The following is a 57,671-nucleotide window of genomic DNA, read 5'->3' as shown; positions in this document are numbered from 1 at the left end:
TATTCCACTATCTGCAAACTTATTCCCTTGCATTTGCTTATCCAGCTCTTTGCTGGGAACAAATTGGTAAAGCACAGAGAGAACAACTAAGTGATAATTTTGCTAAAGAATATGTAATGAGAATGTCTTCCGCTATTAACAGTCTATTTAATCAGTTAGAGCGAGCAAAGGGTAAAGTCGGTTTAGCAAAAGAAATAGAGTTAATTCACTCAATGTATTATACATTAATGTATACGCATAACAGCCTAAATGGATTAAACCGTGTCGCAATGTTTGATTTAATTTCAGATAAAATCAAACCTGTATTTACACGACTTATTTCAGTCTACTCCAGACACCCACAAAAGCAGAGTAACGAAGTAGTAGATAATATAAGACAATATCAACAGCAGTATGCCTATTTTCAAAATCGATTTAACCTGCCTTCCTTAGTTATGCAAAGTCATTTTTCAGATTCTTCGCCCAATTTCTTTTCTACTTTGGACTCCTTTGATTATAGAAACGATTTGAAAGCACTTACAGGATATGAATGGAAATATAATAAAGAAGCCAAAATGCACTGGGTAAATTTTGATACCGAGATACAAAGAAATCAGTATGCTAAGTTTTTAGAATCAAAAGGTGTAAAAATTCAATCAACGTTAACCAAAACTGGTCAACCAATTATTGTGCTGCGCTCTCTAAACCCACAGGAGTTAAAAAAATTAGAGTCTCCCAGCCAAGTAGGGGAAGAATTCGGTGAAAGAGCTCCTGTAATACGCCAATAAGGCAGGGTCAACTTAACAATAAGTTAAATCGGAAGATTAAGTACTGAAATGCAAGCCGCTGCCAGCTTTTGAGTTACAATCCGTGAAAACAAACTTATTCAACCAATAAATGAAGTTATGAGAGGTTTGCTCCAATAGAGGAATTATGATGTCATTTACATGTAATATAGATAAAACGGATCGGATAAATCGTACAATAATTGGTGCAGCATTGTGTATTGCGGCACTATTTGAAATGGAAAAATTTTCCTATATTGCATTAGGGCTCGCGTTAATCATGCTTCTGTTCGCGACTCATGCCGGTCTGACCGTTATTTTATGACACGCGATAACTTTAGTTGGACTGATGGAGAAGACTACATTATTGAATTGGATTTAGACAGTAACCTTTGCGGGTCGAATAGATCGGGACCCTCGTTAGAGCGCTTTATTCATGGCGAAATTTATCGAGCACGGCCTGATGTTAATGCCATTGTTCATACACACTCTCCGGCTTTAATTCCTTTTGATGTTAGCAAAACACCTTTGCAACCGCTATATCATATGTGTGGACTTTTAGCCGCAGGTGCTCCGATATTTGATATACAGCATAAACATGGGACGATGAATGTGCTGTTAGGAGTTGTGAATGAGTAGAGCTACTAGCTTAGACCGACCCTAGTTATAGAACCTATTGATTTTTAATTGTTAATTATTTAATCTTACCGTCCTATAGAAATACATAATTCCCAATGACTCCAGGCAAAGAGCTACCCAAGATGATTGAAAAGTCTCAAGAAGAGATAGAGGAAGTCATTGCTCTGGTTGAATCATCGAATCTACGTGAAGAAATAAAGCCCTTTGTGATTGGCTGCATTAACCTTGCCTCGTGGATACCCAAAGCGTTGGTCGAACACAAAATAACGATATCAAATTTAAAACGCCTTATTTTTGGCAAGGGTGCTAAAACCACTCGAAAGCAATCGCCTACGATAGAAAAGTCAGAGGCTTCTAATCAAGCCTCTCAAGAGGATAAAAAGTTCAAAGGACTGGGCGCTTACCCAACACCGCGTATACCCATGCTAAAGAGAAATTGCCTCTTTATTTACTGATTTAGCCGCACGGATACTTCCAAGGGGCAGGTCGGAGGTTCAAATCCTCTCCGGGACGCCAGTTTATAGAGACCCAAATCAAAAATACAACACCTTGATTTAACTAGTCTTTGATCGGTAGCGGGTTCAATTTCCGCCGAGCAGGCTGTTATAAAAACGGAGGCTCACTGAACAAGTCTTCTATTTCTTCCAAATTTACAGGTTTTTTAAGCTCCTGTTGGAAGAATTCTTCTTCATAAGGTTTAAAAAAACTATTCATGTCGAGCACTTCATAGGGTCGATCCGGAGAACTTGTTGGATTTTGGAGATTTGCTACTGCTTCTTTTGGCAAGTACGGTATCAGAGAAGCGGGATCGCTGAATGTATTATTTATCTGCGCTGTGTGAATTTCGCTAGTACCAGAATCAGTGTTTGGAGTCTGTTCGATCGTTTTTATTTGCTCTGGCTGTTTTGTAGCATTGGCTCGGATTTCTTTCCATTTCTCATTTTGAGCCTTCCTGTAGCGAGTTAAATATTGATGCCTGTCACTATCCGTTTTGCAGTCTGCAGGGGATAGGGGATTATTATGTTCTGTCACAGTGCGCTCGAGCGCCTCCTTATATATACCTGGCTGTTGGACATCAAAATTATTTGAGTGTGTTTTGCTGCCTGCTTGGGATAGAAATTCATAGTGTTTTGTCTTAATACTCTCTAATGACTCTGTATGTCGCGAGATGAGGGAATCGTTGTGTATTACTTTAATGAGTCCAAACGGCGGTTCAGTTTTACCCAATAGTTGATAGTCCCTAAGAGCAGAATGCGCGTACAAATTATTTATTGCTGGTTGTCCAGCCTCATTATGTTTTTTTGTTGGCCAATTGGTTGGTAAAGATTCGTCTAATTTTCTTTTCATGGTGAGCTATATTTATTTAATTTACGCAAATATATCGCGATATAATTAAGTGAATATTAAGTTTTATACGTTTTAAGTCGCATTGCTTTGTAGAGGCTCTGTGAAAAACAATAGCATTCGGTTAAGCATATGGGTAAAGAAAATTACAGATCTAATAAGAAGGGCTCTATTAAGAGCCCTTCATCACATAGCAACGTGGAATTATACTACGAAGCTCATGCTTTCTGTTTCCTCTACCAAAGTAGTTGTGGTAGTGGTGGTCTCAGTAGTTGCTGTACGAGCTACGGGATTTTCAGCTGCAAATTGTGTAGCTGCCTGAATGAACTGCTTTTCATCCCTATGTCTTGTTGTCACTAAGAAATCAGGATTAACTGGTCCTGTACCTTGAATTGGTGCATTAAAAGGTACTACATCTCCCCCAGTGTATTTATTTAGTTGCACAGTAACATTTGCAGGAAGCATTTCAGGGTTAGCAGCAAGCGTTTGGTAAGTAAGCTCCAGAATATCATCTCTATCATCATAAAAATGTGTATCTATTTTGCTATCTGGATTCTCATTGGCATTATTGTGCACAGCAGCGTAGATGATATTTGATTTATTTACCGGATAGATTTTAGCAAGAAAATGCCAGTCAAAATCCTCACCATCTACCTTCACAAAATCAAGATTAGATATAGCAGGATCAGCTAAAAATTTTCTAAAAGTAAAACCTATACCTGGAACAATATAAGAGCTTTTCTCGGATTCTGCGGCATCATCCAATAAAATTGGATCCAGTTCATAACCCAAGCCTGTTGCTAGGCCAGACAACATATGTGCAGATCTGGCTGGGAAGTTACCCTCTTCTTTAGATGCGTCTTGTCTATTTGATCCAGAAGCAATAATTCTTCTTTCATAATTACCTTCTGCCATATGTGCAATTAAAGAAAGATTATGTTTTATTATCAAAGCATTATATGCTACGAGTATTGATTTAAAGCGCTCATTCCATGCTGCTTGTTTGGTTTGTGGATCGGGAAATTCACTCATTAAAGCTTGCGCAGCAGCATAAAACGCTGGGTTACTTAAACAACCGTCAATATCAAGTAAATTTAAACGAATTGTATTGCTTGGCATAAAATCTTACCTCTAATAATAAATTAAAAATAAACCTAGTTCTGCCATCCTGTTAATTTTGAATTAGGATAGTGCAGCAACTCGGAATAGTAGGTAGTAGCCAGGTTGACTAAGACAAGTGCTAAACAAAGTCTAAATGTAAATCCCTTTATGTAAGGTAATCACCGTCAATGAAAAGGACTTTCCTGATTTCTTAATTTAAACAACAAGCCTGTTTTTAATTAAATCAGACTCGTATGCTACCTTCCATGTTTCAATGGAAGAAATTAATCATACTACTTCTAATTCTTCATGATTGTTCAATTATGTAGCGGGCAAATTTTAAACAGTTAGTTGCATATAAATCTAATTATTTATATCGATATGTCATATTGGTTATTTAAATATCAATTTATTATTCAATAGGTTATTGTCATTTTGGCTAAGATTTAAAAGATCTTATTACTAACTCCATTTATGCTACATAGAGCGTAAGCCCGCAGCATTTCTGAATAATAAGCCTGATAAAATATAAAACATGGGGGCAGTCCAGATAATTCCTAGACCGAAGGGAATCATTGAAATAGCTAAAATTATTTCCATAAGGATGATAGCGAGAACAATAATTAGGCCCTGCTTGCGCATGATTTGATAGGTCTTAACTAGAGCCACGCTGGCAGAAACACGTTGTGTGATAATAAAAGGTAGAGTGAGACAGAGTAAGGGAAGTGTCAGTAAATACAAAACTAAGGCACTAATAATTCTAAAAAGAATGCTATTAGCACCCGTTATTTCAAAAAAGAATAAGCCACCATTTAGAGCAAACCATAATAAGAAGACAATAAAGATTGGGCCTAAGTTTTGAAAAAACTGGGATGATGCCGTTTTGATAGAAAGGGGCAAGCCAATGGCTCGTCTTAAACCTAAAATGATATTTAGGGCGATTAGAAAAAACATACCGAAGAAAATTAATAACAGGACTAAGCAGATTACAACCATCCCAATGAGCATAGTATTTAGATGAAATGTTATTTTAAATGAATAGGTTATTAAGTATCCAGCTGTAAAAATCAAACCAATAAAATAGAAGAAAGGAAGTAATATTCCGCTAAGGAAAAATATTGATTTAACCCCCGAGACTTTTTGCCAAGCTTCTTTGATTAAATTGCCGATCATTATAGAGTTGTTAAACCCTTTTTCTTTGGACATAAATTTTGTCCCTGTTCAAAAAAGCAGATGGAATATCTAAAGTATAAATAAAAAAACTAGTACAGAATATTTTATTACTCAAAAGATAGGAAATTTCTTTAATGAAATAGCTTGTAAACAAAAGACTAATACCCTTATGCAATATGGTTTAAATTATGCTAACAGCTTAACAATTAACTCTACCCCTTTGTTCTTAATGAGCTTTTTTCTAACTTAATCCTCTACAAAGATATTTAATTATTCTTTTGATAATGATAATTTAAGAAAGTAAGGATACAACCTCAAGTTTTTACTTCTTGAGCTTGCTTCTTTAAATATCGTCTTAATTACTTACGTTAAGGAAAATGAATGAAGACAAAACAAATCTATATCGCCTCATTAGTAACCCTTGCATCAAGTAGTCTTTTTGCTGGGACGATGGGGCCGGTTGCAACTCCCTCATCTTGGTCTCCAGTAGCTACTTTAAGCTTAGGCCCAGCCTGGTATAACAATAATAAGTCGCAAACAGTTGCATTTGATGAAGGAATATCTAAGCGATTCACAGGCGGAAATTCTGATAAAGCTGTGTTTAGCGGCGAAATTTTCTTAGGTATGCAAGGTACGCTGATTGACCAGCTAATAGGTGAATTCGGGGTAGCCTTCGCAGCAAATAGCAAAATGGATTTCTCTGGTAGAGTTTGGGATTTTGATGACTCCCAATTTAGCAACTACAAGTATCGTTATAACGTTCAACATGCCCGTATTGGCTTAAAGGGAAAATTGATTGGCGATTTAGGCTATATGGTTCAACCTTATGTTAGCGCGAGCATTGATGCTGGTTTTAACCGTGCCAAACACTTTACTCTAACAACCCTAATTCCAGAAGCAGTTGCTTTCCCTGGCTTTCAATCTAACAGTACAACAACAGTAGCCTATACACTCGGCGCAGGGATACAAAGAGCACTTACAACCCACTGGCGCGCGGGAGTTGGTTATGAGTTTGCCAGTCTAGGGACTAGTAAATTAGGAATTGCTCCCGGACAGGCTGTTGGATCGGGATTAAAAAGCAAAAACCTGTATACCAACGAACTTCAATTTAGTATCAGTTACGTAGCTTAAGGATTGAGAAGATGATTAAAAATATATCTGTAATGCATCCTATGATGAGTGTTGCTTTACTCAGCATGGGGATAAGTACTGCCTATGCTGTTGCCCCATTCGATATTGCACCTATAACACCTACGCGAGTTGTTGTACCAACCACCGGTACTGTAAGCGTGCAATATACTGTTACCAATCGTGGGCCTGCCAACTGGCTAGCAATGGAAAACATTCCTGGTGTTTCAGTAAACCCTACAGGCATAAATGCTTGTGGCAATCCCTTTTATTTACTTACAGGGCAAAGTTGTACGCTGAATTTACGAGTTAGTAGCTCAGTAGTGCCAACAACCCTGGGCATAGCTCCTAAAGTCTGTCAGACTAAAGCAGATCATAGAACTCCAAGCCAGTTCATGTGTAATACGCCCTTCCCTGCAAATGCCTTGCAAGTTTCAACGGCGCCACTACCGAGCAGACAACTAGTTGCAGTAGGTAGCCTTTATAATGGGCATCAATACCCAACGAGTAACAGTTCAACCACTGCAGGTTTCTCCTGGAGCATGTCTTATCTTTTAGACTTACCAATTAGTCTGGTGAACACCCAAGGTTATCTCAACGCCGTATCCTGCGATAGTACTGGCTTGAAGTGTGTTGCCGTAGGCTCTAATGAATCAGTTCCCTTAAGTTTTTCCCCTCCTGGACTTGGAATAGGTATAACTTATACAACAACTAATGGCGGTGTTGAATGGTCATTATCTGGAACACAACCTACTCCTCCAGCTGGCGCAACAGCGGTAGGCTTATACGCGGTGAATTGCAATTCTAATGGAACGCTTTGTACCGCGGTTGGATTTTACGTAGATGCTGCGCAAAATTACCTTAACCTTGCTTATTATTCGCTCGACGGTGGTAGTACTTGGACCCAATCAACCTTACCGCCTCTTGACCCAGCTATTTATACCTTTAACTCACTTAATAGTGTGTCTTGTGACGCTACGGGAATGAATTGTACAGCTGTAGGTGCTGGCAATAATCTAACTCAAGGCGTTTCATATAGTGTTCACAGTACGGATGGGGGAAAAACCTGGGGATCTGCTTACACAGTGTTGTCTGGGCCAGTTGCACCAGCGGGAACCCTGGCTTCTTCGATTTTCTGTGATGCGGCAACTGGTCTGAAGTGCGCTATGATCTCATCTGTATCAGGTCCTACCACTCAGCAGCTTGTATTTTCAACCCTCTATCCTACTTCCTATACAACAACTGATGGCGGTGCTACTTGGAACGGCCCTGTTAACCTTCTAACGATACCTACTGCCACTAACAATAGTGGTTCTAGCGTTGCTTGCGACAGCACCGTGACACACTGTATTGCGACAGGAGGAGGTAGTTTGCCATCTAAGATTAACCTTCCCCTGGTTTATAGTTCTAATGACGGTGGAAATAGTTGGTCTGCACCAATTATATTAACCGCTCTCGAAGGCTCTACAGGATCTGCTTCAATCGGTAATCTTTCCTGTACCGCCACAGGTCTTCTGTGCACAGGTGTTGGTCGTGCCACTATTAACGGTGTAAGTGTGAACATCGCCTACACTACCTTTGATGGTGGTAAGTCTTGGAGCAGCCCTACTATAGTACCTAACTCGGCTGGAGGAAATGTCATAGATCCAAATGCAGCCTTTGTAGGAGTAAATAGTTTAGCTGGTAGTCAATAGTTTTAGTTTGTTGACTAGAGGTAAGTTTTTCTCTAGTCAACTTTTTTCCCGTTTAAAATAGATCCTAGTATTTTTCTAAATGCAAACGCCAACCATCTCCCTGGCGTTTGCTCTATCTCATGTTACCTCATTTCAAAAAAACAAATTGACTAAATTTAAATCAAAAAGAACTCAATTTTAACTATACTTAAAGAACAATTCCTTTTTTGAACTACTATCATGCTCAGTAGAATTGGCTCTAGATTACCTTTTAAGCGAAAGAAAAAAGCATCTTCTCTTGAAGATGAAAATCAAGAACTAGCGGATAGCCTAATTCCCTTTAGGGAACATTTGGCAGTACATTTAGCTGAAAAAAAATCAACTCTAAGTCTATCAAAAAGCTATAAATCACAGATAGATAAAAAACCCAAGGAGAGGGATGAAAGCTGTAATACAGTGCTTAAAAGCATTCCCAAAGGCCTTGATTCAGGAAACTTACTCTTTGTTGGAAACAATAATTTCAATATGAAAGTAAACACGAAAAATGCAGCAGTTACAGTACAAGGAATGCCTATAGACCAAACCCAGATCGATGCTATTGGGCGATTAAGCAGAGCAGGTACCGCAAGTTTTCTACCAGTCACTTATGGTCAGGCTCTATTCGTCAAAGCAAATAATCCCAAATTCACAGCGGCATGCACGAAGAATCAAGCTCTTAACCCAGGCACAACCAGGGATTCTTATCAAAACAGCATAGTGGTTAGTTGTATTGAACAATTCCCTATGAGTTTTAATGAGAAAGTAAAGCTCCCACAACATTCGGACAGTATCTATACTGAAACAGCTGACATAGCAGAACAACTTTCTACTATGCTAACAACCTTAAGCCAAGAGAATATCGTTTGGACTGATATAAAACCAGGAAATCTGCTCGCAAGGGACGATGGAAGCTTAGCGGTAGCTGATTTTAAGGGGTTGGTAGATATTAATACGGTATTTTTACAACAATCAGGTGACAAAGTAGCCTGTAATTGGAATGCAAACACCACTACTGGATTTCTCTCTTCAGAAGGTTTCAACAACCGACTATTTAGCTTTAAACCTGATGAAAAAAGTACCAAGGATATCGGTAGTCAAGTTCGTGAATATTTTTTTAATGAATGGCAAAAGGAATACAGTTATCAAGTGGGCATATTACTTTATGTTTCTCTCACAGGTAAAGCTGATGAGGACTTGCTAGCTACAGGTAGGATGGATTTAAATTATGATTTGCCGGTGTTCAAAACACCGCAGGGACAAGAGTATCAAAGGGTCTTGGAAGCCCTAACCCATAAAGATCCAGATCAGCGTATAAGCCATAATAAAGCAGCCGCTCTCTTACAACAAATTGCAAGTGAACCCGCTTTATCAAGCGAGGCTGAATCAGAGTGCTCCGTATCATTGATGATGACAAAGATGGATGCCAATCCTAAGAAAGTAGTTAAAAAGATTGAAGCAAAAGAAGAAAAAGTGTTAAAAACTGATGCAGTTAAGAAAACTGAAATTCCGTCAGCCCCTGAGGTTATTGAAACAGAAGAAAAGTCACAAGAACAAAGTGTAAAAATGAAATAGAAGGAAAATCTAATGCAAAAGAAAATTGAGCAGTTAAAAAATTCGATAGAAAGCTGGCCAGCTAGCTGGACGAATTTGTTAGAATTTTTTAAGACAGAATTTAGCGGCGTTACAGGAGATGGAAATTTCTGGAAAGCCTTAGTTAATTCAACTCTAAGTGCAAAAGAGCTGGAAAGCGAAGAGGCGTATAAAGCCTTTTTCCACAAATACTGGACTCATATGCGGCCTGAGATTCTGAGAAGTAACTATAGCTTTATTACTGCAGCTGAATACGGCTTAGACGTCCTAATTGCCAATCAATTGAATGGATTAAACCCAGAACAGTGTGCAGCTCTGCTTGCTAGTACCACTGCTAATAAGGATACCGCTCTGCACTACGCTGTCAGAAATGGAGAACTACTCACCACAACGGTGCTTATTGAGCATGGCTCCAATATTAACGCCCGCGGTTTTATGGGAGCAACGCCTTTACATATTGCAGCCGATGGTGGTTTTACCTCCATTGTGGATCTTTTACTTAGCAAAGATGCCAATTACGACCTTAAACGCAGTGATGGCTTGAAAGCTATTCATATTGCAGCAGCCTATGGATATCCAATGATAGTAGAGCAAATAGTCAAAAAGGATAGAAGTCAACTCAATACACAAAGTGGTAAGACTACTACCCCCTTTTATGAAGCTGCATCTAGTAATCAACTCGAGGTAATGAAAAAGTTAATTGACTTAGGTACACCCAATGTCAACTTTATTAATCCTCAAAATAAAACCTCCGCGATGCATTATGCCGCACACCATGGTAATTTCGAAATGGTTCTTTTGCTATCAACTCATGGGGCAAAGGTAGAGCTAGCCGATCAAAATGAGTTGACTCCCCTTCATCATGCCGTATCGAACACAAAACCTTCAAGTGAAGTAATCGCCCACCTTCTTGAAAATGGTGCTGATGTCAATGCAGGTGATCCTCCCCCACTCTATGTATTGTCGTCTACAATAGATGAAGATACAGTTACTCCCGAGGCTCAAGCAGCAGCCAAATTACTACTTCAAAATGGTGCACAAATTAATAGCGCAACTTATGGCGAGGCTTTCTTTGATAGTTATGAAGAGAGGAGTGCAAATGTTCCTTCAGGGGGGTTGTAAGTAATTAGTAAGAGGTCTCCCCCTTCCGTCATCCTGAGTGTAGCTAAGGATCTCATGAATGAGGCATTGTGCTAGTCCCGGAGATCCTTCGCTACGCTCAGGATGACGGGCTATGTTAGGGTCACTGCCATTAAGTAAGGACGATACATTAGAACCGTTCGGGCTGAGGAGGCCTTTAGGCCGTCTCGAAGCCTTGCACTCTGTGACGCTTCGAGACCTGTGCTTACACACACGCCCCTCAAAGAACGGTGTCTGAAGGATAGATGAGGGATCGTGCTAGAGCCGCCTCTCATCCAGTCATTGCGAGGAACGTAGTGACAAAGCAATCTAAGGTTCAGAGCCCAGAACTATGGATTGCTTCACCTTTATCCAGGCAACAATGCCTGGGAATGGAGAAGGCAGTTTCTGCCCTCAGATATTACATTCTGAGCGTAGACTGAGTTTGATTTTCAAGCGCAGTATTAATCAGATTTTCCATTTCTGCATTTTTATGCTTTATTGCCCATGAAAGAGGGGTATTTTTTCTCATATCATGAACATCAGGAGCTGCGTCATGTTTTAACAGAAGCGCCACCATTTGAGTACCATTACAGTTTGCTGCTTCAAGAAGCGGGCAATTTCCCGACTCAGAAAATTCATTCACATCGTCGCCTTCTGCAATAAAAACTCTGGCAGTGGCAATCTGACCTATTTCAACAGCTTTAAGTAATCTCATTATGTTAATTTCCATTTTTATCACCGAATGCGTATTATAAGGGATTAAAATCTTTTCATTAAGATCATTTATTAAACAAAAAAAACAACTCCGATTAAGATTAAAAACTCAGAATATTTTGTTCCCCTGGCTTCGCATCACCATCAATCAGTGACTGCAACTGTCCTTTCATAGACTGACTAGGTTTGACTATAAATGAGTCTCTACCTAGGAGCCCCCTCTTTTCTCAGGTTCAACAACATCACTGTAATTTGGTGTTGTATTATATTTATCCTGTAATATCTCATAGTTCTCTTGGAGATGATTACTCATATCAGCAACATTAGGGTTTTGAGCAAAGCTTTTTACAGCGGTTACTATCGCCTCTGACATTCTTTCTACCTGGGCTTCTCGTTCTGCAGTTATTGGTCTTACAGCTGCAAGGGCATTTAGTGTATTGATAAACTCTTTAACATGTGGATCTTCATAAAATTTGTCTTTAACTGGCGCTGCGACTAGTATTTTTACGTCGAGAGCAACACGCTTTACCATCGCATCAACTTCAACCCTATTAAATTTATCGTTGGCTGGTGGTTGATATATTTTCAATGCTATTTTTTCTTGTATAGATGGGTCTATGCCTGTCAATGCCTCTTGTACAGCTGGTTGCATTTTTAATCTATCGCTGAACACTTTGTTCGTAGCCACATTGAGCACAACTTATTCAAACTGTGCTATATTATTATCTTTTAGGATATCTGTACCCATAGCATCAATAGCTGCTGAAATTGTAGCTTTGTCTCTAACATCAACTGTATAGGGATCTCCTAAAGCATCTAACTTTCCCTTAACCTTGGTATATATGGATTCTTTCATAGCAGCAAGTTTGCTTTCCAGCTCTATTTTTCTCTCTGCTAAAAGATCCTTGCTAGCTGCTACTAAACTTAATTTATTATCGCCAAAGCCAACACCATTAGGGATAAAATTAGCCAAGACTATCAGATCTTCAGGGCTAACTTTTGCGTCAATGTTTGGAGACCTAATGATTTCTAGAAAAGCGGGATCGTTTTTAAGCACTTTAAATAAATTTGTGCAAATTTCTCTACCGCCTTCCGTGTCAGGAATTGTTCTTAACAGTGATCCACTCTTCGTTTTTACAACATCGCCAACATAGCTCTTAATGGCTTTATCATCGAAATCGGTATCAGAAATAGCTAACAGTTTTTCTCTGTCTTCTGGGGGTAATTTAGGGGTAGCGTATTTTTTAATCAAGTATGAAAAGGCCTGGAAATCCATGCGGGTTGTTTCACCGCTTTCAGCGGTAACATCAACTTTTACATCTTTTAGATCTGCACAGTAGTCAACCTTACCATCACCTTGGCTCCATGACATATTAATTGCAGTGATAATATGCTTGGTCATTTGGAAGGTTGGATTGTTAATATCAACAGGATAGTAGCCCCATAGGAATTATCTAAAGAACAGGTTTTAAGAATAAGGGAAATAACCTAAATATAATTAAACACCGTTAATCCCTGAATTTTGGCAAAACTTTGCTGGGCTGCTTGTAGATAGACTTGTTGCAGGTTTAGTCTTACTGCTGCCTCAGCCAAATCAACATCCTCAAGAGTTGATAAAGTTTCCTGGCTAATTTCGATAACATCACCATTGATCTGATCTGCTACATCCAATTGATTTAAGCGAGCACCAAGTTGCGCGCGAAAATTAAGGATATTATTCAAAGCACTATCAAGCTGTTCCATGAGTTGGTTATTTTCAGTTTGCACGAGGGCCTTATCTCTGGCTGTTGAGAAGGACTGAGTCAAATTGGCAACAATACGCATTGCTGTTGAAAAAATCGATTCGTTTTGCGTGGGGTTAATTGCAAAGCTGTCACCTGGTTGTGGTGTTCCAGTGATAGTTAATTGAATGCCATTAAAATTGATTGCGGCACCAGCCTGGTACAGTGGGGCATCATTAGGGAGTCCAGTAGGTGGAATGACAGGGCCAGTAGCCAGTCCATTCACCATAACCACTAATTGATTAGAGCTATTTAATGCAAAACTAAGGGTATAGTCATCTTTAACATAGGCAGCAGCATTGACAACAGACCCTGTATCCGCCACAGCCGAACCACTGTTGATTGTTGCTGTTGGGCCGACGGTGAAGGTGCCATTGCCATTAGGAATACGCATAAAAATATCGCTGCCATTATCATTGACTGGTAGTTGTAAACCGCTGCTAATCAACTGAAAGCGCTGGGTCTGATCGCCATTATAGATATATTGCCCGGCATTCATGGTAAAGGGTTGGGTCGTGGTTTTACTACCGCTAAATAAATAATAACCATTACTATCCGTAGTATTTCCCAAATCAACTAGCTGCCCGAGTATATTTTGGGCTTCTTCTGACATGGCCGTACGATCAGTTTCCGATAAGGCGGTATTTCCAGCCTGTACCTGTAGTTCTCGTAAACGTTGCAAAACATTGATCACATTCGCTAAAACACTTTCTTCAAAACTTAATTCACCAACTGCAGCATCGCGATTTTTCTGCAAATTCTCAGTGTCACTAATTCGCCGCTTCATCATGTCAATTTGCGCGGCAGCAATAGGATCGTCTGAAGGCGACTGAATTTTCTTTTGTGAAGAAAGCTGCTGTTGCAATTTCAAGGTTTTAATTTGTTGCGTTAGCATCCCATTTAAACCTTGGAGAAAAATTTGATTTGTTGAAATTCGCATCTATCACCCCATTGCAGCAAATAAAGCATCCATGATCTGATTTGAAACAGACATTACCCTGCTTGCAGCCTGATAAGCCTGTTGAAAGCGCAACAAATTGCTCGCTTCCTCATCCAAATTCACCCCACTTTTAGATTCCCGATAATCGACAGCCTGTTGATAAAGAATATCAGCAGCATCACTACGTGTTTTAGCTTGATAGGTCACCCCACCAACTCCAGTAATCAAATCTGAGTATTTATCAAAGATACTCTCTGTGCTCCCATCAAAAATCTGAGACTGCTGTAGAGCGGCCAGCTTTAATCCATTGCGGTTATCCCCATATCCACCCGTGTTATAGGAAGCGGTAAAACTATCACCAGTATTTGGGATGCCCGATAAGATAACTGAATAGGAAGGATTCACTGAATCAGGAATCATTATCGTATTATCCGTATTAGGTACAAAGGGAAAAGGTCCTGTTGTTGTCGAATCGGTGACATTCACTAAGTTGTACTGGGTCGGAGAAATAAATTGAATGCTGTATTCTTTGTTTATCGGAGTACCAGTATTGAAGATATCGCCCAAGCTTATACGCCCCTCCCCTGTATTGGATAAAGGAGTTGTTAACCTCACCGGCGATGCAAAGGCAAGCTCGCGGGGATCTTGAATACTGAGCTTCAAGTCCCTAGCAGCACCACGAGTAGGGCTTATCATATAGCGATCATCATTGGCAAGATTGGCGATATTATCTACGGTAATCGTCATACCATCGAGAACTAGCTGCCCTGCCGGTGGTGTTGGTGGAGATGAACTCCAATTCAAGGTGGTTGACTGCCCATCGGATTGGCGTATCAGCCTAACCTGATTGGTTGAGGTATCAGTGACAATTAACTCATAATCACTGATCTGGGTTTGACTGATATTGGAAATAGCTACCGATAAAACACCGGTCCCCGTATTGCCGCTTTCGGGAATTGACCGTGATAATTGCAAATTGCCTTGGTTATAATCATTGAAAAAATTCTTACCAATCTGACTATTCATATCCATACCCAGGGTATGCTGGCGATTGAATTCATCAGCCAACCCTATAGCCATTTGTCCTAAGATCTGTGAAGCCGTCCCAAGCACAGAGTCTTCAAATTCAAGCAAGCCACCCAGCATGCCCGAATGTAAATTATTAGTCAGATCAATTTTTCCTAGTCCATTAACAAGGTAAATTTCGGTGCCAACTTGTGGCGAGGTATTAGGGTTAACCCCTAACAGCCTATACTCAGACCCCATAACCAGCATTTGCCCATTACCTATGGCAACGCTGATGCCGGTATCACCTTGATCGACAACCGTAACATTCGTATATTTTGACAATTCGCGTAACAAGTCATCACGCATATCTAATAGCTCAGGGGCACCTGGTGCGCCTGTTAACTGCTTATTCACTTCAGCAAGACTTGCACTAATATCATTGATTTGAGCAACAGCTTCACTAATTTGCGCACTATTATTCCGTTGATACTCATCCAAACGCAGCTGCAAGGAATTAAATTGATCAACAAGTAATTGGCTCTGTTGCAGCATTAAGCTGCGTGAAGCCAAGCTATCAGGTGCCTCATTTAATTGTCCCAGCGCATTAAAAAATGTTTGTAGATTGGTGGAAACGCTTGTTCCCTTTTCTGAGAGTAGCTTATCAATTTGCAGGGCTTGCTGATAAAAGGTGTCGTATTGTGATTTTGTTGTGAGGGCTTCTCTAACCTGGCTATCAGCAAAGCGATCATCGTGTCGTCTAACCGCAGAAATGTTGACCCCGCCTCCAATAAATGAACCGGCATATCGTTGTGAGGGTAAGGGGGAAAATTGCGCAGTTTGGCGTGTGTAGGCCTTATTACTGGAATTCGCAATGTTATTACCTGTTACCGCCAAAGCGCGTTGAAAAGCATTAAGACTTGATGATGCAATATTTAAAAGCCCCGCCATGCCCTTACTCCTTTAATATAAGTCAATTTCCATATTTCGTTTTATGCAATGGTTTCCCGCCTTCGCGGGAATGACAATACCGTAGCCTGGATGCAGCGAAGCGGAATCCGGGAGCAGTGGTACGACTTCCCGGATTCCGCTTCGCTGCATCCAGGCTACATGTCTTAAATCTTCTTCAAGTCGGAAAAACCGAAAAACCATTACGCTCTAATGCCTGTTGCAATTCATCACCATGATAAATTGACAAAATTTTTGAAGCGTATTGCGGATCCGTTGCATAGCCAGCGCGATGCAATTCATCAATATAACGTTCGGGATTCGCTGTGTTTGCCAAGGCATCGCCATAGCGTTCGTTGTTCTTGATTAGGGATACATAGTCATTGAAGCTACTTTCAATTGAGGGATATTTCTTAAAAGAGGCATTGACCTTAATCGCATTATTAGCAATATATTCTGTTGTTTTAACCTGCACTGAGTCACCTTCTGCAGCTGCAGTTGATTTGATATTGAATAAATTATTTGAGCTGGAGCCATCTGCATCTTTGCTAACATAGTGTCCCCAGCCTGTTTCAAGTGCAGCTTGCGCAAGCAGGACTTTGGGATCCAAACCTAAGAGACTAGCTGCCTGTTGTGCGTAAGGCCAGGCTGATTTAACAAAATCATCAACATTTGCACTATCAGCCTTAGACGGCGCTGGCTCTTGCCTAGGCGCTATTCGTGAAGCAAGTAATGACTGCTCCACTGCCTTTTTGTTCGTCACGGTTGAATCAGTTGCTCCAGCCTCTTCTGCTTTTGCCAATTGTTTAGTTAGCATAGCAGCCAAACCAATACCCTTCCCTTTAGCAATTTTTTCAGCATATTGGGCGTCTAACATTTCCCGAAAGGTGTCTTCAGTTTGCGATTTGAAGGGGCTCGAATCATCGAGAAAATGTTGGCCCATACGCATGCTTTTGAGCATGGACTGCAGAAAAATTGCTTCAAATTGCTTGGAAACCTCAGGCAAGGCCTTATTCGGATCGCGCTGCGCCTTTACCCTCAAATCCTGCAAACTCTGGAAATCACTGACGGCTACTCCTTCAATTGCCATAAACTCACCCTGCTAAATAACTCCCTATTCACAGAAAGTCTGTATTTGGCGCATCTTGCGAGAAAAACCGCAAAAAAACTACTCACATAGACAGCTATGCTGCGCATTTTTTTGCGGTTTTTCTCACAACCTGCGCTCAAATCCATACTTTCACCAAGATTCAAATACTCCCCCTGAACGGGTATTAAATAATAATTATCGTTGCATTCAACGCACCTGCTTGCTTTAAGGCCTCAAGGATGGCAACCAAATCGCCTGGCGTAGCACCAACTGCGTTAATTGCTCTCACAATATCTTTTAAAGAAGGCCCAGGAGCAAATAAGAAGGTACGATTACCTCGTTGCTCTACACTAATTTGTGAATCAGGAACTACAACTGTTCGGCCTCGAGCAAAGGGATTAGGCTGGCTAACTTGGGGATTTTCGCTAATCGATACCACCAAATTCCCATGTGACACTGCTGCGGGTTTAACATGCACTAGCTGTCCCATAACAATTGTTCCAGTCCTTGGGTTGATAATGATTTTAGCCTCAGCTTCGCCCGGTGTAAATTGGATATTCTCTAGAACTGATACGTATTCAACCCGGCTCGACATCAATTTCGGCGCTGTTACTTCAATGGAAGCAGCATCAACTGCCCGCGCTGTACCTGGTCCCATCATTTCATTAATGGCATCAACCATTTGTTTTGCTGTTGTAAAATCCGGGCTATGCAAATTGTAAGTAAGGGATCTTGAAACATAAAAGGGATTGGGAATATCAGCTTCCACTGTCGCACCATTGGGAATACGCCCACCGCTAGGAACGTTCACTGTCACGCTTGAGCCATCTTGACCAGACACCGCAAGCGCATCAACTATCAGATTACCCTGAGACATTGCATAGACACGTCCATCAGCTCCTTTTAAAGGAGTGAGCAGCAAGGTTCCACCTCTAAGACTCTTAGAATCACCAATGGACGAGACATTAACATCCATAGTCTGGCCTTTTTTCATAAAGGAACTTAAATAGGCAGTCACCATTACAGCCGCTACGTTTTTTGAATTCAACTTAGCACCAGGAGGCACATTCACCCCCATTTGAACCAACATATTGGCAAAACTCTCTTCGGTAAAGCGTGTACCCGTTCGATCTCCTGTACCGTCAAGTCCCACAACTAAGCCATAACCAACCAACTGGTTGACACGCACCCCAGCGAGAGTCGCCAAATCTTTAATGCGTTCCGCGCACAGTGATGAGGTCAAAGTGCTACAGAGAAAGAATAGAAATGCCAGATAAATTTTATGCATTAACTCATCCTGTTATAGAGGCTAGGTTGGGAACAATGGACCCCAAACAAATCGCGAGAACCAGCCTTGAGCATTCATATTATTCAGCTGTCCTACCCCGCCGTAAGCGATTCTTGCGTTAGCAATGCGATCAGAGCTAACTGAATTATCTGGTCGGATATCTTGCGGCCTGATAATCCCTGAAAGCCTTATATACTCATCACCCTGATTGATTTTCACCCATTTCTCACCCTGAATTAGCATGTTGCCATTAGCAAGCACCTTAGAAACGGTCACTGAGATGCTACCTGCCAATTTATTATTTTGAATTTCCTGTCCGCCGCTATCAAGCTGACGCTGCGCATTTAAATTGAAATCCATACTGTAACCACCAGCAACACTTATTGGTTTACCAAATACTGTCGAGTTAACAATTGTTGCTGTATCGTTTTTCTGTCCACGCATGGTTGCTTTCTTTTGTGCATCTGTTTTCTCGATTAAAAAAACCGTCACCAAATCACCAGGATGCCTCGCTCGTGGCGTTTCAAACAGCGGCAAAGCCGTTTCTGGATTATAAATTGCGCCATTCACATGACGAATTTGTTTGGGATCAGGGGTTGCCGGATAGGTCGGCGCATACTCCGAACGAGTTCCCGGGTATGGGGGATTTAACGTGTCACAGCCAGCAATAACTGACAAAACAAAAATCCCCAATAAAGAACGAAAAATAATCATTGACTTACCCGATTACATGGTTTGATTCAAATACTGCAGCATATTATCTACAGTTTGGATACCCTTAGCATTGATTTCATAACTGCGTTGAGCTTGGATCATATTTACTAATTCCTCGACAACATTCACATTAGATGCTTCCAATGAGCCCTGCATAAGGGTACCAAGCCCTGAGTTTCCAGGATTGTCCAGTTGTGCCGCACCACTGGCCACAGTAGGTAAAAAGAGATTTTGTCCCATTGGCTGCAAACCTGCTGGATTGATGAAATCACTCAGCTGAATACTACCCAGTTGCGTGGGCGTAGTACTACCGGCAACCAATACAGAAACAGTACCATCCTGGCCAATTGTGACATTCAAAGCCTGTTGAGGAATATTAATTGGCGGTTGAATAACAAAGCCATTCGCAGTGACAAGTTGTCCTTGTTGGCTGATCTGAAAGGTACCATCCCGTGTATAAGCCTGGGTACCATCTGGTAATAGAACTTGAAAAAAACCCTTTCCCATAATTGCCACATCAAAGGGATTTTGGGTATTTAAAGTGTTACCTTCTGTGAATATTTTTTGCGTCGCAACAAGATGAACACCGCTACCCATATTAATACCAGTAGGGATTTCAGTAGTTTGTGTTGACTGCGCTCCTGCCTGACTAAAATTTTGATAAATCAAATCCTCAAATACTGCCCGGCCTTTCTTAAAACCAGTAGTATTGACGTTCGCCAAATTGTTGGCGATGGTCGCGATATGTTGATCTTGTGCGTCAAGTCCTGTCTTTGAGACCCATAAGGCTGGTTCCATAACCTTTCCCTGTTCTTATTGAAAATTAGAAATCATAACTGCAAAAGCTGTGCCAATTTCTGCGCATTGCTGTCAGCAGTTCCCATTATCTTCATTTTTGTATTAAATTCCTGGCCTGTATTGATGATACCTACCATCTGTTCGACAGGATTGACATTTGATCCTTCGATAGCCCCCTTCACTAGCACCAGATTAGCATCAGCAGGCGCAATGCCTCCCTTTGCCAATTTCATTAGGCCATCAGGGCCCTTAACCACCTCTTGTGGCTTTAAACGAACCATTTTTATGCGATCGATTACAGCAACCTCACCAGGGGGGCCCTCAAGAGGCACTATCGATATTGTTCCATCTGTACCAATCTCAACCCTTTGGGCAGGGGGAATAGATATAGGCCCGCCGTCGCCTAAGACGGGTTGTTTCGATGCATTCACCAGCATGCCATTCTCGGTAATATGTAATTCTCCAGCCCTGGTATATGCCTCTTTGCCCTTTGAATCATTTACAGCAAACCAACCATTTCCTTGAATAGCCACATCAAGATCTCTACCGGTTGTCATCAATGGGCCATCAGAGAAGTCATTGCCATTTTGCTGCTGTACAGCCAGGGCCTCGCCTGACAATACAGAGCCATTAATATATAAAGACTGCGCTGCAAACATATCTGCTTTAAATCCGGTTGTATTGATATTCGCCATATTATTCGCGGTAATTTGCTGGCGATAAAAATCAACTCGCGAACCATTCATTGAGTTATATAAAACTGGATCCATTCCTGCCTCCTATTGCTTACACTTCCATTAAGTTAAGGGTTTTTATAACCGTTCGCGCTGAGGTCTGTGCGCAAGCACACGTCTCGAAGCGTCACAGTCAGCAAGGCTTCGAGACGGCCTAAAAGCCTCCTCAGCCCGAACGGTTTTGATGTTGCGCCCTTAACTTAATGGTAGTGCCTATTGCTTAATCCCCTTCTCCTCACTATCCGAATTCCCGCGGCTTGACCGCGGGAATTCGGATAGTGAGGAGAAGGATTAATCTTAAGTAATATTAATAATCGTCTGAGTTATTGTGTCACCCGCCCTGATTGTTTGTGCATTGGCCTGAAAATAGCGCTGCGCAGTAATCAGGTTCACTAACTCCCCGGTGAGATCGACATTGGAATCTTCAAGAGCTCCCGATTGAACTAAACCAAGACTTGCAGTTCCAGGATTGCCAATCAAAGCTTGGCCTGAAGCAGAAGTTTCTGCCCAGCTTGTATTACCAATAGGCTGCAAACCATTTAAATTAGTGAAATTGGCTAATTGGATTTGCCCTAATTTCTGCGATTGGCCATTGGTATATCGGCCAAACAAAATACCGTCCTGGTCAATATCCACACTGTTCAACTGTCCTGTGGTATAGCCATCTTGTGTATTCGATTGCACAGCAAAGGGACTGCCAAATTGCGTACTCTCCGATAGGTCAACAGTAAAGTTGAGCGGATTAGCACCATTAGTCAGGTTCATTGTTAAGGGAATCAGTTTATTGGCTAAAGGAGTATTGGTGACATCGGAAACCCCAACAAAGCTGCCATCACTACTAAAATTTGCACGGAATAAATTTGCTGAGTTTGTGGCGCCAACATTCGCTGGGACGTTTTGATTATCCAGTTGAAAGGCAACATACCATTGGTTTTCAGTATTAGCTGGTGATGAGGCATTGGGAGAGCCTGCAGCTGCAGTACCATCAGCATGTATAAAATACATTGAAAGCACATGTGAGTTACCCAAGCTATCGTAAATTGTAGAAGAGGTCACGTTGTTATAGGTGTCAGAGGCAGGTGTTGCACCACCTGTCCAAGCAACAGTTGGTGGTGTTGAGTTAGCATATAAATTCAATCCTGCAGTTATTGAGGTAGTAGTTTTAGGACTGATATTTCCTGTTTGCAGTTGCAAATCGCCAGCAATGCTACCGATATTACCATTTTGGTCTGCTAGCAGCCCCTGCAATCTTTGCTGCACATTGTTAACAATAAACCCCTTGTTATCAATGCCAAAGGCTCCTGCCCGGGTGTATACCGGCGAACCATTATCATGCAATATAAAAAAGCCAGAGCCGTTTATAGCCATATCAAGGCTGTTATTCGTAAAACTAAGATTGCCTTGGCCAAAGGTTTGCTGGATTCCTGCTACGCTAACCCCATCTCCAATTGAGTTACTGCCGTTATAAAAGCTGTTTGCATAGACATCAGCAAACAGGGCTCTTGAGCCTTTAAAGCCCGTTGTTGATGAGTTAGCAATATTGTTACCAACCACAGCTAAATCACTCGATGCCGCTTTAAGCCCGCTTAGTCCTGTACCAAAGATCATAGTGCCTCCTGCATGGATAATATTTTAACGTCAGTTTTTAATTCGTTATTTCTTTTACATCATTCAGCGCAACAGTACCTACACCTGCAACATTTAGTTTAATTCCGTCACTACCTTGTCCCAGGCTTACACTGTCAACATTCGCTGCTGTCATAGTTTTTAATGCAACTTCTTGACCAGAATAGACACCACTAACCTTAAGGGTGTATTTTCCAGCTGGCTGACGCTCTCCTTTTTGATTTAGGCCGTCCCAACCAAAGGTAAAAAGCCCTGGGGAATGCTGGCCAAGAGGAATTTTCCTGATGAGTTCACCCTTCTCTGAATAAATGGAAGCAGTTAAGTTATCAACCGTTGTTGGCACATCTACTGCTGCTTTTGCCTCACCATCTGTATCCAAATTCATACTATCGCTATTGACTAACACCTTGCGGCCAACTAGTGAAGACGCTTGCAAGGCCTGATTAGACTGTAGCGAAGAAGCCAGTTGCTCGATGGATTCTTGCATCTTAGTAATGCCATCGTTTGTACTAAATTGAGCTAACTGACCTAAGAAATCACCATTAGTTTGTGGCTCTAAGGGATCCTGATTTTGTGCCTGGGCAATCATCAGCTTTAAAAAATCCTTTTGACCAAGACCTTTATTCTGGTTTGCGCTGGCTTGCCCCAACATAGAATTTAAGCCTGCATTTGCACTGCTAACTGAGTCCACTGCCATAATTCACTCCTTACTGTCCTAATTGAAGGGTTTTTTGTATTAGTTGCTTTGCAGTATTAATCACATTAATACCCATCTCATAAGCCCTGGAGGCTGAAATGACGTTGGCCATTTCTTCAACAGAGCTAATTTTCGGCGCATAGACAAAGCCATCAGCATCAGCAATAGGGTTATTGGGTTCGTAACGCTTAACCGGTTCAGTTTGCGACTCATAGATCCCAGTAACAGCAACACCAGCCTTAACCTGGTCGCCCATCCAATGTTCTGCTTGCTGTTGCACTGTAGTAAAAATGGGGTATTGAGCTCTATAAACATCATCGGGATTACCAACCACAACGTTCGCATTGGTCAAATTACTTGCACTAGTTGTTAAACGCCTGGTTTCTGCAACAAGCGCAGAACCTGAAATATCGAAGATATTGTTCAATGACATCTTAATCCCCCTTCCATGCGGCCATCATTGTTTTTATTTTATTATCAAGGAAGGTCAAACTTGCCTGATAAGCTGTTGAGTTTCTTGAAAACAGAGTTGTTTCCATATTCTTATCCACTGTATTTCCATCAAGCGACACATGATTAGGAACACGGTATTTTAGCTGTGCATCAAAATTGGATTGACCATTGATATGATTTGGTGAATCCACCGTCATTTGTTGGGCAGAGGAGGACATGGCTTGACCTAAGACCTCATTAAATTCGATATCCTTGGCCTTGTAATTTGGGGTATTCAAGTTTGCCAGGTTCTGCGCAAGCTGTGCTGTGCGCTGTTCACGAATCGTTAATGCCTTTGCATGTATGCCGAAATAATTGTCTAAATTGATAGCCATTTTTACTCCTGTTCCAATGACTGTTGCTCTTGACTGATGCTCTAATGCAATTGTTATGCCAACTAATTCATAAATATCACTAGACTTAGCATATAATCTCTTTAGAATGCTAATTCATTGCTCTTTATAACGTTATAACTCCTTGTACAGGACAAAAATGTGTAACTCCAGAAAAACTCGAATTCCCGCAGCTTGACCGCGGGACCTGGTGGCGGTGAAGGTTACATGGACCCCGCGGTCAAGCCGCAGGGATTCGGAATAAATTAAAGGGATCCTATTTACCCCTGTACAAAGGTCATAATTGACGTTCTTTCAAGGTGTTTTTTTATCATGATAAATAGCCCCTCAACTTTGCCAGATAATGCCGTAGCGGAAGTAAAATCTTACCTCCTACAATTACAATCGAATCTATGCGCAGCGCTTAGCGAACTGGATAAGCAAGGGAAATTTATTGAAGATGCCTGGACAAGAGAATTGGGTGGCGGCGGATTGACACGTGTATTTGACGGAGGTCAAATTTTTGCTAAGGCAGGAATTAATTTTTCACATGTCGAGGGAGAACAACTACCTCCATCAGCCAGCGCGCATCGGCCAGAACTGGCCGGTTGCAAATTCAGCGCTCTCGGTGTTTCTCTGGTTATTCACCCAGATAATCCTTATGTTCCTACTGCACATGCCAATGTCCGATTTTTCATTGCCGAAAAAGAAAACATGCCCCCTATCTGGTGGTTTGGGGGTGGATTCGACCTAACCCCCTACTATGGTTTTCCTGAAGATTGCAAATTTTGGCACCAAACAGCACTTGCAGCCTGCCAGCCCTTTGGTGACGAACTTTATCCTCGATTTAAGGCTTGGGCAGATAAATACTTTTATCTGAAACATCGTCAGGAAGCCCGTGGTATTGGCGGTATTTTCTTTGATGACTTCAATGAGGGCGGATTTGCTAATAGTTTCGCTTTCATGAAAAGTGTTGGCGATCACTTTATTAAAGCTTATGAACCGATAGTTAAAAAGCGCAAAGATCATCCCTTTGGCCCACGAGAAAAGGCCTTTCAACTTTATAGACGTGGCCGTTATGTGGAGTTTAATTTAGTCTATGACCGAGGCACACTCTTTGGCTTGCAATCAGGGGGGCGTACAGAGTCAATTTTAATGTCGCTGCCACCAGAGGTTCATTGGCAGTATAACTGGCATCCTGAACAGAACAGTGCGGAAGAAGCCCTTTACCAACACTTTCTTCCACCACAAGATTGGCTTAAAGATTAACGTCAGTTACAGATTAAGGAACACAAGGAACACCATGGCGCGAATTCTAGGTATTTCATTTGACTTTGATGGTAGTCTTTCACCAGCTCAGCCAGAAAACATTATTGCTGATAATATCGATCTCCTGATTAATATTAAAAGAAAGATGGCGGACTTTGATCTAACCCGTATCTTTGTTGGTTCTAATCGCCAGTCAGATATTGATGACAATATGAATGGTGTTAGTAATCGCACTGGCTCTTGCTATCCGAAAATAAGCCAAATCAGTGATTTTATTGGCGCTGCATTTGATGATTCTTTAATGGCAGATTTCTACAACGATCTTCTGCCCGGGGAATCAATGCGCAGGGCGCTAACCATGCTAAATCCTTATTCAGAAGATAAGGAACGATTCGATTATGATTTTGAACAACTAGGACAGGCTCCGACCATAGACTGGTTACATGACCGGTCAAAACTTTCGATCCTTATTACGCAAATTCAAAAATTGGCCTCAGAACATCCAAATGATGAGATTGAGTTCGAATTTTATGATGACAATCCCGAGATTATAGCAGCCTTGCGTAACTATTTTTCAATCTCGGAAAATTGTCAATTACTACCCAAAAATCTTAAGGCCTTTCGTCTGGGTGTTTATCCCCCTCTGTATCGCAAAGATGGAGCAGACTTGGTTCCTGACTTTTCCGCTCCTATAGTGGGTATCGGTGAATCTCCTATTATGGGTACTGATGAAAATCCTATTGTAGGGACTGGTGAAATTGATTTTAACTATCGGCAAACTCTTAAAAGAATGGCTGCGGCTTGTATTGAGTCTCCAGGCTATCAAGCCTATGAACCCGTTGCAAAACGTACCAGGGTAACCAATTATTCCCATGTAGAATATGCAGGCTTTACACTGACAGCACCAATGGATTTCATACGTGATTACAAACCAGGGATGGTTCCGAAAGTAGAGCCTCATCCTGTGCCACCTGAGTTGAAAAGGTATAGCGATATCGTTAACTTAGCTGCTGAGCCATCGAGTTCACAAAACACTTCAAGTTCCTCAAGTTCATCAAGTTCATCAATTCCTCAAGCATCAACTTCCAGCCGTTTTCTTAATGCCTTAAGTGCTTTTATTCCAAGCTCCCAAAGTTTTAAATTTAGAAGACGAGCTGCGGAGGAAAAGAAAAAGTTGCACTCTAGAGACACAAGTGAATCAACCACAAGCACAACTAACTTACCAATTCGCTCACTAACCTCTCCTAAGCTAGGACGAACTGATTCTTTTATAATAGAAAGCAACTCACCTAGAGACACAAACAATGCTCCGCCTATGCAGACAAGCCGATTAATTGACCGAGAAGGAATTGATTCTAAAACAGAGGATCATCATTCAGCCTCAAGCTCAAGTTATGACACAGAGAAGAAATTGAATGTTACAGAACAAAGCAGTGATGACTCTGAAACAGATGAAACTTATTCATCTGATAGTTCAACCTCCGATACAGCAAGCGGGCAAAGCAATTTCTTTCAACCTGCGACTAAACAGCAGAGGGACAGGCCTATAACTTTAAGCCCGTATAGGGGGAAAAGTTTCACACAATAGAACATCGAATCAGCAACCTCTTCTCCCTTCTAGGGAGAGGGGAAAAAGTTTGGGTAATAGGTCAGCCAATGGCGTCAACTGAAGTAAATTTATGCTGGATCCCCCCTCTCTCTAACTCTCTCCCCAAGGGGCGAGAGGACATATCGTCTTCGAACCGGGAGTATTGCTCCTTAAATTGACGCCATTGATTCGAAATAGGGATGACCTATTACAAGTTTGGATTTGAGCGCAGGTTGCGAGAAATACAGACTTTCGGTGAATAGGGAATCAATGCTTACAAAGGAGCAGATGCGCGTTTACTCAGCGAGGCAATAATCTTTTCAAGGCTATGCTTGTGTGGTTCACTTTGCTCAACAATAGCCTTGGTGCGTTGCTCGCAATAATCCTTCACTTCTTTATCTGGCAGAATATAAAAAGTCTTATTTTTAACCTCCTGCACAATATGTTCTGCGACATCCATCGCCGGTCTTGATCGCGCAATTAAATCAACCACCATATGATGTAATTTATCATTGTGTAAGGGAGCAGAATTGCTAAGTAACCCTGTATTTGCGAAGGAGGGACATACAACAGAAACGTCGACAGGTTTATCCAAACGTTGTAGGTCAAAGTAGAGTGACTCTGATAGCGCGACTATTGCATGTTTTGACATTGCATAGCTGGCCATTTGCGAACCGCTACAGAGGCCATAAAAACTGGCCATATTGATAACATGAGAACGATGTTTTTGTTTGAACATCAATGGCAAAAATACCTGTAAACCATGGATAGTGCCATATAAATTGACATCCATAACCTTGCGGATATGCTCAGTCGTTAATTCCCATATTGGTGCTAGTTGCCCACTGATTCCAGCATTATTAAACAGCCAATCCACACGATCAAAACGCTCATAGGTCTGTTTTGCCAGATGCCTCAGGCTTTCAGGTTTAGTAACATCACAAACCACACCCAAAACATCAACCGCGGCCCCTTCACTTAGCTGCTCTACTTTATCACAAAGGGCTGTAACAGCATTATCTGCCATTACGACATGGATGCCAGAATTAATACATACCTGGGCTAAAGCCAAACCGATACCACTTGCAGCACCAGTTATTACAGCTACTTGTTGACTAGACTCCATTCCAACCTCCCTTAAGATGACGTCAAAAGACGCAGCTAAAATTGCGGGGGATGATATCGATCTCGGGTTAGCTGGTCAAGGAAAATACGAAGATAAAGCCAGACAATGAGGGAAATTGAGTGCATTCATAACAATGAGTCTTATAAACGAGGTATACAACTGTTTACAAAGACCTCTAAAGTCTTATTTTCATGTAATCAGCTCTCAATACAGCAAATAGGTCAGCTTCGTCACTGTCCCAAGCTCCATCGCCCTGAACACAGCGAAGAATGGCGAACTACACTAGGGTGACATAGCTGACCTATTACAATAGAGCTCTTCTATGATTTGCGTACACTATTACAGCAGTCCGCTCAACTTGCAAAGGTTTTGAGGCTGTTATTCAGTAACTACGACAACATCCTGTGCCTTGAATCCTTTGGGTCCTTTATCAAGGACAAAGGTGACCGCATCATTTTCATGCAGTGTCTTAAAACCGACACCCTGAATATCTTTGTAATGTACGAATATATCTTCACCATGTTGGTTAACGATAAATCCAAATCCTTTCTTTTCATTGAACCACTTAACGTGGCCAGTTTCTCTGTCCGACATTCACACTCCCCTTTTAACTCATCTCTACCCTAGGTAGCAGATTAAAACCTAACATCCATTCAACTTCAAATTAGAGCTAAGCGCCAAAGAATCCCTTTGAGACCTATTAATTTGTGCTACTAATGGATACTTCAAAATGCCGGAATGACCGGACATCTACTTAGCATAACAGTTTTTTATTGATTGTTAACGGTTTTTTTAAAAATCGCTTAAGAGAAAGGGCAGTTGGTATTCACTATGAACACATTGCTGATAAAACATCAACAGTCTGGCTTTTTGACCCATACAACGTTAAATAATCCGCGACTCAATGACTATGTCAACCAACATCTAAAGTAACGTCAGTTATGGATAAGAATTATTTAAAACCTTTTGTGTAAATAAAATAGCTACTTGATGTAATTATTGAACAAAAACTCCTATTTTAGTAAGCTTTGCTTGAATTGCCCTCTTGGAGTATCAGATGAAATTAACAAGAATCAAAGGATTTTTACCTTATATGATGCTTGTATTCTTTAACACTTTTATTGACCTCGGCCATAAAATTTTAATCCAGGATACACTTTATCAAACACTAACAGGCTCAGCCTATACCGTGTTTTCTTCAATAATCAATGCACTAATTCTTTTACCCTATATTTTATTGTTCACCCCTTCTGGGTTCATCGCCGACAAATATCCTAAGGCTACTGTTTTAAAAATTACAGCAGCGGCAGCTATCCCCTTAACTGTCCTTGTGACCTGGTGTTATTTTAAAGGATTCTTTTGGGGAGCCTTTTTACTGACTTTTTTACTTGCTATTCAGAGCGCGCTGAATTCACCTGCAAAATATGGCTATATCAAAGAAATGTTTGGGAAAGAAAATCTCTCTCAAGTTAATGCTATTGTTCAAACCCTTGCAATTCTTGCCATTCTTGCTGGAACCTTTGTTTTTACTTATATATTTAGTTACTTTATCTCTGCTTCAGCACTAAAAAACTCTAGCGATAAGGTATTACTACTCAAGGCCTTTGCTCCAGCAGGATTTCTCCTAATTGTTTTTTCTATTTTTGAAACCCTAATGACCTTTCGTTTAGTGAAGAATCCAGCTGCCGACCCACAGTCTCAATATGAATTAGCACAATATTTCAAAGGGAAATATGTAAAATCTTATTTTAATAAAACACGGGAATCGCCTGTTATCTTTGCCTGTATTATTGGTTTATCAGTCTTCTGGGCGGTCAATCAGGTACTTCTAGCCAGTTATGGGGCTTATTTAAAAGATCATATTGGCCATGTCAGCGTGTTGTTTGCGCAGGGTTCGCTTGCTCTGGGGGGTATAGGTATTCTTTTAGGCGCCATGTATGCAGGTAAGGTATCCAAGGGTTTTGTTGAAACAGGTTTGATTCCTGTTGCTACCTTAGGTATCGCGCTCGGTTTATTACTACTCCCCTGCCTTTCTAATCCCACCGCTATTATTTCCCTTTTCTTAGTCTATGGTTTTTTCGGTGGAATGCTTATTGTTCCCCTTAATGCTTTGATCCAGTTTAATGCTCCTCGCCAAGAAACAGGAAAGGTTCAATCTGCAAACAGTTTTCTGCAAAACTGTTTCATGCTTGGCTTTCTTGGGCTGACAGTCTTAGCGAGCTTAGCTGGGATGGATAGCCGACTCTTACTTCTTAGTTTATTTGTCATCGCCCTATTCGGCGCGATTTATACGCTCATCGCTTTACCACAATCACTGACTCGCTATTTACTCTATTTTATAGCCTCTCGGTTTTACCGACTGAATGTCTATCAATTAGATAATCTACCCTCATCAGGCGGTGTCTTACTCTTAGGAAACCATGTGAGTTTTATTGATTGGGCGGTATTACAAATAGCCTGTCCTCGGCCAATTCGATTTGTCATGGAGCGCTCAATCTATCAGGTTTGGTATATAAATTGGCTGCTCAAGAAATTTAATGTAATCCCAATCTCTCGCGGAGCAAGCCAGGATGCCCTGTTAGAAATTAATAAATCATTAAATGAGGGAGAGGTTGTAGCTCTATTCCCTGAAGGAAGGCTCACTCGAAATGGGCAAATGGGGATTTTCCGCACAGGTTTTGAACGAGCGGCGATCAATGCCAAGGCAGTAATTATCCCTTTCTATATTCACGGGCTATGGGGGTCAAAAACCTCACGAAGAACAGCGCATCAAAAAAATCTAAGGCCTACAAACCATCGCCAAGTCAGCGTCATCTATGGTCCTGCAATGGATATTTCATCTAATGCCCAGCAAGTTAAACAACAGGTGACCCAACTATCGATCAAAGCCTGGAAATATTCGATTGGCGATCTTGCTAATATCCAATCTGAATGGCTTCATCAAGTAAAAAAAATGAGCGACTCGACGGCCATAATTGCTGAAAACGGTAAAGAAATAACCATGCAACAATTACTGGATCGCACTCTTGGATTCAGCAGACGGATAAAACGCTTTGTAAAACAACAACAAAATATAGCTATCGTTTTACCAACCTGTACGGAGGGGATAATCGCTAATCTCGCTACTCTTATCTTAGGCAAAACTATCGTTAATTTAGACTGTACACAGGATACGTCTTTCTTTGCTTCAGCGCTTAAACAAGCCTCGATCCAAACGATAATTAGTTCACATCAATTTAAAGGTTTCTTGGAGAAACAAGCTGTTCCAGCCAAGATTATTTATATCGAAGAGCTAACCTCCAGGAAATACCTAAGCAAATGGGTGCCAGCATGGCTGATCAAACTTTTATTCTTCAAAAAAACGGATGTTCATTCAACAGCAGCAATCGTATTTAGCAGCGGTTCGACAGGCGAACGCAAAGGGGTCAAACTAAGCCATGCGAATCTTCTAAGCAACATCAATCAAGTCGCAGCTGTTTTTAGTCTTGAAAGCAGAGATGTCATGCTAAATACTCTGCCCTTATCCCACGCATTTGGCCTGACAGTAACCACCTTAGTCCCCTTATTGAAGGGAATACCAATGCTTTGTTACCCACAACCTGAAAATACTTTAATTATTGCTAAGTTAACTTATAAATACAGAGTCACCCTTTTATGCTCAACCTCCAACTTACTTAATTTATACATTCAAAACACTGAAATACATCCACAAATGCTAAGTTCCTTACGTATGGTTGTAGCGGGAGCAGAAAAGTTATCAACCGAAGTCTATAAGGGCTTTAAAGATAAATTTAATCTGGAAATTTATGAGGGCTACGGTGCAACAGAAGTGGCACCCGTTGCGAGTTGTAACCTACCTGATGTGATTTCTACAGATGATTGGCATATTCATAAAGCAGGTAAAGCAGGTACAGTTGGGCTTCCTTTGCCGGGCTGTGCCTTTAGAGTAGTTGATCCTCAGACCTTAAAGGATTTAACTGTTGGCGAAGAGGGGCTCGTGCTTATAGGTGGTACGCAGGTGATGACTGGTTATTTGAATCAACCAGAAAAAAACCAGGACGTTCTCATCCAAGATAACCACTATATCTGGTATAAAACAGGCGATAGAGGTCTTTTAGATCGGGAAGGATTTCTTACTGTTGTGGATAGGTACTAATCTCTTCTTATCAAGTTAGCAAAAATATGGGGAACCCATGGCCACAGTGCTATAACCAAGACTGTGTCATGGTATACCCATTGCCAAATATTTTGAAATGAGTCTCGTAATCCACAAATTGTTATGCTATTTATTCAACCACGATTAGTAACGTGCATAACCCACCTAAGGATTTTTAATGGACACCTCTAAAGAAGCATTTATCCGCTTAGCTCTTGATTGTCAGGTTTTAAAATTTGGTGAATTCACTTTAAAGTCTGGCCGTCTAAGCCCCTACTTTTTTAATGCAGGCCTATTTTATCACGGCGAAGCCCTACGCCAGCTTGGCCATTTTTATGCCAACACCTTAATAGAGTCTAAGGTCGATTTTCGCCATTTGTTCGGCCCGGCATATAAAGGATTGCCTTTGGCAACCGCAACAGCTATTGCCTTGGCTGAACGTGATATTGATGTAACTGTAACCTTTAATCGCAAAGAAGCTAAAGATCATGGTGAGGGAGGGACCTTAATCGGTGCACCTCTGCAAGGGAATACCGTCATTATTGACGATGTTATCACTGCAGGCACAGCCTTCCGTGAAGCGCAGTCCTTGATTAAAGAATATGGCGGCCATCTAAATTGTGTAGTGATAGCCCTTGATCGATGTGAGCGTGGCTTAACCAATCAATCAACCCTAGCTGAAATTCAGGCGCAGGGAATTTCTGTCTTATCGATTATTACCCTGCACGATCTAATCGCCTATTTACAAAAAGATGGACAAAGCAAAGAGGTTGAGCGATTACGCAGTTACCAGGCGGAATATGGTTGTTGAGTTTTACAAAAGACGTACGTCATGTCGAACGTAGAGAGACATCTCCTGAATCTAGCATAGTGCTAATCCCAGAGATCCCTCACTTCGTTCGGGATGACGGAGCTCTTTCTCGATCTAAGAATAAGCAGCAATATCAATGGTCTTCATCCTAAAATTCAGCTTTTTACCTTCTCGCAGCACTGTTACAGTGATCCCGTCACCAACATGAATATTAGCCAGGAAATTGTAAAGCACATCATAGTTTTTAATTGGATGACCATTTAAAGCGACAATAATATCGCCCATATGGGTGCGTCCCCAATTATCTCGATAAGTGCCTTTTAAACCAGCAGTTGCAGCAGGCGTATTCGGCAGAATATCACCGACCACAATCCCTTTTTTAACGCCTAAACGCTTAGAAATTGCGGGACCCACCCATTGAATACCTATACCTGACAATACAACTCTGCCATTTTTAATAATTTGCGGCACTATATGAGCAATATCGTCAGCAGGCACTGCAAAGCCAACACCAGCGGAAGAACCCGAGTTCGAGTAAATAACTGTGTTCAAACCAATCAAACGTCCTTTGCTATCAAGCAAGGGACCACCTGAATTACCGGGGTTAATGGTGGTATCCGTTTGAATCATTTCTCTGATAGTTACCCCACCAGCTCCAGGTACCTTACGTCCTAAAGCAGAAATGACCCCTACAGACAAACTATGATCCAAACCAAAAGGATTCCCAATTGCAATAGTTTTTTGTCCTACCATAAGCTCATTTGTGCGAGCTAATTCAAAGGGAACATAAGATTTGAGCATCTCCAAAGCCTTGGGTGATTTTATTGCTAATACGGCAATATCTTTACGAGGCTCAGCGCCAATAACCTTTGCTGGAACGGTCAGCTTGTCAATAGTAATAGCTAAATTATCAGCTCCATTGATCACATGAAAATTGGTAACAATATGCCCCTGTGCATCCCAAATGATGCCGGAGCCAGCTCCTGCATGCACCTGCATTCGCTTAGCACTATGTTTTACAACAGTCGTTAAACGATGAACATAGACAACCTTTGGCGAAAATTTTTGAAAAATTTCTACCGTATTTCGTTCATTAGGTAGTAACTCATCAAGGCTAATACTATAGGCGGGCAATACTACTAAGGCCGTACATCCGACCATAAACGACATAAACTTCTTAAAACTCATCCTCGAACTCCAAACCAAAGGTGCTTTAAAACATCATTTTCAGCACACAAAGAGCATATATTGACGCAGTTGCGCTAATTATGCCTCAACTGGATAGGAATAGACAAATAAAAATACTCTCATTATGAAGATAATGAGTATATTTAAATTGATTTGGAATAAGAAAACAGCTGCACCGCGGATCGCCTAGCTGATAATTAAGCGATCCTGCTTAGTGCAAATGAACTAATTGGGTATGAATATCTATTGCAAAATAACGACTAAAGGTCTGATAAGAATCAATATTTGGCCACTCATCTGCCCTTTCATGCATACGTAACATTTCTGTTTCAAAAATGCATTGGTAGTAATTTTTAACAAAGGATTTTACATCAGCCAAACTTGAAAAACTTTTTACCAGAACTGTCGCATTTTCTGCCAAATGAGACAAATTAATGCGCTCAAGAACCGTGCTCATTTCAGGCTGCTCACTAAAGGCAGATTTCAGCCATTTGAGCAAGACCGAGCGTGGCTTGACTCTTAGTAGATGTTGCCCTGGCGTAAGTGAGGGTTCCATAAGTACAATTTGCGAATGCATTTCAAATTTAAAGCAGCATAAGAAATCGAGAAAGGTCCCTTCGATTTTATTCATAGCATGCTCTCCTAGCCAGCGGCTAATTTCATGCCTGAACATTGTTGCAAAATGTCTCTCAAGCTCATTTAATGTCGCCTCATCACTGTCCTGCTTTGCCATTACATAAGCTGTATTATCCATTTGCAGCAAAGGTAAAGGCGGCAAATCAACCTCGGGCAGTTGCGCGGCGAGAAAAGACAAAAATCCTCGCGTGGGCTTGAGAATAATAATTTCCCATTGGTTTGGGTTCATGACGTGCTCCTTGATTTTAATGACTCATCCTGAGTACAACTAAAAAGCAAAATCAACGCCTGTATTTCCTCTCCTTAGTTTTGAAAAGGTCTACCAGATTACCTCCACAAAATTTCAAGATCAAGAGAAAAAATAACTTTTTATTTGCTCATGAAATAGGCATTTTTACGGCCTTAGAACAGGCTGATTATCAAGATAAAAATTGACCAAATTAAGAACATTTTCCAAAAATTTTAATTAAGCACAAAAATTCTAAGCTCAAATAAAATACTATTTCAGGATAGTTAAAATGCTTCTTAACTGTTGTGAAAAACGGTAAAAACTCCATTCTAAACTTGACATGAATTTTGTTATCTATATCCTAGCTATTTTATTTCTCGTTTTGTTCAAATTATGAAACTTCTAAAGAGACTACTTGCTACCCTGCTCTTAACTATAATTATGACAACCGTCATTCTTTGGGCCTTGGCAAAGTCTGTTAATCCAGAAGTAGTAAAAGCCTATGTAAGTACGCAACTTGCTAACCTAACCCATCAAAATTCCAAGGTAGAAGGCGATATTTCTTGGCATGTATTCCCGCGTCCAGGGATTAAAATTACTAATATACAAATTGGTGATGAGAGCAATTCTTCCAATTATTCTGTGAGGTTAGAAAACCTGTTTTTCAACCTAAAAATTACTCCTTTGTTAGGTGGAAAATTTGTTTTTAACGAATTCAATGTTGATGGATTTAAAATCAATATAAACCCTGATAGCTCTACAGTTTCAGACAAAGTTAACAATGCCTCAACATCCTCCGAAAATGCGAAATCTTCTTTTGCACAGCAGTTCGCTATTGAGCGGTTTTTATTAAGCCGCGGACAAATAAATATCATTAAAGATCAGAGAAAAATTACTCTGTCTGGACTACAGATCGGGGCGGAACAATTTAACCTACAGAAGAGGCTATTCCCTCTACAATTTAAAAACAACATTGAGCTGGTTGATGGTAAAGAGAAAATACTCAAGGCGCATATTAATTTTAAAGGGAGCACCAGCCTCTCTCCTGAGCTCTTTAAGGCACCTCTGACGGCCTTACAAAATACTCCTTTAGATGGTCAATTATCTATTCAGAATGTCAAAATCAAAAAGTTTAAAGTCACTAAAATCAGCGCACATACAAAAACAAAACCAGGCATACTTTTCTTAAATCCGCTGACTATAACGCTTTATGATGGTGAGTCTGTTGGCGACCTAAATTATGAGTTTGCAACCAGCAAACTTATTGTAAATCAAACAGCTACCAATGTTGACAGCTCTAAATTTTTCCAAGATTTGGTTGATAAAACACTTTTCAGTGGAAGCCTGGATTTTTCTATTCATGCCCAGACAAATTTGCAGAGTGCAAATTGGCATGAACGTACCTCAGGAAATGGTAGTGTGACCATAAAAGATGGTGTTCTACAAACTATTAATTTAGATAAGGTTGTCGAGCAAACAAGTGCTCAGATCAATCATTTACTTTTTGGGCAAAAAACAGAGAAAGAACATATTTTAGAATTAGGACAATTCAATAATCCTGAGTTTTTCAAAGGCGGTACGAATTTCAAATTATTAACCTGCCAATACCAACTCAAAGACGAAAAATTAGAAAGTAATTCCTTGGTGCTGCAAACCGATAAATTACAGCTAAAAGGTGATGGAACATTAAACCTGTCTGATGAGAAAATAGATAGCCGCTTGTATGCAAAAGCTACTATTACCGATAGTGGGATTGACAAAATCCAACAATTACTTGGAGGAAGTTTCCCTGTGCAAATTACAGGAACTTTGACTGAGCCATCTGTTTCACCTGACATACAGAAAATTAATCCTATGTTAGCCAAACTCTGGATTAAAAGTACCCTGAGCAAACCAGTCAAAGAAATCGGAAAAGCGATAAAAACCATTTTGCAGGCATCATAATTCCATGTCTGGGGAGAAGGGAAAAACGAGGGAAGTTCTTTAAGAGGATATTATGATCGGAGAAGAATTCAGCCGTCCCTTACTTCAGTGGTTCGATAGCAATGGCCGAAAAGACTTGCCCTGGCAACATCCGCGTAGCGCTTATCGAGTATGGATATCAGAAATCATGCTCCAACAGACCCAGGTTAAAACTGTTATCCCTTACTTTAATCAATTCCTTCTAAGCTTTCCTAATATCCAACAGCTTGCCCATGCTCATGAAGATAAGGTCTTAGCGCACTGGTCAGGACTTGGCTATTACAGCCGAGCCCGTAATTTGCATCAAACTGCGAAAATTATTTGTGAGATCTATCAGGGCGAATTTCCATCGCAACTGACAGCGCTTATAGACCTGCCAGGAATTGGACCATCTACAGCCGCTGCAATCGCTTCTCAAGCTTTTGGACAGGCAACCCCAATACTTGATGGCAATGTTAAACGTGTACTTTGTCGATATTTTCTTGTCGATGGCTGGCCTGAACAATCCGCTGTTAAAAACAAACTGTGGCGTCTAGCGCAACAATGCATGCCAGGTGAACGCTGCGCCGATTACACCCAAGCTATTATGGATTTGGGCGCAACCTGCTGTACCTCAAGAAATCCAGATTGCTCGCATTGCCCCTTGCAGCATAACTGCCTAGCTAAGCAACAGGACAAAGTAAGACTCTATCCTCATAAAAAAGCCAAGAAAACTCTTCCAATCAAACAGCAGCAATTTTTATTACTGCACAATATGGAAAATAAAATCTATTTGGAGAAAAGACCGCCAAGCGGTATATGGGGAGGCCTCTGGTGTATGCCAGCGATAGAAATGGATTGCTGTCCAAAGGAATATATTGCAGCAACTTACACCTGGAAAAGCTTAGAGCAACAAGAGCTGCTTACCATGCGCCACAGCTTTAGTCATTTTCATCTGGATATCAACGCTTATGCCTTGAAAATTAACAGCAACAGCAATCATCTTGCCGAATCCTCAGGAAATTGGTTTACGGCAGCAGAAATTCGCGAGCTAGGCCTTGCTAAGCCTGTGAGCGATATTATTAATCACTATCTAACTCAGCCTCAAGCTCATCCTCATTTTGACGATTGTTAATTGTCATGAGAATCAATAGCACTGCAGCTAGCAACAATAAACAGATTTCACCAATATACAACTTGGTAACCGGCGTATCTTTCCATTGGGCCAAGATGTAATAAAACAAAATGATAATGGCTCCTGACATTGAATTAAACAAGGATTGTACCCTGCCCTGATAATCAAGATCTGTCATTTCCTGAGCCAAGGTGGTTAACAGCGCCCAGGATGAGAATGAAAAACCAATAAAGAAATGGTAAAAAATAGCCCACATGACATTTTCTGTATGACTAAATAAATAAAAGGCGATTATTCCCGTCAGCACTTGCCCGAAAATGACGCGAGTTAAAGAGAAGCGATCTGCCAACCAGGGGCTTAAGAAACCACCAGCAACAATACCTAAAGAAAGCATTGCCTCAAGCCAGCCAAATTGTGCAACTGAACTATGTAAAACGACCTTTGCAAAGGGAGCCAGTAAGACTGGAGCGGTCATATAACAGATGAAAAATAATCCCTGAACCAAATAAATCAGCAAAATCGGTATCCGTTTAATAATATAACGACCACCCTGCACAAATTGCTGCATAAAGGATTCTTTATTTTGCTGGTCAGCCTTAGCAGATTGATAAGGTATCAGCCATATTAGGGCTGTTGCTGCAACATAGCAAAGTGCATTAATGACAAAACAGGTTGCAAAAGAGGTGCTGGCAAGTATCAATCCTGCCCCCCCCATTCCTGCAACAGCGCCTATTTCATAAGCCGTATCAACCATCGCGTTTGCGTAGAGTAGATCATCATTATCAGTGACAATCTCGCGAACAAAGGTCATTGCAGTTGGAATATAGGCGGCCAAAACCGTACCGAGAATTGTTGCTAACACGTAAATTGCCAAGGGGCTAATTTGATTATGATAGGCAATCAGGGCAAAACCCAATAAACAGATAGCCCGCAAGCTATTAGTAAAGAGCATCAAAAATTTGCGATTACAGCGATCTGAGACAACCCCTAAAAATGGGCCGAATAATACATTAGGCAGCCAAAAACATGCCATTAAGATAGCAGTAGAAACTACAGATGTATCAAAACGCATCAATACCCAAATCATTATGATGTAGGTCAGGCCGTTACCAAACATGGCTAAGGCACAGCTTAGAGTGAAATGTCTAAACGCTGCGTTATTGAAAAGATAATATTGTTTAGAGAACATAGTAACCGAGCATTATACTTATTTATAGTCATTTTGTAAATAATTTGAGCACAAAAAAACTCTATTAATTATTGAGTTAAATACCAAATCAAGTATTATCATTTGCTTATAATTATTGAGTACACGCCATTATGGTCATATTTATTCTTATTTTAAGTCTAATTGCCTTACTATGGTCCGCGAATCATTTAGTCAGCGGCGCCTCTGGTGTCGGCCAGCATTATAGACTCCCACCCTTGGTTACAGGCTTAACTTTGGTAGCCTTAGGCACCTCAGCCCCAGAAATCATGATCGCAATCAGTGCTTCACTAGAAGGCTTGACTGATATAGCTATTGGTAATGCCATAGGTACCAATATCGCTAATATTGGTTTAGTACTTGGGTTAACTGCCCTATTGAAACCCTTAAAAATGCATTCAACCCTGATGCGTCGTGAATTTCCTTTGCTTTTTCTGGTTATGCTTTTTACCTACTCAATAATGCTCAATGGTTATCTCGGTATTTTAGATGGCTGTCTTTTTTTATTAGCCTGTGTTGCTCTGATACTTTATTTTATTTTCACCACTCGACAACATCGTCCTCAAAGGCAGCTAGCACTAAAATTTCAGCAAGCAAGTCTTGGTAAACGCTCCTTTGCCCTTCATGTAGTTAGTCTTCTTATTGGTCTTATCGTGCTTCCAATTAGCGCTAGATATTTAGTTAATTCCTGTGTTGCCGTTGGTCATTGGCTTGGTATCAGCGATTTAATGATGGGACTTACCGTCGTTGCTATAGGAACCTGTTTACCCGAGCTAGTCACTTCAATAGTTGCTGCGGTCAAAGGAGCAGATGACATAGCTGTAGGAAATATTCTTGGCTCAAACATGTTTAATCTGCTGGCTGTTATGATTTTTCCAAGCCTTATCCACCCAGCGCCTATTAGCCATGCTGTTTTATGGCGTGATATCCCAGTAATGTTTGCAACTACTCTTATTCTTTTATGGATTAACTACCATAACAAAAGGCGAATTGCCCGCTGGCATGGCGGAATACTCGTGCTAGTCTATTTTTGCTATATGATATCGCTGATTATTAGCGCTCGTGTTTAGTAATAGGTCAGCCCCCACCCCAGTATTGAATTCCCGCGGTTAAGTCGCAGGAATTCGGGATAAGGGTAACCTATTACCGTGTTTAAAGAATGCATCCAGGCTACGATCGTAATTGGTCACCCCTGTCATCCTGATCGTAGCGAAGGATCTCCGGGATTAGCACTGTGCCTCATTTAGGAGATCCTTCGCTGCGCTCAGGATGACGTGCTATGTTAGGGTGACAGACTGACCTATTACAGTACGGTGTAAGTGCCGTTAAACCCTCATCCGCCCTGCGGGCAGCTTCTCCAAGGGATTTTATTGAGAGATATTTACTCACGAGATGATTGGTAGATTAAGGGATCGAAAGGATCTCTCGTAACTGTTCTCGGTCTACGTTTTAAAATTTTCAAGGCCTGAATCGCATCAGGTTGCCCCGCTACTGCTGCTCGCTTAATCCAGTACCTAGCTTGTTTTCTGTCTTCAATAACACCGTGCCCATAATAATACATATAACCTACAGCGTACTCTGCATCAGGTTGTCCTTTATCCGCTTCGGGCTTTAAACGAATGAAAGCCTGACGATAATGCTGTGCACGGAAACAGATAATTCCCTCAGTTAAATTTGCCCGATTTATACAAGCAGTTTCACTCAAAGTTAAAGCAATTAACAAAATCAGCTGCAAAACAAAACGCATAAAGGTTATTCCTTAATTAAAGGCTGATCGGGAGGATCGAAGATTAATTCATTTTTCGGCAAACTTAAACTCTCCAGAGACCCATTGTGCAAAACTACCACTCCCTCTGGTGAAATGCGTTTGATAACTGCACCACCAGGTAAGGTATCACCAATAACAAAATATTCTTCCTTACCATCACTTATCTGAAGTACAACCTGAGAATCTTTTTCTTCACCTGAAAACATTATCCCGACTATTTTCACATCAAGCATAGATTGCTTTATCTCTGCCTCGGACAGATTGACTGGAACATAATCGCCAAAAAGAGCGGTAGTAAACAGCGGAGAATTGGGGCGAATTGGCTCTTGTTTACTGACAGCAAGCGGTTGAGTATTGGTTATAATTTGGTCTTTTGCTTTAAAACTAGAGATTATTTCCCCAATAAATCCCAAAAAAGCCACAACTAAAACAATAGAGGCGGCCAATTTTTTCGGATCTTGAAAATCAATTATGGATAACTTACTTTGGTTCATTGCTAATTTTGCCTAAATAACTAGGCCTATTTTCACCGTAAAATTAAGAGCTATGCAAGAATGAACGAAAAATATTTTGCTTATCATAGTTTTCCTTCAATCCCAACCAATCCTGATAAAGAGAGCCGAAATGTTTCTGCCAATAATTTGCTTTTAAATTTTTCCCTATATAGCCAGAAAGATAACGCTTTCCTCCCTGTTTTAAAAATTTTTCATCTAAGGCCTCTATCACTTGTAGGCAAGAAGGTACAAAAACTGGATTGATTCCCGGATTCAAAATCATCAATTCATAAACATCATTGACTTCTGGAAGCATAAAAAAACCAGTTTGCTGCAGATTTGCCAAGGGTACAACCTGCAAGAGAGAAACATAATGGATTGGCAGTTCAGCCAATAATTCATCAAGATTTTCACTTAACATTGACTTCGTCATAAAGCATTCGTACCAAGGATGTACAAGGTCCCATTGCCCTGTCAGTTTCATCACTTCAAAACGGGGGTCATGGCGGTGAAGATAGGAATGAATTGATTCATCTTGACTATGTATGATCTGCCATGGGTGCACTCCAGGGAAAACATCAGCAAATTCTGGGGGATTATTTTCATATTCAACCGAAGCATGGATTGCAAAAAGCCATTGTGCAAAGGGTAATCGCTTTCCGGTAACTAATTTGGTTCCTTGGATCGAAGGTGAGCAAAAAGCTTCGATATAATCTGCTTTTCTCTTTATTTCCTCCAAATCATTCAACCAACTTGCTTTATCAAGATATACCAGAAAAAAGGTTCTTACCTGCTTTAAACAGGGTCGTAATTTGATGCAGGCTTTAGAAATAACAGCAAAACGCCCCTGCCCTGAAAGACAGGCTTTGAACAAAGGAGATTGTTCATCAACTATCTCAGTCTTACCATTCGCTAAAATAACCTCTAAGGCCTTCACATGTGCGCTGATAGGGCCAAATTTAAAGGAAGATGCGCCAATACCTGCCGCAGACAAAACGCCTCCTACAGATAAATTGCAGTTATAGGGAAGAACCTTAGGAGTCTGCCCTGTTTTTAAAGAGACCGCGAGTAAATCAGCCCAAGAGCTATTCGTTTCAACCCAGATTGCTTCTGGCTCTTTATCGAGCACCTGATTTAATTGCTCTAAATGCAAACTAAGACCGCCAGCAACAGGAAGTGCTTGACCGCTTTGACTTAAGCCTTTTCCTCTTATAGTAACGGGTAATTTATTTTGGCTAGCATAAGCAAGAATTGTTTGAATTTTTTCATTCGACTGAGGGATACATGCAGCAGCGGGATTGGATTGCACTAGTTTGCCAAAATCACGGGAATAAGAAACAAGCGTATGCTCATCGCTGAGCATCGCTTGTCCCGATTCTTTCTCACACTGCTTTATCTGCTGCGTAGACCAGAGAGTTTGCTGCATTTTGTTCATTCCTTTGTTTTGCAAGTTCTAATCTGCTATTACATGCAATAATCAGTCCATCAAACATCTTGTTAAACGCATCATAACATCTGTCTATCATCTTTAATGCATCACGGCGAACGTTGACAGGCACTTGCATTTCGAACAGTTTACGCTCCATTTCGCCCTCGAATAAAGCATGGGCTAGTTCAACATCAAGATGGTTAGATGAGAAATATTTGAGATTTTGATCTTCACCAGCCTTTTTGACTTGTTTTACCACTTTTTCGAAGAACACATGTCCAGAGGATTCAAGTGTTAGTAATAAAGCGATATTTAAGATCTCATCATCAGTTTTATAAATCTCAGACATAATTGAATAAGCTGCATCTCTGGTAACTTGTGATTCCTTACTATAAAGCCAAGCCACATCATCTTTACAGCAGGATTTGTCAGCACTTAGGCCACCCATGTATTTTTTGTCTTGTAAAAACCATTTTTCATGACCGGCATCTTCAAGACGATGGTGGCGAGCAACTTTTTTCAAGTAGGGGTCGCTAACTCTTTCTTCATTCAATCGTAAGATATCTTGGAAAGTCATTGCCCAAAAGGTTAGCTCTGGGACAAAGTAGCCAATTTCTTCTAAACTATCTAGATGAGAAAGTACTTCAAAGAATGGATGATTCATAAATTCTTGTTGTTTTGAGTCGATATAAGATTGTATAGTTTTCATGATAGTAGCCTCCGAGGCTTTATTTCAAATGGACACTTTAGGTATTGCACCCTTTGTGCCAAAATTTTAACCACCTTGGCTTGTTTTAGCCCTTATTTGTCAGCTAATTTTCATTTTCCACAGGGGAAAACCTCGGAAAGCGCCAAAAAAATGTCTCCGATCCCAGCTTAAATGACAAAATATTGACCAAGAAGAGCCCTATAAATCAATGCCTTTGTTCTATAGGACTCAAATCCGCCAATTTTTTGTCGTACTCGACCATTAAATCATCAACTTCATTCCAATCTATCTCATCGACTGACCTCACATTTGAACAAATTTCACTCAAAAGTGCTGCTTGCACTACCCCGTGAGCCTTTGCCTCAGAGTAAGGGGTATTAGTAAACATCACCAAAACATGCTTGGAAACGTAGCGATCTGGATATCGATGCATTAATTCCTGCTCGATATCTTTCTTTAAATTAAACTTCGGATCTCTTATATCACTTTGAATTTCATGATAATTATCCATAGACATCTCAGAAACCGCATCAGTGTTGACCTTGCGCGACTTGAAAAAAGCAGGCATCACCTCTTGCCAATTATCATCATATTGATCCAAAAGCGCATTGAGCACCCGACAATCTTCAAAGGCGCTATTCATTCCCTGACCAAAAAAAGGCACAACCCCATGAGCGGCATCACCAATGAGTAAACATTGATCCTGGTAATACCAGGGAGAACATTTAATAGTGCTTAGGTTACCTATGGGATGATGCATGAATTCATTAATCAGATCGGGCATTGCCTCATAAGCATCAGTGAATCGATTTTTGAAAAACGCATGAATAGATGCTTCATTATTAAGCTCTGCGAAACTATTCTTCCCTTCGTTAGCTAGAAACAAGGTTCCCGTTATTGAATTGTCTCGATTAGGATTGCCTAGGAGCATAAAAGAATCTCGCGGCCAGAGGTGTAAATGCTCCGCCTTGAAATCTTGCGTATGATTTCTGGAAATAGAAAGTTCTTTATAGCCATGAGGTAAAAACTGGCGAGTAGCGCTTATCAATTGTTCTTTTACCAGCGTTTCACGAACATTAGAACCCGCCCCATCAGCGCCTATTAGCAAGTCATAGGCCTTAGTAAGGTGGCTACCATCCTTAGCTGCAAAATGTAACAACTTGTTGTGCACATCAACTGCAATTAATTTAGTCTCAAAATTTAACTGGATTTCCGACGTCGCTTCTGCCTTATTCAGCAATAACCTATTGAGTTCACTGCGCAAAATAGCGTTTATATACTCATCTTTATGGCGCCCAAAAGCCTGATACTGGATTTGACCATCGAGTAAATGAATAGCTCTAGCTCTCATAGGAACCATAATTTTCTCAACATCGGGCATAAGCCCCATACCAGCTAGTCCTGTTATCCCTCGACAGGACAGAGCAAGATTAATTGAACGCCCGTTATCATTCTTTTCTGCTCTGATATCTGGTCTGGATTCAAATAGTTCCACCTCATAGCCACGTCTGGCCATGTAAAGTGATAATAAGGTACCCGCTAAACCGGAACCAATAATGGTCATGCTCTTCATCGTTTCTTCTCCGTTGCCCTCTTCTAAACCATAGGACTAGCCCTGGCCGAAGCTTGATTCATTCATCTAAGACGTGCCTTCCCTAACAACCATAAACATCTTTCACAATGCCCCATAATAATGAGATTATGCAAGAGGTCTATTACATTCTTTTACGGCAACTGTATAAAACTATATTAACTAGTCATCAAATCATAATGAACTCCCTTTAACTCCTTCTTATTTACAGTTTTCCTGTGCTGTTATAGTGACCCGAGCAAAAATCGTACCGAGTCGCTCAGGGTATAGGTTTCTGACGTTAAGGGATTAGCTAGAATTATTAAGGGAAAGGTAAACTGGGTTTAGAAACCCTCATCCGCCCTTCGGGCACCCTCTCTCTGAAAGGGAGAAGGGATTCTTGTGCGGCCGAAGGGCAGATAAGCGGTTGTAGGTTCTAAGTTTTTCTTCAATGTTTGCCCCCAAAGACTGGGGCCCTTAGGATTTAACAAGCAGCAGCGGCTGTTTGATGAAGCTGTAATGCCTCTTCCGAAACGATATTTGGCCTGTATGAGTTAAATAACAGGGAATATCTGCATTGAGAAGCTCGTGGCAATTTTACCTCTAGCGTATCTAAAGCGTTTTCTTTGTCTTCAGAAACCTGTTGTGTAAGCTGTTTGAACGCTTCAAACTGCTCTTTAAAATCAGCAAAACCAGCTAAAAATCTATCAGAAAATTGGCAGCTTTCTTGTAACTTTGAAATTTTAGTTAATTCAGCTTCGACCTCAACAAACTTCGGATCAGTAGGATCGGCTTTGAGCTTTGTCAAGGTAGTAAACTCTATTCTGAGCTTATATAAACCAGCACTAAGCGTTCTTTCTAAGCTATTCATCTTGGCTTGCATGAAATCAATTGATTGCAGATGATTAATCAGCTCATTCCCTTGTTTTACCAGGTTGCTATTTTTCTCATTGGTTAAAAAGCCTTGTATCTCTTCAACATAGGCTTCTACCTCACGCTTTAACGGCTCTACAAGCTGCTTTTCCTGTTCCCAATCGATGACACAACTCTCATCCATTTGAAAGAGTTCTTGATTTTTTGCTCTTAGATAGGCAGAGATATCATTAACTAGCGGAGAGTGATTCAATTCATGAATCAACTCCTGAAGCATCACCTGACGCATAACTGGCTGGGAATTAGTAGAGCTCTTAACCGTTTTGCCGAGTTTAATAATTTTTGCTACTTGCAAACTATTACCTGCAGGTTCTAATTGTTGGCTCCGTTGGTATGCTTTTTCAGAGTCATACTCAGGACCAGGATTGTCAAGCAGGTCTCGCAACAGACTATTTAAATTTACATCCCTACTTCCAGATATAACGGTATTAGCGCGTTCTTTTTGTAACTTAGTAAAGACACGCATAATTTTTCTACCACCCCCTGTTCGCTCGGCCATCTCGCTCCGCTTAGCCTCATCATCCTCTAGGGACGAAACAGAAACATTACCATCGTGGAGGAAAGTCATATCGCGTTGAAACATCGGCAAGGCAGGAATAACAGCCTGTTGGGCATTAAAAATCGGTTTTAGGGCTTGCGGAACAAGAACAACTTCAGAAAGTTTTGCTAAGGTTTCTTGTGATTCTTTGGATAAACCACCCATTGTTTTATTTAAACGCGAAATTTCAACGCGTGAAAAGGCTAATAAGATTGCCATGCAGCCATTATAATCTTTGTGTACTTCAAAAAGGGAACTCGCTACCCCAATCCAGCGCTCAGCAGTAATCGTTCTTTCTTCAACAGATGAGCCTCGTAATATATCCCTGCTGGCAAGATCAGCTAGATTATTATGATGAGTCGAGTTAGCTAGAAGTGTCTCTGAGTTTTTGTAAGCCCAAGGGGATAGTAAGTCAGATTCTTTGATATTTAAAAATAACTCCTGATCAATTTCTGCAATAGTGTTGGCAGAAGCATCAATAATTTGTTTATTAAACTCTTTCACTCTCGCAGCAAAGGAAGAACTCGACTTTACCTTGCTTTTTATTAGGGGATTGCAGAGAAACTCATTGTATTCTTTTATAGTCAATGAGGCTGCCTTATATTTTTCTACTAGTTTATTAAGAATCTGAACAGGATCTTTAGATGCCTTTATTTCTTCTTTTTGAGCATTGATTTGCTGAAACATCGATTTGCAATCAGGATTAGCTTCTGTAAAGCGGGCGTTAAACTCCTCACTAAACTCTTCAAATCTTCTTAGGCTTCTTCGAGGGAGATTCTTGGCATTGTCTTTTAAAGTCGCATGAATTTTTTGTATCTCTTCATAGAGTTTTTTTAATGCCAAATGTTCCTTTCGCACACGTGCCCGAACTAGCTCTAAATCCCCAAACTCAAAAGTTTCAGGAAGTTGTGCATTAAGATATTGCTGGAGGCTTTCATATTTTTTCAGATATTCATTCTGATGTTCTGTAAGGACATCTATGTATTTTTGTCTCAGCGCTTTATTCATGCGGGTACCTCCTAGTTTATTGTTTTTTTATTCTATAGTAAGACAAAAAAATGAACTCTAAAAGCGATTTTATAACTCCTTGATATTGCGGAAGAATAAATCTGGATAAAGCCCTTATTTGAGCATCTAAGATTGGTTGCTAAAATTTACTTGGTTAAAAATAAAGCATCTGGGTGAAAGGCTTGGAGACGGCCTAAAGGCCTCTTCAACTTAAGAGTCCATAGTCTGGATGCAGCGAAGTGGGCAGGTAATGGTCACTAACATAGCCCGTCATCCCGAACATAGTGAGGGCTCTCCGGGATTAGCACAGTGCTACACTCAGGAGATGTCTCTCTGCGTTCGACATGACGTACGTCTTCGGGAGCGCCCAGCCCCTTTGGGGCAAACATCGATAAAGACCTCGTCATCCCGAACATAGTGAGGGATCTCCGGGATTAGCACAGTGCTACACTCAGGAGATGTCTCTCTGCGTTCGACATGACGTACGTCTTTGGGGGCACCCAGCCCCTTTGGGGCAAACATCGATAAAGACCTCGTCATCCCGAACATAGTGAGGGATCTCCGGGATTAGCACAGTGCCTCATTCAGGAGATCCTTCGCTGCGCTCTGGATGACGGAATGGAGAGAGGTATTATTTCTTGTCTTTCTCTGAATATTCTTCCAGGAACTTATTTAATTCAGAGGGTATATTAGGTGGTTTAAAATAATAGCCTTGAGCATAATCACAGCCATGTTTGAGAATAAACTCCCTTTGCAACTCTGTTTCAACGCCTTCTGCCAAAACCTCCAAATTCAGACTATGGCCTAGATTAATAATCGCTCTGGCAATTGCTGCATCATTTTCCTTGTTAACCAGCTCGCAAATAAAAGAGCGATCTATTTTTAATTTATCAACGGGAAATTGTTTTAAGTAAGAGAGGCTGGAATAACCCGTTCCAAAGTCATCTATGACCAGCCTTGTTCCCATATCTTTTAATTTATACATCGTATCTACTGCATGCTCGAGATCGTCAACTAAGAGACTTTCAGTAAGCTCTAATTCAAGATATTTGGGCGGTAATCCCGTTTTCTTCAATACCTCAGCAACCACATCAGTCAGGTTCTTTTGCCTAAATTGTCGACCAGACAAATTGACCGCCATGCTTAGCCCTTTATAACCTTGTTCATGCCAGATTATCGCTTGTTTACAGGCTTCTTCCATGACCCATTGTCCAATCTCGATAATCAAACCATTCTCTTCGGCCACACCAATAAATTCGACGGGAGATACCTGACCCAATAATTGACTATTCCATCTAATTAATGCTTCAAAGCCCACTACAATATTTTTTCTCAAATCAACAAGTGGTTGATAAACAAGATAAAACTCGTGTTTTTTCAGGGCATCACGCAGAGCACTATCCAATTGCATACGGTTGATAATGCGGCGATTCATTTCCTGTTCAAAAACACGATAATTATTACGACCACTATCTTTGGCATGATACATAGATAAGTCAGCACTTTTCATGAGTGACTCATAATCAGTACCGTCTTTAGGATAATAGCTAATACCAATACTGCCAGTAATCTTCAAACTATGCTGGTCGACTTGAAAGGGTTTCTCGATAAGATGCAAAATCTCTTGTGCCATTTGCTGGGCCTGCATCTCTGAGCTTAATTCAGGTAAGAGAATAACAAACTCATCGCCCCCTAGCCTTGCCACCGTATCGAAGTCATTAGTTGCAATCAGTAAACGGTTAGACACAGCCTGCAATAGCTTGTCACCAATACTGTGTCCAAGAGTATCATTGGTCATTTTAAAACGGTCAAGGTCTAAAAACAGAAAGGCAAGCAAGGTATTTTTTTTCTTAGCTTGTAAAATGGCCTGTTCAACCCGGTCCATCAGAAGAACGCGATTTGGAAGTTCCGTTAATGAGTCATGGGTTGCCTGTCTGACTAACTGTTTCTCCATTTCACGGCGCTCAGTAATGTCATTGATAATACAGACATAGTGTCTTACACGACCAAAGGAATCATTAACCGGCGCAACACTCAATTCACACCAAAACATTTCGCCACTACGACGGTAGCACTCCAACTCCACCACCTCTTCGCGCTGCTCTCTGATTGCCAGGTTGACACGTTTTTGATTGACTTGATCGGTTTTCGCGCCTTGCAAATGCGCTATATTTTGCCCAAGAGCATGTTTCTCTGAATAGCCAGTAATGCGTTCAAAGGCTTTATTAACATAAATTATGGGCTGATTGGGTTTGGTGATATCGACTATTGCGACACCATGAGTGCTTGCCTCAACAGCTCGTTCACGAATACGTAACTCATCTTCTGACATCATCCGTTGAGTCACATCGCGAAAACTATAGACACGCCCCACAATTTCCTTACCGACTCGTTGCGGTTGAGTATAACGTTCAAAAATACGACCATCTTTAAAATGCAGAACAGGTAAATTACCCTGCCATTCAGGATTTTCATAGAGGTATTGCACATCAGCGATAACGGCTGCAGGATTACTTAACTGATCGAGAATATAATCAAAGCTGATACTTTCAGTGCCTATTTCAAGCATATGAGAGGGAATTCGCCACATTTCAACAAATTTCTGATTCCAGTCAACGACCTGTCCTTTACCATTAACCATCATGATGCCATCAGCAGTCGATTCCAAGGTTGCCCTTAATAAGGATAATGACTTTTCTAATTCAATATTTTTTTCAAAGGCCCCACTACTCTCTATTTTAAAATTTTCAGAGAGCGGCGCATTGATTTTACGTTGAAACTCTGGCTGGGTTTGATACCATTTTTCAAGTAATGATGAAAGTTGTGGGGGAGAAGACAAAATGCCCAGTTCCTCACAAATATTCGTTAAGGAAGGATCTTTGCCGCGTTTTTTCACTGATTCTGCTGCTAAGGCAACCTTATTGTAGTTAAGCTCCTGTCTACTCATTAATTCCTCACTGCAATTGACCTTTATTGAAGGCAATTTATTATTCTAACTTCCTGAATACAACAAAGTTCATTAAGATTATTATATACTGCTTCCACAAATTTTGCCTGTTGACTCAAATTCAGATTACTCATAAGGAATTTTTCAATGCATAAAACTCACTTTGATACCCGCGCAATCCACGCTGGCCAGGAGCCTGATCCAAGCACCGGTGCTGTTATGACGCCAATTTATGCAACCTCCACCTACCGCCAAACAGCTCCGGGTGTTCATCAAGGTTATGAATACTCACGTACACATAATCCAACCCGCGACGCTTATGAAGCCTGTGTGGCCAGCCTCGAATCAGGATTGCGAGGATTTGCTTTTGCCTCTGGTATGGCCGCCATCAATACTGTGACAGATTTACTTAACTCAGGTGATCACGTTATCGCAATGGATGATCTCTATGGTGGTACCTTTAGACTATTCGATAAGGTAAAAACCCGAACTTCCAAGCTATCATTTTCCTTTGTTGACATGACTAATCTAGCTAATATCGAAGCAGCAATTCGCCCAGAGACACGCATGATCTGGCTGGAAACTCCTTCAAACCCCATGTTAAAGCTGGCAAATTTGCGTGAAATTGCAGCCCTTGCCAAACGTCATAAACTGATTACTGTTGCAGACAACACCTTTGCAACCCCATGGATACAGCGTCCAATAGAATTGGGTTTTGATATTGTTTTACATTCTGCAACCAAATATTTAAATGGCCACTCCGATGTCATTTCTGGTGTTGTAGTCGTTGGTGATAATCCTGACCTGGCTGAAAGGCTGGCCTTCTTACACAACTCCTGTGGTGGTGTGGCAAGTCCCTTTGACAGTTTTCTTGTGCTGCGTAGTTTAAAAACCTTATCTTTGCGCATGCAACGCCATTGTGAAAATGCAACAGAGCTGGCGCATTGGCTGGAACAGCATCCTAAAGTCGAAAAAGTCATTTACCCAGGCCTTGCAAGCCATCCGCAGCATCAACTGGCTAGAGAGCAGATGCATGAATTTGGTGGTATGATTTCTATGGTGATCAAAGGGGATTTGCAGGATGCCAAACGCTTTTTATCCGGCTGCGAACTCTTTACTCTCGCAGAAAGTTTAGGTGGGGTGGAGAGCTTGATTGAGCACCCAGCTATTATGACTCATGCTTCAATTCCCCCAGAAAAACGGAAAGAACTTGGAATTTTGGATGGTTTTATTCGACTCTCAGTTGGAATTGAGCATATTGACGATCTAAAAGCTGACCTGAATAATGCCTTAACGAATAAATAACGTCAGTTATGGAGTTGAAATTAATGTCTCATGGCAGAAAAAATCGAGGCCAGATACATGGCCTCTTAGCAATCATAGCCTTAACCCTTACTACTACCCTTTGTTTTATACCTATTCTTTTCATTGGGATCTTAAAACTACTACCTAATATCCGTTGGCAAGCACGTTGCACCCAATGGGTCGATGTAATTGCCTCTGCCTGGACGAGTGCCAATAATGTTTATATTGATCGTACTCAACAAATTAAATGGGAAATTAGTGGTCTTGAGAGTTTAAGTCGGAAAAACTGGTATCTCATCATAGCAAACCACCAAAGCTGGCTAGATATTGTTATCTTACAACGACTATTTAATCGTAAAATTCCTACCTTAAAATTTTTCATTAAAGATCAATTAAAGTGGGTCCCCCTCCTAGGCTTTTCCTGGTGGGCAATGGGTTGTCCTTTTATGAAACGATATTCGAAGGATTATCTGGCTAAAAATCCTCATAAAAAAGGCAAGGATTTACAAGCCACACGTAAGGCAATTCGACTCTTTCAACATACACCAGCGGCAGTAATAAATTTTGTTGAAGGTACGCGTTATAGCCCGCAAAAAAACCGGCATCAAAAATCGCCCTATCAACATCTGCTAAAACCCAAGGCAGGGGGAATAAGCTTCGTAATCTCAGCGATGGGCGAGCAATTCACTAGCTTGCTCGATGTAACGATTATTTACTCCAATAAACATCATTCTCTTTGGGATTTTTTGTGTAAGCGAGTTGAAAAAATTCAGGTTCATATCCGCCAATTGCCAATTCCGAATCAATTTACCAATTCAGCCTTAATTGATGATGAGCAAACTCAATCTGAATTCAGGGATTGGTTAAATAGTAATTGGCTAGAAAAGGATAAGCTTATTGCTAGTACTATTTCACAGGGAAAAAGAGAGCTAACCTCTTAATCAAAACCGTTCGGGCTGAGCAACTCAGCCCCTTTAGGGCGAGAACTTCGAACCAGCGCCCCCCTTCGCCTAAATTCGCATTCCATTACCGAATACCCCATGCCAATTTTTCCTGCCAACTTAAGAATAATTTCATATTACATATATACATTTAACCGCTGTAGTTAAATCCCAGTCCCTATACAAAAACTACTTATATGTCATTGTCTTATGCAAATTGGTATTTGTCGGATAATTATGTTCTTTTATTTTACATAAGCATTATATTTGATCCTTGAGATCGTAAGGAACCAATGTGTCTAAAAATAGTCTGTTTAATGTAGTAAAACGAATAATGAGTGATGATCCACATAGTGTCCCAAAGAGCATCACCTTAAAAAATCTGTCTCATCAACAGGGCAAACCGTACTATTTATTTGAAATACCAGTAGAAGGAACTATCTTCAAAAGTGTTTTTAAAAAAAATGCATGCCGCTCTTAGTAAAAAAGACGAAGCCCCAACAGAAGAACTCCATAAAGCAGCTACTCCCCCAAAACAAGCTTTAGAACCCGAAGCTGTTCAGGCACAACGATCAAGCAAAAAAGATGTAGCAACAATTGTTCAATCACAACCTGAACTAAAAAAGGAAGATCGAGGGCTTAGCTCTCCTTTACAGAAAATTGAGCAGGGATTAGAAGATTGTAAAACTCTCAGACATGAGGAGAGGACAAAGTCTATAAGTCAACTTTATTCGGACTTAACCCAGCTTGAAAGTGAATTGGACTTCGGTTACCGCAACGCCTCTGTCGAGAATTTAATGCTACTGAAAAAATTGAAAACAGAGTTGGAGAGTGAAGGAAAGAGATTACTCCAATCAGCATTTTTGACGGAGAATTTCAAAGAAGCAACACAATTAAAAAGCTTTAATAACGTTTTATCGAACTCGATCATTGACTTTGCTTTATCGAAAAATAAACCCAAATTACTTGAATTTTTAATGGCTAACGGTATCGCTAGAAGTGATTATGAGCACTTTGAAATTCAAAAGTCTCATTATTCTTCGATGATTGATTTTTGCTTCAAAGAGCATACAGCAGAAAACTCTAAAATGGATTTGTTGTTGGTATTAATAAAAAATGGCTGCTCATTAATGCAGTTAGATAGTCAAAGCAATCTGCCATTTATAGCAATTCTACTCATGCAACCTGACCATCCCTTAAGAGAGGTGTTGCGGCGAGATGAATCTAACCTATTCCATAATGCTATTTTTTATCGAAAACTAAATAAGGTGCTGCATCTATTATTATCTCAACCTAATTGTTCTGCTGAGAGAAAAGAGAAAATTGAAGCTTTAATTCAATCAAATTTGCATACTATTCGTGATCTTGAAGTAGTGAAGTCAGTGTCAATTTCCCCTGCATTTTCAAAGCAAATTTCTGAGTTTCAAGAGCAGGCAAAGGAGGGCTTTGATAAACAACTAATACACCAGCTTAAAGCAGACCCTGACATTCAAAAGAAGAACGCCTTACTTCAATCTAAGACAGAGATATATATTAAAAAACTTCCACTAAACCAACGAAGGGCAATTAAAGAACAAACTAGTATTAACATGGATGCGTTACTAAAAGGTAGCCTTTATGATATTTCAGGTTATAACTATGGTGATTTAAAAGAATTAGTTTTGAAACAATGTATAAAAAGCATTGGGCTCATCGAATTAGGAGAGAGGTTACTGGAAGTTCAAAATGAGCGGAAGAAACCAAACTCTCGAAAGAAAGCACAAAAACTGGAGAAAGAGGAACGCGAGATAATTTCTGAAATTAATTCTTTGAGTCCTAATTTCCTGCTTAACTTGCAAGAGAAATTGCATTCACTTTTGGGGGTAATGAATAAAACACTTAGTATGCTGAATATGGCAAGACCCTTCTTTGCTTCTGCAAATAATAATTCACTCCCGACTCTAGCTCATGCAGAGCAGGCGGAAGAGCTCATCTCTAATGAACTAAATCTATTCAAGCCTAATTAAACCCTCATTCATATAGAAACCATCACAAGGAAGTGATTACTTATTTTACAATCATCTGGTTTCAACCTAATAGGCTTTACTCCTAACCCTCTCCTTTTTGTCTGCCCGAGGTGCTCGTTTTGGTATTTTGCGAAATTCCAGATTGGAATTAGCTACGCGCAAGTTTCAACCAGAATTAATCTTGTGCTAATTGCCCCAACCATATACTGAGCATGAATGAAACAAAACTATAGGGGCTTCATCATGTCATTTGAAAAAAACGAATCAAACTATGTGAAACTGTCTTCAGGCCTTACAGCCATGAAAGAGCGAACCGGTAAGACAATATTAACGGTTCACATCGCTGGAACTGGGGGTGTAGCTGAGTCCAATTTTCCTACTAAGTTAGCCATTACTGGCTATGCGAATAATCAACCTAATTTGCCCGTTCTTTTATTGCATGGCGTTGGTTCGCAGGGAGATGGTTATGTTCCTCCAGTAATGATGGATACCAATACTTTGGATGTTAAACCAAAAAAAGTAAAAGAACGGCTCTGGGATGTGGCAGTTTCTAAGCCAGATGCTGTTATTGGCTTAACTTCAGCTTCTGCTTTGGTTGGTGGAGTAGCCTTAGGTTCCGGTAAAGAGGCGCATATTGAGCGCATGATCAATCTATTAAAGGCGCTTGATGAAGATGGAAATTTACCTGAAGAAATAATTCTATCGGGTCATAGCCGAGGAGCTGTTGCTGATCATGAAATGAGCAACCGAATTTATGCAGAATTTGGTGACCGCATAAAACTCCATTTTATTGTGACAGATCCCGTACCTGGTCCTTTCCATGATAGTCATATTTATGAAAGAATAATTCCGCCTAATACAGCCTCCTACACAGTATTCTATGCTCCTAATGAGGGAAGAACATTATTCAACGCTAATGACTTAAATAAACTGGTCTTTACTAACCCATTAACAACCATTACAGCCTACGCTGTACCTGAAACTGAACATATATCTATTACAGGAGTTCGGCCAATTCAGTATGCTGCTTATCTCCTGATTAGCGCTATCCATGGAGAAGAGCGAGATTTTGTAGAAAGTGATAGCTTTAATCAGCAAATCCAAGCGGTCCGTCACAATTTTGGAGAGATTAAAGGTGAGGGAGCTCGTACTAAATCTAAATTTGATCATCGTACGCCAGTTAATTCGGACAATCCCGAGCTTGCAAATGCAATTCATAAAACAAGAGAAATGTTTGAAAAGGGATATGTGCGAGCTGATCATCAAAAAACCTCTTCTTTTCTTTGTCCAAATATCGAAACCAAGGCTACGCGTGAGGGCTTATTAAGAGAAACTTGGGTTTCAGAAACAAACAAAATTAAAGAGGCGAACAAAGGCATGCATAAAAAACATTCCTTCTTTGGAGGTTTTTCATCAGCTTCTTCGATATCAACTCCAGATTATAGTGATGAGCTAAAACCTATGTTCCCTGCTGTTTTGTTAGAAATAAAGATTGATGCTTACCAACAAGTCAAAGCCATACAAGCAGAAATTTTTAAAGATGCTAAATCGGGCAAAGAAGGAGATCATACTCAATTTTGTAAACGCTCTAAAAACTCGGGCTATGTTACAGAAACTCAAATGGGGATCTTAGATGTTATTCGTAAAACTTACGAACAATCGAAGCAAAATCCTCTTTCACCTTTGTGGAAAGATGCGCTAGAGAAAATTGAAAGAATAGAGGCAAAATCTGAGCAAAGAGTGGTTATGAGATAAGAGAGTCAACCACCCTCATCCGCCCGGGCACCTTCTCCCTAAAAGGGAGAAGGGATCAACGGTCCCGCTTTTTCCCTTCGCCCCTCAGGGGAGAAGGTGCCCGAAGGGCGGATGAGGGGTTTAGTACCTATTAGGGATTCAATACCGCAACCGGCTCGCTGTAAACCTCAATTAAATCATCAAGACAACTAATCTCATCAACCTGCAATTTATCTGCTAAAGCCATTCCGTTTTGCCAGATATGTTCGTTAATTAAATCTCTAAGAGTACCCTGGTTTAAAGCCGCAATATCTGTAGAGCTGAAAGTCACCTTAACCCCTTGGAGCGCTTTAATCAGTTTTTCTACGGCATTTAATTTATCAGCCTTGCTAAATTTGAAGAGATTAAAAATAAACCATCCATAGTACTCCTCCCCTTCTTTTCGTTCCTTATGATAGTCTTCAAGCGCTCTGATAAGTGTGCTTATTGGGTCACGTTGGTTAAGGAAATCTATCAGTTGATCAACAGAGGTCAACTCTGTCTTAGAACCTAATTCTTTCTGTAATTCTTTAGCGTTTTTGTTTAGGAAATTCTCAATAGTAGTACACAACTTACCATTATTTAATGCAGAACGATCAGCATCAGAAATGAAGCGATCAGAAAATAAAACCGCTTTAACAAAATGGCTTGCCGCAGCTAATTTGTCAGTTTTATTGAATTGTAAGAAAGAGAGGTAATGATAGGTGTATTCTTTTGCAGCACGCTCTGATTCATAGCCATTAACCGCCTTAATAAGAACAGAGCTCACTTTTATCGATGGTTCTACATAGCGGCGTCCTTTACCCTTAGCTACTTCTCTTGTTTCTGCTGTAGACACTGTTGGTCTGCTTTGTTCTTGATGAGTAGCTTGGCCAGGTGCTGCAAGTTCTTCACGACGGCGTTGCTCTTCAAGCTCGCGTTGTTGCCTTTGCTCAGCCTCAAGTGCTTCACGACGACGTTGCTCTTCAAGCTCGCGCTGTTGTCGTTGCTCAGCCTCAAGTGCTTCACGACGGCGTTGCTCTTCAAGCTCGCGCTGTTGCCGTTGCTTAGCCTCAAGTGTTTCACGACGGCGTTGCTCTTCAAGCTCGCGCTGTTGCTGTTGCTTAGCCTCAAGTGCTTCACGACGGCGTTGCTCTTCAAGCTCGCGCTGTTGCTGTTGCTTAGCCTCAAGTGCTTCACGACGACGTTGCTCTTCAAGCTCGCGCTGTTGTCGTTGCTCAGCCTCAAGTGCT

48 protein-coding genes (1 of these 48 running past the window's edge) are annotated in these 57,671 nt (G+C 40.8%); 18 read left to right on the top strand and 30 right to left on the bottom strand.

Annotated features, from left to right (window positions below; translation table 11 throughout):
- From BN1094_RS11915 to BN1094_RS11905, 3 genes are all read left to right on the top strand, one after another.
- Positions 1-767: the final stretch of a hypothetical protein gene (locus BN1094_RS11915; RefSeq protein WP_043874694.1), read on the top strand. 1,141 nt of this gene lie to the left of the window's left edge; the window shows 767 of its 1,908 coding nt (coding positions 1,142-1,908); its start codon lies beyond the left edge, outside the window; it ends in the stop codon at positions 765-767.
- Between the two features lie 243 nt (positions 768-1,010).
- Positions 1,011-1,403, top strand: a complete 393-nt coding sequence (locus BN1094_RS11910; RefSeq protein ID WP_342666485.1) for a class II aldolase/adducin family protein — start codon at positions 1,011-1,013, stop codon at positions 1,401-1,403.
- Between the two features lie 122 nt (positions 1,404-1,525).
- A complete protein-coding gene (locus BN1094_RS11905; protein ID WP_245614323.1) occupies positions 1,526-1,858 on the top strand; it encodes a hypothetical protein in 333 nt (110 codons plus the stop codon).
- A 148-nt stretch (positions 1,859-2,006) separates the two neighbouring features.
- Here BN1094_RS11905 and BN1094_RS11900 read toward each other — a convergent pair whose 3' ends face one another.
- From BN1094_RS11900 to BN1094_RS11890, 3 genes are all read right to left on the bottom strand, one after another.
- Positions 2,007-2,750: a hypothetical protein gene (locus BN1094_RS11900; protein WP_043874693.1), complete on the bottom strand. Its 744-nt coding sequence runs from the start codon at positions 2,748-2,750 to the stop codon at positions 2,007-2,009.
- Positions 2,751-2,951: 201 nt separating this feature from the next.
- The gene (locus BN1094_RS11895) at positions 2,952-3,866 is read right to left on the bottom strand and encodes a hypothetical protein (RefSeq protein WP_043874692.1); all 915 of its coding nucleotides are present in this window, start codon (positions 3,864-3,866) and stop codon (positions 2,952-2,954) included.
- A 459-nt stretch (positions 3,867-4,325) separates the two neighbouring features.
- Positions 4,326-5,054, bottom strand: coding sequence for a hypothetical protein (locus BN1094_RS11890; protein WP_043874691.1), 729 nt, complete (start codon positions 5,052-5,054; stop codon positions 4,326-4,328).
- 348 nt (positions 5,055-5,402) lie between these two features.
- Between BN1094_RS11890 and BN1094_RS11885 the strand changes: the two genes are divergently transcribed.
- The 4 genes from BN1094_RS11885 to BN1094_RS11870 all read left to right on the top strand — a co-directional run bounded on the left by BN1094_RS11885 (position 5,403) and on the right by BN1094_RS11870 (position 10,573).
- The gene (locus tag BN1094_RS11885; RefSeq protein WP_043874690.1) at positions 5,403-6,152 is read left to right on the top strand and encodes an outer membrane protein; all 750 of its coding nucleotides are present in this window, start codon (positions 5,403-5,405) and stop codon (positions 6,150-6,152) included.
- 11 nt (positions 6,153-6,163) lie between these two features.
- Complete coding sequence (locus BN1094_RS11880) at positions 6,164-7,843, top strand: sialidase family protein (RefSeq protein WP_043874689.1); 1,680 nt, start codon at positions 6,164-6,166, stop codon at positions 7,841-7,843.
- A 219-nt stretch (positions 7,844-8,062) separates the two neighbouring features.
- Entirely contained in the window at positions 8,063-9,433 is a 1,371-nt protein-coding gene (locus BN1094_RS11875) for a protein kinase family protein (RefSeq protein ID WP_043874688.1), read from the top strand.
- Between the two features lie 12 nt (positions 9,434-9,445).
- Positions 9,446-10,573, top strand: a complete 1,128-nt coding sequence (locus BN1094_RS11870; protein ID WP_043874687.1) for an ankyrin repeat domain-containing protein — start codon at positions 9,446-9,448, stop codon at positions 10,571-10,573.
- A gap of 418 nt (positions 10,574-10,991) precedes the next feature.
- Here the strand turns inward: BN1094_RS11870 and BN1094_RS11865 are convergent, their stop codons facing one another.
- The 14 genes from BN1094_RS11865 to flgB all read right to left on the bottom strand — a co-directional run bounded on the left by BN1094_RS11865 (position 10,992) and on the right by flgB (position 23,735).
- Entirely contained in the window at positions 10,992-11,288 is a 297-nt protein-coding gene (locus tag BN1094_RS11865; protein ID WP_245614321.1) for an ankyrin repeat domain-containing protein, read from the bottom strand.
- 207 nt (positions 11,289-11,495) lie between these two features.
- Entirely contained in the window at positions 11,496-11,939 is a 444-nt protein-coding gene (locus BN1094_RS18900; RefSeq protein ID WP_052403271.1) for a hypothetical protein, read from the bottom strand.
- Between the two features lie 48 nt (positions 11,940-11,987).
- Positions 11,988-12,689: a hypothetical protein gene (locus BN1094_RS18895; RefSeq protein WP_141650470.1), complete on the bottom strand. Its 702-nt coding sequence runs from the start codon at positions 12,687-12,689 to the stop codon at positions 11,988-11,990.
- An 86-nt stretch (positions 12,690-12,775) separates the two neighbouring features.
- Positions 12,776-14,008 (bottom strand): flagellar hook-associated protein FlgL, encoded by a 1,233-nt coding sequence (gene flgL, locus BN1094_RS11855; protein ID WP_043874685.1) that lies wholly within the window; start codon positions 14,006-14,008, stop codon positions 12,776-12,778.
- A gap of 3 nt (positions 14,009-14,011) precedes the next feature.
- The gene (gene flgK / locus BN1094_RS11850) at positions 14,012-15,964 is read right to left on the bottom strand and encodes a flagellar hook-associated protein FlgK (protein ID WP_043874684.1); all 1,953 of its coding nucleotides are present in this window, start codon (positions 15,962-15,964) and stop codon (positions 14,012-14,014) included.
- Between the two features lie 175 nt (positions 15,965-16,139).
- Positions 16,140-17,051, bottom strand: a complete 912-nt coding sequence (gene flgJ, locus BN1094_RS11845) for a flagellar assembly peptidoglycan hydrolase FlgJ (RefSeq protein WP_043874683.1) — start codon at positions 17,049-17,051, stop codon at positions 16,140-16,142.
- A 184-nt stretch (positions 17,052-17,235) separates the two neighbouring features.
- Positions 17,236-18,339: a flagellar basal body P-ring protein FlgI gene (locus BN1094_RS11840; RefSeq protein ID WP_043874682.1), complete on the bottom strand. Its 1,104-nt coding sequence runs from the start codon at positions 18,337-18,339 to the stop codon at positions 17,236-17,238.
- Positions 18,340-18,360: 21 nt separating this feature from the next.
- Complete coding sequence (locus BN1094_RS11835; protein WP_043874681.1) at positions 18,361-19,053, bottom strand: flagellar basal body L-ring protein FlgH; 693 nt, start codon at positions 19,051-19,053, stop codon at positions 18,361-18,363.
- A gap of 12 nt (positions 19,054-19,065) precedes the next feature.
- Entirely contained in the window at positions 19,066-19,851 is a 786-nt protein-coding gene (gene flgG / locus BN1094_RS11830) for a flagellar basal-body rod protein FlgG (protein WP_043874680.1), read from the bottom strand.
- Positions 19,852-19,883: 32 nt separating this feature from the next.
- Entirely contained in the window at positions 19,884-20,621 is a 738-nt protein-coding gene (locus tag BN1094_RS11825; protein WP_043874679.1) for a flagellar basal body rod protein FlgF, read from the bottom strand.
- Positions 20,622-20,882: 261 nt separating this feature from the next.
- Positions 20,883-22,193 carry a flagellar hook protein FlgE gene (flgE, locus tag BN1094_RS11820; protein WP_043874678.1) on the bottom strand — a complete coding sequence of 437 codons (1,311 nt, stop codon included), beginning with the start codon at positions 22,191-22,193 and terminating at the stop codon, positions 20,883-20,885.
- Positions 22,194-22,230: 37 nt separating this feature from the next.
- Positions 22,231-22,908 (bottom strand): flagellar hook assembly protein FlgD, encoded by a 678-nt coding sequence (locus BN1094_RS11815; protein ID WP_052403269.1) that lies wholly within the window; start codon positions 22,906-22,908, stop codon positions 22,231-22,233.
- Between the two features lie 10 nt (positions 22,909-22,918).
- Positions 22,919-23,341 carry a flagellar basal body rod protein FlgC gene (flgC, locus tag BN1094_RS11810; RefSeq protein WP_043874677.1) on the bottom strand — a complete coding sequence of 141 codons (423 nt, stop codon included), beginning with the start codon at positions 23,339-23,341 and terminating at the stop codon, positions 22,919-22,921.
- A 1-nt stretch (position 23,342) separates the two neighbouring features.
- Complete coding sequence (gene flgB, locus BN1094_RS11805; protein ID WP_043874676.1) at positions 23,343-23,735, bottom strand: flagellar basal body rod protein FlgB; 393 nt, start codon at positions 23,733-23,735, stop codon at positions 23,343-23,345.
- Between the two features lie 330 nt (positions 23,736-24,065).
- Here flgB and hemF point away from each other — a divergent pair, with 330 nt between their 5' ends.
- Positions 24,066-25,001 (top strand): oxygen-dependent coproporphyrinogen oxidase, encoded by a 936-nt coding sequence (gene hemF, locus BN1094_RS11800; protein ID WP_043874675.1) that lies wholly within the window; start codon positions 24,066-24,068, stop codon positions 24,999-25,001.
- A 34-nt stretch (positions 25,002-25,035) separates the two neighbouring features.
- Complete coding sequence (locus BN1094_RS11795) at positions 25,036-26,589, top strand: hypothetical protein (RefSeq protein WP_043874674.1); 1,554 nt, start codon at positions 25,036-25,038, stop codon at positions 26,587-26,589.
- Positions 26,590-26,863: 274 nt separating this feature from the next.
- Here BN1094_RS11795 and BN1094_RS11790 read toward each other — a convergent pair whose 3' ends face one another.
- Both BN1094_RS11790 and BN1094_RS11785 read right to left on the bottom strand, forming a co-directional pair.
- On the bottom strand, positions 26,864-27,715 hold the full coding sequence (locus BN1094_RS11790) for an SDR family NAD(P)-dependent oxidoreductase (RefSeq protein ID WP_044011845.1): 852 nt from the start codon (positions 27,713-27,715) through the stop codon (positions 26,864-26,866).
- A 378-nt stretch (positions 27,716-28,093) separates the two neighbouring features.
- Positions 28,094-28,309, bottom strand: coding sequence for a cold-shock protein (locus BN1094_RS11785; protein ID WP_043874673.1), 216 nt, complete (start codon positions 28,307-28,309; stop codon positions 28,094-28,096).
- A 463-nt stretch (positions 28,310-28,772) separates the two neighbouring features.
- Between BN1094_RS11785 and BN1094_RS11780 the strand changes: the two genes are divergently transcribed.
- Both BN1094_RS11780 and pyrE read left to right on the top strand, forming a co-directional pair.
- Positions 28,773-31,871, top strand: a complete 3,099-nt coding sequence (locus tag BN1094_RS11780) for an MFS transporter (RefSeq protein WP_044011844.1) — start codon at positions 28,773-28,775, stop codon at positions 31,869-31,871.
- A 178-nt stretch (positions 31,872-32,049) separates the two neighbouring features.
- A complete protein-coding gene (gene pyrE, locus BN1094_RS11775) occupies positions 32,050-32,682 on the top strand; it encodes an orotate phosphoribosyltransferase (RefSeq protein WP_043874672.1) in 633 nt (210 codons plus the stop codon).
- Between the two features lie 114 nt (positions 32,683-32,796).
- Here the strand turns inward: pyrE and BN1094_RS11770 are convergent, their stop codons facing one another.
- Together BN1094_RS11770 and BN1094_RS11765 are read right to left on the bottom strand one after the other, a co-directional pair.
- Positions 32,797-33,843, bottom strand: a complete 1,047-nt coding sequence (locus tag BN1094_RS11770; RefSeq protein ID WP_425411916.1) for a S1C family serine protease — start codon at positions 33,841-33,843, stop codon at positions 32,797-32,799.
- Positions 33,844-34,081: 238 nt separating this feature from the next.
- Positions 34,082-34,735, bottom strand: a complete 654-nt coding sequence (locus BN1094_RS11765; protein WP_043874670.1) for a hypothetical protein — start codon at positions 34,733-34,735, stop codon at positions 34,082-34,084.
- Positions 34,736-35,128: 393 nt separating this feature from the next.
- On the opposite strand from BN1094_RS11765, the gene BN1094_RS11760 reads away from it, so the two are divergent.
- Complete coding sequence (locus BN1094_RS11760) at positions 35,129-36,679, top strand: AsmA family protein (RefSeq protein ID WP_043874669.1); 1,551 nt, start codon at positions 35,129-35,131, stop codon at positions 36,677-36,679.
- Between the two features lie 52 nt (positions 36,680-36,731).
- Positions 36,732-37,811 carry an A/G-specific adenine glycosylase gene (gene mutY, locus BN1094_RS11755; RefSeq protein ID WP_043874668.1) on the top strand — a complete coding sequence of 360 codons (1,080 nt, stop codon included), beginning with the start codon at positions 36,732-36,734 and terminating at the stop codon, positions 37,809-37,811.
- On the opposite strand, the gene BN1094_RS11750 is transcribed toward mutY, so the two are convergent.
- Entirely contained in the window at positions 37,759-39,000 is a 1,242-nt protein-coding gene (locus tag BN1094_RS11750; RefSeq protein WP_043874667.1) for an MFS transporter, read from the bottom strand. The genes mutY and BN1094_RS11750 overlap by 53 nt on opposite strands.
- Positions 39,001-39,131: 131 nt before the next feature.
- On the opposite strand from BN1094_RS11750, the gene BN1094_RS11745 reads away from it, so the two are divergent.
- Positions 39,132-40,088 (top strand): calcium/sodium antiporter, encoded by a 957-nt coding sequence (locus BN1094_RS11745; RefSeq protein ID WP_043874666.1) that lies wholly within the window; start codon positions 39,132-39,134, stop codon positions 40,086-40,088.
- A gap of 311 nt (positions 40,089-40,399) precedes the next feature.
- Here the strand turns inward: BN1094_RS11745 and BN1094_RS11740 are convergent, their stop codons facing one another.
- From BN1094_RS11740 to BN1094_RS11710, 7 genes are all read right to left on the bottom strand, one after another.
- Positions 40,400-40,765: a tetratricopeptide repeat protein gene (locus tag BN1094_RS11740; protein WP_043874665.1), complete on the bottom strand. Its 366-nt coding sequence runs from the start codon at positions 40,763-40,765 to the stop codon at positions 40,400-40,402.
- A 5-nt stretch (positions 40,766-40,770) separates the two neighbouring features.
- On the bottom strand, positions 40,771-41,280 hold the full coding sequence (locus BN1094_RS18890) for a type II secretion system protein N (RefSeq protein ID WP_052403267.1): 510 nt from the start codon (positions 41,278-41,280) through the stop codon (positions 40,771-40,773).
- 43 nt (positions 41,281-41,323) lie between these two features.
- The gene (locus BN1094_RS11730) at positions 41,324-42,706 is read right to left on the bottom strand and encodes an FAD-binding oxidoreductase (protein WP_043874664.1); all 1,383 of its coding nucleotides are present in this window, start codon (positions 42,704-42,706) and stop codon (positions 41,324-41,326) included.
- On the bottom strand, positions 42,663-43,418 hold the full coding sequence (locus BN1094_RS11725; protein ID WP_043874663.1) for a hypothetical protein: 756 nt from the start codon (positions 43,416-43,418) through the stop codon (positions 42,663-42,665). Before BN1094_RS11725 ends, BN1094_RS11730 begins: the two co-directional genes overlap by 44 nt.
- Before the next feature lie 205 nt (positions 43,419-43,623).
- The gene (locus tag BN1094_RS11720) at positions 43,624-44,991 is read right to left on the bottom strand and encodes an FAD-dependent oxidoreductase (RefSeq protein WP_043874662.1); all 1,368 of its coding nucleotides are present in this window, start codon (positions 44,989-44,991) and stop codon (positions 43,624-43,626) included.
- A 481-nt stretch (positions 44,992-45,472) separates the two neighbouring features.
- Complete coding sequence (locus BN1094_RS11715) at positions 45,473-47,467, bottom strand: RasGEF domain-containing protein (protein ID WP_043874661.1); 1,995 nt, start codon at positions 47,465-47,467, stop codon at positions 45,473-45,475.
- Between the two features lie 631 nt (positions 47,468-48,098).
- Entirely contained in the window at positions 48,099-50,414 is a 2,316-nt protein-coding gene (locus BN1094_RS11710; protein WP_043874660.1) for an EAL domain-containing protein, read from the bottom strand.
- Between the two features lie 147 nt (positions 50,415-50,561).
- Between BN1094_RS11710 and BN1094_RS11705 the strand changes: the two genes are divergently transcribed.
- From BN1094_RS11705 to BN1094_RS11690, 4 genes are all read left to right on the top strand, one after another.
- Positions 50,562-51,719 carry a trans-sulfuration enzyme family protein gene (locus BN1094_RS11705; RefSeq protein WP_043874659.1) on the top strand — a complete coding sequence of 386 codons (1,158 nt, stop codon included), beginning with the start codon at positions 50,562-50,564 and terminating at the stop codon, positions 51,717-51,719.
- A 23-nt stretch (positions 51,720-51,742) separates the two neighbouring features.
- Positions 51,743-52,660, top strand: coding sequence for an acyltransferase (locus BN1094_RS11700; protein WP_043874658.1), 918 nt, complete (start codon positions 51,743-51,745; stop codon positions 52,658-52,660).
- 449 nt (positions 52,661-53,109) lie between these two features.
- Entirely contained in the window at positions 53,110-54,666 is a 1,557-nt protein-coding gene (locus BN1094_RS11695; protein WP_043874657.1) for a hypothetical protein, read from the top strand.
- Between the two features lie 243 nt (positions 54,667-54,909).
- The gene (locus BN1094_RS11690; protein WP_043874656.1) at positions 54,910-56,421 is read left to right on the top strand and encodes a hypothetical protein; all 1,512 of its coding nucleotides are present in this window, start codon (positions 54,910-54,912) and stop codon (positions 56,419-56,421) included.
- A 130-nt stretch (positions 56,422-56,551) separates the two neighbouring features.
- Here the strand turns inward: BN1094_RS11690 and BN1094_RS19880 are convergent.
- Positions 56,552-57,671 (bottom strand): hypothetical protein (locus BN1094_RS19880; protein ID WP_218054619.1); only part of this gene is annotated, 1,120 nt, incomplete at its 5' end.

This window comes from Legionella massiliensis (genome assembly GCF_000756815.1).
Classification (GTDB): Bacteria; Pseudomonadota; Gammaproteobacteria; order Legionellales; family Legionellaceae; genus Tatlockia; species Tatlockia massiliensis.
The sequence above is the reverse complement of the archived record's forward strand: the minus strand, read 5'-3'. Positions and strand labels throughout refer to the sequence as shown.

Coding starts and splice junctions, on each gene's coding strand:
- BN1094_RS11780 (WP_044011844.1), top strand. CDS start 28,773: ATGAAATTAACAAGAATCAAAGGATTTTTACCTTATATGATGCTTGTA.
- flgG (WP_043874680.1), bottom strand. CDS start 19,851: ATGGAACCAGCCTTATGGGTCTCAAAGACAGGACTTGACGCACAAGAT.
- pyrE (WP_043874672.1), top strand. CDS start 32,050: ATGGACACCTCTAAAGAAGCATTTATCCGCTTAGCTCTTGATTGTCAG.
- flgK (WP_043874684.1), bottom strand. CDS start 15,964: ATGGCGGGGCTTTTAAATATTGCATCATCAAGTCTTAATGCTTTTCAA.
- BN1094_RS11885 (WP_043874690.1), top strand. CDS start 5,403: ATGAAGACAAAACAAATCTATATCGCCTCATTAGTAACCCTTGCATCA.
- BN1094_RS11740 (WP_043874665.1), bottom strand. CDS start 40,765: ATGCGTTTTGTTTTGCAGCTGATTTTGTTAATTGCTTTAACTTTGAGT.
- BN1094_RS11875 (WP_043874688.1), top strand. CDS start 8,063: ATGCTCAGTAGAATTGGCTCTAGATTACCTTTTAAGCGAAAGAAAAAA.
- mutY (WP_043874668.1), top strand. CDS start 36,732: ATGATCGGAGAAGAATTCAGCCGTCCCTTACTTCAGTGGTTCGATAGC.
- BN1094_RS11880 (WP_043874689.1), top strand. CDS start 6,164: ATGATTAAAAATATATCTGTAATGCATCCTATGATGAGTGTTGCTTTA.
- BN1094_RS18890 (WP_052403267.1), bottom strand. CDS start 41,280: ATGAACCAAAGTAAGTTATCCATAATTGATTTTCAAGATCCGAAAAAA.
- BN1094_RS11840 (WP_043874682.1), bottom strand. CDS start 18,339: ATGCATAAAATTTATCTGGCATTTCTATTCTTTCTCTGTAGCACTTTG.
- BN1094_RS11835 (WP_043874681.1), bottom strand. CDS start 19,053: ATGATTATTTTTCGTTCTTTATTGGGGATTTTTGTTTTGTCAGTTATT.
- BN1094_RS11730 (WP_043874664.1), bottom strand. CDS start 42,706: ATGCAGCAAACTCTCTGGTCTACGCAGCAGATAAAGCAGTGTGAGAAA.
- BN1094_RS11865 (WP_245614321.1), bottom strand. CDS start 11,288: ATGAGATTACTTAAAGCTGTTGAAATAGGTCAGATTGCCACTGCCAGA.
- BN1094_RS11770 (WP_425411916.1), bottom strand. CDS start 33,843: ATGGTCGGATGTACGGCCTTAGTAGTATTGCCCGCCTATAGTATTAGC.
- BN1094_RS11715 (WP_043874661.1), bottom strand. CDS start 47,467: ATGAATAAAGCGCTGAGACAAAAATACATAGATGTCCTTACAGAACAT.
- BN1094_RS11815 (WP_052403269.1), bottom strand. CDS start 22,908: ATGGCAGTGGACTCAGTTAGCAGTGCAAATGCAGGCTTAAATTCTATG.
- hemF (WP_043874675.1), top strand. CDS start 24,066: ATGATAAATAGCCCCTCAACTTTGCCAGATAATGCCGTAGCGGAAGTA.
- BN1094_RS11700 (WP_043874658.1), top strand. CDS start 51,743: ATGTCTCATGGCAGAAAAAATCGAGGCCAGATACATGGCCTCTTAGCA.
- BN1094_RS11705 (WP_043874659.1), top strand. CDS start 50,562: ATGCATAAAACTCACTTTGATACCCGCGCAATCCACGCTGGCCAGGAG.
- BN1094_RS11765 (WP_043874670.1), bottom strand. CDS start 34,735: ATGAACCCAAACCAATGGGAAATTATTATTCTCAAGCCCACGCGAGGA.
- BN1094_RS11725 (WP_043874663.1), bottom strand. CDS start 43,418: ATGAAAACTATACAATCTTATATCGACTCAAAACAACAAGAATTTATG.
- BN1094_RS11795 (WP_043874674.1), top strand. CDS start 25,036: ATGGCGCGAATTCTAGGTATTTCATTTGACTTTGATGGTAGTCTTTCA.
- flgE (WP_043874678.1), bottom strand. CDS start 22,193: ATGATCTTTGGTACAGGACTAAGCGGGCTTAAAGCGGCATCGAGTGAT.
- BN1094_RS11870 (WP_043874687.1), top strand. CDS start 9,446: ATGCAAAAGAAAATTGAGCAGTTAAAAAATTCGATAGAAAGCTGGCCA.
- flgC (WP_043874677.1), bottom strand. CDS start 23,341: ATGTCATTGAACAATATCTTCGATATTTCAGGTTCTGCGCTTGTTGCA.
- BN1094_RS11720 (WP_043874662.1), bottom strand. CDS start 44,991: ATGAAGAGCATGACCATTATTGGTTCCGGTTTAGCGGGTACCTTATTA.
- BN1094_RS11825 (WP_043874679.1), bottom strand. CDS start 20,621: ATGGATCCAGTTTTATATAACTCAATGAATGGTTCGCGAGTTGATTTT.
- BN1094_RS11690 (WP_043874656.1), top strand. CDS start 54,910: ATGTCATTTGAAAAAAACGAATCAAACTATGTGAAACTGTCTTCAGGC.
- BN1094_RS11750 (WP_043874667.1), bottom strand. CDS start 39,000: ATGTTCTCTAAACAATATTATCTTTTCAATAACGCAGCGTTTAGACAT.
- flgJ (WP_043874683.1), bottom strand. CDS start 17,051: ATGGCAATTGAAGGAGTAGCCGTCAGTGATTTCCAGAGTTTGCAGGAT.
- BN1094_RS18895 (WP_141650470.1), bottom strand. CDS start 12,689: ATGACCAAGCATATTATCACTGCAATTAATATGTCATGGAGCCAAGGT.
- flgB (WP_043874676.1), bottom strand. CDS start 23,735: ATGGCTATCAATTTAGACAATTATTTCGGCATACATGCAAAGGCATTA.
- BN1094_RS11900 (WP_043874693.1), bottom strand. CDS start 2,750: ATGAAAAGAAAATTAGACGAATCTTTACCAACCAATTGGCCAACAAAA.
- BN1094_RS18900 (WP_052403271.1), bottom strand. CDS start 11,939: ATGCAACCAGCTGTACAAGAGGCATTGACAGGCATAGACCCATCTATA.
- BN1094_RS11790 (WP_044011845.1), bottom strand. CDS start 27,715: ATGGAGTCTAGTCAACAAGTAGCTGTAATAACTGGTGCTGCAAGTGGT.
- BN1094_RS11785 (WP_043874673.1), bottom strand. CDS start 28,309: ATGTCGGACAGAGAAACTGGCCACGTTAAGTGGTTCAATGAAAAGAAA.
- BN1094_RS11760 (WP_043874669.1), top strand. CDS start 35,129: ATGAAACTTCTAAAGAGACTACTTGCTACCCTGCTCTTAACTATAATT.
- BN1094_RS11745 (WP_043874666.1), top strand. CDS start 39,132: ATGGTCATATTTATTCTTATTTTAAGTCTAATTGCCTTACTATGGTCC.
- BN1094_RS11890 (WP_043874691.1), bottom strand. CDS start 5,054: ATGTCCAAAGAAAAAGGGTTTAACAACTCTATAATGATCGGCAATTTA.
- BN1094_RS11710 (WP_043874660.1), bottom strand. CDS start 50,414: ATGAGTAGACAGGAGCTTAACTACAATAAGGTTGCCTTAGCAGCAGAA.
- BN1094_RS11895 (WP_043874692.1), bottom strand. CDS start 3,866: ATGCCAAGCAATACAATTCGTTTAAATTTACTTGATATTGACGGTTGT.
- flgL (WP_043874685.1), bottom strand. CDS start 14,008: ATGCGAATTTCAACAAATCAAATTTTTCTCCAAGGTTTAAATGGGATG.
- BN1094_RS11905 (WP_245614323.1), top strand. CDS start 1,526: ATGATTGAAAAGTCTCAAGAAGAGATAGAGGAAGTCATTGCTCTGGTT.